This is a genomic window from Lentzea flava (assembly GCF_014648475.1).
Taxonomy (GTDB): domain Bacteria; phylum Actinomycetota; class Actinomycetes; order Mycobacteriales; family Pseudonocardiaceae; genus Lentzea; species Lentzea flava.
The window spans coordinates 1-57,363 of the sequence record NZ_BMRE01000037.1 but is presented as its reverse complement, the minus strand read 5'-3'; the positions used below and the strand labels follow the sequence as shown (position 1 = coordinate 57,363).

Genomic DNA, 57,363 nt, shown 5'->3' with positions numbered 1-57,363 from the left:
AGAGCCATGTTCCGTTCACCTCATCCGGGCGGCAACTCCGGGCGGTGAGTGATCGAACACGCGTGCCGTCACCCATCAGTTGATAAGGGTCTTCAGCCTCTTGAACAAGTTTTGACGCGGTTCTACGGTGGATCATCGTTAAGCCGAATGGAGCAGTCGTCACGGAGGCGGTCTCGATGGCGGACACCCGAAGGCTCCCCGGTCCCAACGCAGATCTCTGGGACTGGCAGATGCGCGGTTCGTGCCGGGGTATGGACAGCGCGTTCTTCTTCCACCCCGACGGTGAACGGGGTCCGGCGAGAGCACGACGGGAAGCCCGCGCCAAGGCCGTCTGCCTGGCGTGCCCGGTGCTGGAGATGTGTCGCAGGCACGCCCTCGCCGTGCAGGAACCCTACGGAATTTGGGGCGGGCTCTCGGAATCCGAGCGCGACAACATCATCAAAGCCCGCAAGCGCCAGCTGGCAATCGTTTAGCCGCAAATGCGATGAAGGGCTCCTTCATCCACGTGAGGTGGATGAAGGAGCCCTTCATCGTGTGAAACTCAGTGGCCGTGCCCGTGGCCGTGGCCGTGGCCGACGGCCGGAGCCTCTTCCACCTTCTTCTCGACGACGGCGCTCTCGGTCGTGAGCACCATGCGCGCGATGGAGGCGGCGTTGGCGACGGCGGAGCGGGTGACCTTGACCGGGTCGATGATGCCCTGGTCGAGCAGGTCGCCGAACTCCAGCGAGGCCGCGTTGATGCCGAAGCCCCACTCGCCCTCGCGGACCTTGTTCACCACGACGGCGCCTTCGAGGCCGGCGTTCGCGGCGATCCAAAACAGCGGAGCCTCGAGGGCCTTGCGGGTCAGCACGACACCCGTGGCCTCGTCACCGGTGAGGCCGAGCTCGTCGTCCAGCACCTTCGAGGCGTGGATCAGCGCGGAACCACCGCCGGGGACGATGCCCTCCTCGACCGCGGCCTTGGTGGCGGCGACCGCGTCCTCGATGCGGTGCTTGCGCTCCTTGAGCTCGGTCTCGGTGGCGGCGCCGACCTTGATCACGGCGATGCCGCCGGAGAGCTTCGCGAGGCGCTCCTGGAGCTTCTCGCGGTCCCAGTCGGAGTCCGTGGCCTCGATCTCGCGGCGCAGCTGCTCCGCGCGGGCGGCGATGTCGGCCTTGGTGCCGCCGCCGTCCACGATCGTGGTGTCGTCCTTGGTCACGACGACGCGGCGGGCGGAGCCCAGCTGGTCGAGCGTGGTCTCGGACAGCTTCAGGCCGATCTCGGAGGAGATGACCTGACCACCGGTGACGACCGCGAGGTCGTCCAGGAACGCCTTGCGGCGGTCGCCGAAGAACGGCGCCTTCACGGCGACGACCTTCAGCGTCTTGCGCAGGGCGTTGACCACCAGCGTGGACAGGGCCTCGCCCTCGACGTCCTCAGCGATGATCAGCAGCGGCTTGCCGGACTCTGCGACCTTCTCCAGCACCGGGAGCAGGTCGGCCAGCGCCGAGATCTTCTCGCGGTGGAGCAGGACGCGGACGTCCTCGAAGACGGCCTCCTGCGCCTCGGAGTCCGTCACGAAGTGCGTCGAGATGAAGCCCTTGTCGAACTGCACACCCTCGGTGATCACCAGCTCGGTCGCGAGCGTGGACGACTCCTCGACGGTGATGACACCGTCCTCGCCGACGCGCTCGATGGCCTCGCCGAGCAGAGAGCCGATCGACTCGTCCCGCGAGGAGACGGTGCCGACCTGGGCGATGTTGTCGCGGCCCTTGACCGGGGTGGCCTTGCCCTTCAGCGCGTCCACGACGGCGTCGGCGGCGGCCTGGATGCCACGGCCGAGCGCGGTCGGGTTCGCACCCGCGGCGATGTTGCGCAGGCCTTCCTTCACGAGGGACTGCGCCAGCACGGTGGCGGTGGTGGTGCCGTCACCCGCGACGTCGTTGGTCTTGGTGGCGACCGACTTGGCGAGCTGCGCGCCGAGGTTCTCGAACGCGTCGTCCAGCTCGATCTCGCGAGCGATGGTGACACCGTCGTTGGTGACCGTCGGGCCACCGAACTTCTTGTCGAGCACGACGTGGCGCCCGCGCGGACCAAGGGTGACCTTGACCGTGTCCGCGAGCTTGTTCACGCCGCGCTCGAGCGCCCGACGAGCGTCCTCGTCGAAGCTGATCTGCTTGGCCATTTACCTCAAAGCCTCTCTGAGTAGCGAAACGCCCCGGCAGCCCCGGGATGGGGCGCCGGGGCGTCAGGCATGTCAGCCGAGCGTCAGTTGACGACGGCCAGCACGTCGCGGGCGGAGAGGATCAGGTACTCCTCGCCGTTGTACTTGACCTCGGTGCCGCCGTACTTCGAGTAGATGACGACGTCGCCGACAGCGACGTCCAGCGGGACGCGGTTGCCCTTGTCGTCGATGCGACCGGGGCCCACAGCGAGGACCTTGCCCTCCTGGGGCTTCTCCTTCGCGGTGTCCGGGATCACGAGGCCGGAGGCGGTGGTCGTCTCAGCCTCGGAGGCCTGAACGACGATCTTGTCCTCGAGCGGCTTGATGTTCACGCTCACCGGGATGACCTCCACGGGTCGTTGGCAGGTTTCGTTGTTACGGCTCCTGCCACCCCGCCGTCGCGGGGGTCGGGGCGGTGCTGGTGCCGTGCAATTGGCACTCTACCCATGAGAGTGCCAACCCTTCAACGAGGCCCCCGAACCACTCACCCATCGGGAGCCGTATTCAGGGCATGCCCACCTTGACGCGCCGAACGCTGCTGCTCGCAGGCGTGGCGGGAGTCACAGCGTTCTCGGCCGCCGCGTCCGCCAGACCGGCCGACCCTTTCACACTCGGTGTGGCCTCGGGCGACCCGACACCCGACGGGGTGGTGCTGTGGACCCGGCTGGCCCTCCGACCGCTCGCGGAGGACGGCATGGGCGGCATGCCGGGGCGTCCGATCGACGTCGAGTGGCAGGTCGCCGACGACGAACGATTCACCCGGATCGTCCAGCAGGGCTCCACCCCGGCTCGACCGGACGAAGGCCACACCGTCCACCTCGAACTCACCGGACTGGAACCCGGCCGCGAGTACTTCTACCGCTTCAGGGCTCTCAACCACCTCTCCCCGACGGGCCGCACGCGCACCGCTCCTCCGCCGAGCGCCCTGCAGGTACCGCTGACGATGGCCTTCGCGTCGTGCGCGCAGTACGAGCACGGCTACTTCACGGCGTACCGCAGACTGGCGGAGGACGAGCCCGACCTCGTGCTGCACCTCGGCGACTACACCTACGAGTACGAGAGCGGCATCCACGTCGCCCCGACCGGCAACGTCCGTCACGTCGACGGTCCGACCACCACGACGCTCGCGGACTACCGCCGCCGGCAGGCGCAGTACAAGACCGACCCCGACCTGCAGGCCGCGCACGCCGCCGCGCCGTGGGTGGCGGTCTGGGACGACCACGAGATCGCCAACAACTGGGCGGGCCTGCAGCCGGACACGCCCCAGGCGGACTTCGCCAAACGCAGGGTGGCCGCGTTCCAGGCCTACTACGAGAACATGCCGATCCGCAGGTCACCGAGGCTGTACCGGCGGATCCGGTGGGGATCGCTCGCGACGTTCCACATGCTCGACACCCGTCAGTACCGGACGGACCAGGCCTGCGGGGACGGGCTGCAACTGTGCCCGGAACGACTCGTGCCCGAGCGGACGATGCTCGGCGACGACCAGGAAGCGTGGCTGTTCAAGGGGTTCCGCGAGTCGTCGGCGCGCTGGGACGTGCTGGGACAGCAGGTGTTCTTCTCGCAGTACGACTACATCCCCGGCGACGTCGACAAGTTCCTGCTGGACGCGTGGGACGGCTACGTCGCCGATCGGGACCGCGTGGTGGCGAGGTTCGCCGACGTCCGCAACCCGATCGTGCTCACCGGCGACGTGCACGCGGCGTGGGGCGCGGAGGTCAAACAGCGCTGGGACGACCCTTCGTCGAAGACGCTCGCCACGGAGCTGGTGACCACGTCGATCACGGCGGGCGGTGACGGGTCGGAGGAGTACGCCGAGACCCCGTTGTGGCTCAAGGAGAACCCGCACGTGAAGTACTTCAACAACCGGCGCGGCTACACGCTGACCAGGTTCACGCCAGAGGAGCTGCGGACCGACTTCCGCGGCCTCGACTACGTGACGCGGCCGGGTTCGCCCGTCCACACCAAGGCATCGTTCGCGGTGGAGGACCGAGTCCCAGGGCTCCACAGGCTTTAGGGAAGCGTTCACCTGATCGCCACCCTGGTGGGTGAGGGTCTCACCATGACTCGAGTGACGCGACGCGCACTCCTCATCGGGGGACTTGCGCTCACCACCGTCGGCGCGGGGTCGGACCGGTTGTCCGACCCGTTCACTCTCGGAGTCGCTTCCGGCGACCCGACCTACGACGGCGTGGTCCTGTGGACCCGCCTGGCACCCACACCTCTTGCGGAGGACGGCATGGGCGGCATGCCGTCCCGCGTCGTCGAGGTGAAGTGGGAACTCGCACTGGACGAACGGTTCCGGCTGGTCGTCCGCCGCGGCACGGCGTCCGCGCGGCCGGAGGAGGGCCACAGCGTCCACGTGGACGTGCGCGGGCTCATGCCCGGCCGCGAGTACTTCTACCGCTTCTCTGCGGAGGGCCACCTCTCGCGCACCGGCCGGACGCGGACGGCACCGGCGCCGTGGGCGTTGGGCAGCGGGCTCACGATGGCGTTCGCGTCCTGCTCGCAGTTCGAGCACGGCTACTTCACCGCGTACCGCAGGATGGCCGAGGACCAGCCCGACCTGATCCTGCACCTCGGCGACTACCAGTACGAGTACACCAAGGGCGCGTACGTGGCACCGGGCGGCAACCCGCGCGACCACGAGGGCCCGGAAACCGAGACGCTCGCGAACTACCGGCAGCGGCACGCGCAGTACAAGACCGACCTGGATCTCCAGGAAGCGCACGCCGTGGCGCCCTGGGCCGTGGTCTGGGACGACCACGAGCTCGACAACAACTGGGCGGACGAGGTCTACGAGAAGCCGCAGATCCCCCAGCCGAACTTCCTCCAGCGCCGGGCGGCCGCGTTCCAGGCCTACTACGAGAACATGCCGATCAGGAACAAGCCGCACGGCATCGACCTGCAGCTCTACCGGCGCATCCAGTGGGGCGGGCTCGCGAACTTCCACATGCTCGACACCCGTCAGTATCGCGACGACCAGGCGTGCGGCGACGGCCTGAAGGCATGTCCCGAGCGGCTGAACCCGACGCGCACGATCACCGGCGCCGAGCAGGAGAAGTGGCTCCTGGACGGCCTCAGGCGCTCGCACGCGCGGTGGGACGTGCTGGGCCAGCAGGTGTTCTTCTCACAGCTCGACTTCACGCCCGGTGCCGGCGAGACCAACAACATGGACGCGTGGGACGGCTACGCGGCGAACCGCGACCGGGTGGCCGCCGGGTTCTGCCACGCGCGCAACACCGTCGTGCTCACCGGTGACGTGCACGCGGCGTGGGCGGCCGAGGTCAAGGAGAAGTGGAACGACCCGACGTCGAAGACCGTCGCGACCGAGCTGGTGGCGACGTCGATCACGTCCGGTGGTGACGGCTCGGAGACCCGTGCGGAGACGCCCGCGATTCTGGCCGAGAACCCGCACGTGAAGTACTTCAACAACCGGCGTGGGTACGTGCGGACGAAGTTCACCGCACGGGAGGTGCGAGCGGACTTCCGCGGGCTCGACTACGTGTCGAAGCCCGGCGCCCCGGTGACGACGAAGGCGTCCTTCGTCATCGAAGACCGGAGGCCGGGCCTCAACAGGGTCTGACCTCAGCCGGTCCAGAGACCCGCGACGAACTGCAGGTAGAACAGGGTCTGCACGGTCAGCCCGACGTACATGACCCCGTACACCACCGACTTCAACGCGGGAACCCGCTGCCCGAGCAGCACCAGCGCGAGGTAGATGCCGAAGCACGGCAGCAGGTAGCGGTGGACGGAGACCAGGTTCTGGTTCAGCGTCAGCATCACCACCGACGCGAGGCCGTAGAGGCCGACCGGGACCAGGTCTCCCCTCCGCAGCGCGAGCAGGTACAGCGAGCACGCGATCAGCAGCATCAGGCCGAACCACGGCACCACGTAGTTCGCGACCGACCAACCGGCGAGCTCGAACCTGCCGGTGAGGATCTTGAAGACGATCTTGGTCTGCTCGTACAGCGTGTTGAGGATGTTCGGGCTGAACTGGTGGTACGCCCAGGCCGGCGCCTTCGAGTAGGCCTTCGTCATGCCCAGCGGGTCGTTCACCAGGATCTTCAGGTAGATCGCGAAGCCGATGAAGCCCACCGCGCTCAGCGGGAACCACAGCAGGTGCCACGACAGCAGGCCGCGGAACTTCCAGTCCTTGCTGCGCCAGAACTCCAGGAAGCACAGGCCCACGAACAGCACGGCCGTGATGCGCACACCGGTCAGCGGCATCAGGCACAGGCCCATGAAGACCCACTGCCTGCGCAACGCGAAGAGGTACGCCCAGAAGCCCAGCGCGATGAAGACGGCCTCGCTGTAGAACGCGTGCAGGAAGTACGCCGACGGCAGGGTCAGCATGACCATGACGGCGATCCACGGCCCGCGCTCGCCGGCGAGGAAGTTGCGGGCGATCTTCAGCAGCGCCACCGCGCCCAGCCACAAGGCGACCGTGTTGACGATGAAGCCCGCGGCCAGCGTGCCGATCGTGCCGAGGAACGCCGTCTTCACCAGCCACACGAACAGCGGGAAGACGGGGTAGAACGCCTGTGACGTCGGAATGTTCTGGTACGCCGTGCCCTCGACGATGCCGGTGAAGTTCTCGGCGTCCCAGCGGTGCGTGTGCGAGAGCAGCGTGTCGACGGTGCGCGACGACAGCGGCGTGCCCTCGAAGACCGGCATCAGCGGTTCGATCAGGCGCCCGAGCACGGTCATGAAGACCTGCCAGGCGAACACCAGCAGGAAGACCTTCGCGAAGTCGCCCGTCAGCGCGGTCTTCCACCGGGGAACCGGTCTCGGCGCCTCCTCGGCGGCGACCTCCGGCTCGCGGATCGCGGTGTCAGTCATGAACGGGTTCCTTTGCAAGCTCTTCGACCGGGCGGAACACGAGCCGGCTGTAGAGCACGTAGTTCCAGACGAGTGCGACGCAGATGCCCGCGAACTTGGGCGCCGCGATGGCGAGCGTCTCGGGCAGGCCGGCGAACAGGTCGCGCGTCAGCACGATGACCAGCGGCTGGATCGCCCACAGTCCGATGCCCGTGACCAGCACGAACAGCACGACCTGACGAACCACGCCACCGCCTGCGGCACGGAACGTGAAGCTGCGGTTGAGCGTGAAGCTCAGCGCCATGCCCATCGTGGTCGAGATGAGGTTCGCGATCACGAGGGGCGTGCCGAGCGCGAACAGCACCGTGTAGCCGACCAGGTCGACGAGGGTGTTGCCCACGCCGACCAGGCCGAAGCGCAGCTGCTGGGCGCTCAGCAGCTTCTTCACGACGCGAGGGCCCTGGCGTCGTTCGGCACGTCCGACCCCGTGCGCACCGACGCCACGCTGTAGAGCGGGCGGCCCTGCACCTCGGTGTAGATGCGGCCGACGTAGCTGCCGAGCACGCCGAGCATGATCAGCTGGATGCCGCCGAGGAAGAACACGGCGCTGGTGATGAACGCCCAACCGGGAACGGCGGTGTCCGGCAGGAACAGCTTCACGCCCACGACGTAGCAGATGCCGAGGAACGCGAGGAACGAGATGAAGTAGCCGACCTTGGAGATCAGCTTCAGCGGCGCGGCGGAGAATCCGACGATGCCGTCCGCGGCGAACCGCAGCATCTTGCGCAGCGGGTAGCCGGTGACGCCCGCGTGGCGCTTGTCGCGGTCGAACTGCACGGCGGTCTGGCGGAAGCCGATGAAGCTCACCAGGCCGCGCAGGAACCGGTTGTGCTCGCGGAACTTGCGCAGCTCGTCGACGACCTTGCGGTCGATGAGGCGGAAGTCGCCGGTGTTCTCCGGGATGTCGATCTCGGCGACCTTGCGCAGGAACCAGTAGAACGCCCGCGCGGTGGCCTTCTTGAACGCCGTGTCCTGACGCGAGCGGCGCTGGGCGTAGACGACGTCGTAGCCCTGCTCCCACTTCTCGATCAGCTCGAGGCTCACCGCCGGCGGGTCCTGCAGGTCGCTGTCCATGATCACCACGGCGTCGGCGTCCGCGAGGTCGAGACCCGCGGTCACGGCGAGCTGGTGGCCGAAGTTGCGCGACAGGTCGATGACGGTGACCCGGTCGTCCGCGTCCGCGACGGCGTTGAGCAGCGCGAGCGAGTTGTCGCGGCTGCCGTCGTTGACGTAGATGAAGTTGACCCGGTACCGGTCCTCCAGCGGCTTCACGACCTCGGAAACCGTCTTGTGCAGCAGATCGATGTTCCCGGCCTCGTTGTAGATCGGGAACAGGTACGTGATCGTGCGCATGGGTTCAGCGCTCACCGCTCACTCCAGTTTCAGGGCCGCCCAGGAATGGGGTCAGAGTATCTGCACGGTTCCGACCGGCAGACCGGGCGTCGTCGACAGGTCCATGGGGGACGGCTTGGCACCGGCCGCCACCAGGTGGGCGCCGAGAGCGGCGATCATCGCGCCGTTGTCGGTGCACAGCCGCGGCCGCGGCACGCGCAGTTCGATGCCGGCCTCGGCGCAGCGCTCGGCGGCCAGGCCGCTCAGGCGCGAGTTCGCCGCGACACCGCCGGAGATGACCAGCGTGTCGACCTTGAGGTCCTTCGCCGCGCGGATCGCCTTGGCGGTCAGCACGTCCGCGACCGCCTCCTGGAACGACGCGGCGACGTCGGCCAGCGGGATCTCCTCGCCGGCGCGTTCGGCGCGCTCGACCCAGCGGGCGACGGAGGTCTTCAGGCCGGAGAACGAGAAGTCGTACTTCGCGTCGCGCGGGCCGGTGAGGCCGCGCGGGAACGCGATCGCGCACCCGTTGCCCTGCTGGGCGAGCTTGTCGATGGGCGGGCCACCGGGGTAGGGCAGGTCGAGCAGCCTCGCGACCTTGTCGTACGCCTCACCCGCGGCGTCGTCCACCGTCGAGCCGATCTCGGTGATCGAGTTCGCCAGGCCGCCCTCGACCAGCAGCAGCTGGGAGTGGCCGCCGGAGACCAGCAGCGCGAGGCAGCGGTTCGGCAGCGCGCCGTGCTGCAGCGTGTCCGCGGCGACGTGGCCCGCGAGGTGGTTCACGCCGTAGAGCGGCTTGCCGAGCGCGGCGGCGTAGGCCTTCGCGGCGGACACGCCGACCAGCAGCGCACCGGCGAGGCCCGGCCCCGCGGTGACGGCGATGGAGTGGATCTGGGAGAGCTCGACCCCGGACGCGTCGAGGGCGCGGCGCATGGTCGGGACCATGGCCTCGAGGTGGGCGCGGGAGGCGACCTCCGGCACGACGCCGCCGAAGCGGGCGTGCTCCTCGACGCTCGAGGCGACCTCGTCGGCGAGCAGTTCGAGCGAGCCGTCCTGGCCGAGGCGGACGATGCCGACGCCCGTCTCGTCGCACGAGCTCTCGATGCCGAGAATGAGCCTGTCAGACACTTTGCGCTGGCCTTCCCATCGTGTACGCGTCGGCACCCGACGGCTGGTAGTAGCGGCGGCGCACACCGAGGTGCTCGAAACCGTGCGCCAGGTACAGGGCGATCGCGGGCTCGTTGTCCGTGCGGACCTCGAGGTACACCGGGACGCCGAGCTCGTCCACGCGGGCGAGGAGGTCGTTCAGGAGCATCTTGCCGACGCCCCTGCCCTGCCAGTGCTTGACCACGGCGATCGTGTGCACGCTGGCCTCGTACTCGCTCGCGGCGAGGCCCGCGTACCCGATGAGCTCGTCGTCCGCGTACGCACCGACGTAGTAATTGCCGTTGTCGAGCTCGCTGTGGAACGCGTTCTCGCTCCACGGGTCGTCGCCGGGGAACAGCTCCAGCTCGATCTCGTGGCACCTGGGCACGTCGGCGTGCCGCAGCGGCGCGAGCGTGACGGTGCCGGTGGTCATGCCCTGGTCACCCGCTTGCGGCCGGTGGGTTCGACCGCGTCGGGCCTGCGCAGGTAGAGCGGGGTGAGCGCGGCGGGGCGGGCCTTGGCGAGGACCTCGGCGGCCGCGGCAGCGACCAGGCCCTCCGGCGTCGGGTGCTTCGCGCTCAGGGTTTCGAGTCCGAGAACGTCCCGGTAGATCTCCGCGCCCTCACCGGTGGCGTGGTGCACGCCGAGCTTCGGCAGCTTCTCCGCCAGGTCCTGCGGCCGTTCGACGTGCGGGCCGTCGGTGCGGCGGCCGGCGGCGTCGTAGGCGGCCCAGTAGACCTCCTTGCGCCGCGCGTCGGTCGCGACGAGCAGCGGGTGGCCGCTGGCGGCGTCCTTGGCGATCGCGTCCGTGGTGGCGACGGGGTAGACCGGGCGGTTGAGCGCCTGACCGAGCGCGGCGGCCGTGGCCAGACCGACCCGCAGGCCGGTGAAGGGGCCGGGACCTGCGCCGACAACGATGGCGTCGAGGTCGGCGTACGTCTTGCCGGCCTCTTCGAGGCAGTCGCTGATGTGCGGGGTGAGCAGCTCGCCGTGCGCCTTGGCGTTGAGCGTCACCCGCTTCGCGAGCAGGCGCGGCGGGGAGTCGGGCGCGAGTTCGACCACACCGGCGGTGACTGCGGGGGTGGCCGTGTCGACGGCGAGCACTAGCACGATTGTCCAGAGTAGTACGTGTGGCAGACCACACTTCCGATGCGCCCTCCGGGCACCTCTATCAGGCTTGATCCATGTTCGCTGCACCGAGTGACCGCGAGGCCCTGCGCTTCGGAGAGAAGTCCCTGACCTATGCCGAGCTGCACCGAGCGGCGGGCACTTTGGCCGAACGGCTGCGTGGCCACACGCGGGTCGCCGTCTGGGCGACGTCCACGTTGGAAACCTGCGTCTCGGTGGTCGCCGGGCTCCTCGCAGGCGTCGCGATCGTGCCGCTCAACCCCAAGATCGGCGAGCGCGAACTCGAGCACATCCTCGGCGACAGCCAGCCTGACCTGGTACTTCGCGACGAACCGATCGTCTTCGGCACGCCGGGCGAGTTCCCGGATCCCGGCCCAGAGACGCCCGCGCTGATCATCTACACCTCGGGCACGACCGGTCCGCCCAAGGGCGTGGTGCTGCCGCGCCGGGCGCTGACCTCGAACATCGACTCGCTCGCCGCCGCGTGGCAGTGGACCGCCGACGACGTGCTGGTGCACGGGCTGCCGCTGTTCCACGTCCACGGGCTGGGCATCGGCATCCTCGGCGTGCTGCGACTCGGCGGTTCGGTGCGGCACGTGAAGTTCTCGCCTGCCGCCGTCGGCCAGGAGCTCGCGACCGGCGCCACGATGATGTTCGGCGTGCCGACGATGTACCACCGCATCGCCGAGGCGGTGGAGCAGGACCCCGCGCTGGCCGACCAGTTCCGGCGCGCCCGCCTGCTGGTCTCGGGTTCGGCCGCGCTGCCGGCGAGCGACCACGAGCGGATCGCCAAGGCCACCGGGCAGGGCATCGTCGAGCGGTACGGCATGAGCGAGACGCTGATGAACGTGAGCGTGCGGTTCGACGGCGACCGCAGGCCCGGTGCGGTCGGGCTGCCGGTGGACGGCGTCGACGTGCAGGTTGTCGACGAGCAGGGCCGGGACGTCGGCATCGGTGCCATCGGCGAGATCGAGGTGCGCGGGCCGAACCTGTTCCTGGAGTACCTGAACCGTCCGGACGCGACGGAGAAGGCGTTCCGGGACGGGTGGTTCAGGACCGGAGACATGGCGGTGCGCGATCCCGACGGCTACCTCCGCATCGTCGGGAGGCGGGCCACCGACCTCATCAAGAGCGGTGGCTACAAGATCGGCGCCGGCGAGATCGAGAACGCCCTGCTGGAGCACCCGGCGGTGGCCGAGGTGGCGGTGACGGGCGAGCCGGACGACGACCTCGGCGAGCGGATCGTGGCCTGGGTGGTGCCTGCGGGCGAAGCACCGGAACCGTCGGTCCTCAGCGACCACGTGGCGAAGCTGTTGTCGCCGCACAAGAGGCCGCGGGTGGTGCGTTATCTGGAAGCTTTGCCGCGCAACGAGATGGGCAAGGTGCTCAAGCGCGAACTGTCCTGAGAGGACGGTCGAGGGGATGGCCGGTGGGCTCGCCCGGCCATCCCCTCACGTCCGGCTGTCAGCCGGCCGAGTTGCCGTTGCACGCGACGTAGGACGGCGCGTGGTCGACCGTGAAGACCTCCAACGGACCGTTCCACTGCCACGGCAGCAGACAGGCGTTGTTGGCAATGCTGATGTCCGAGCCGCCGGCGGCGTGGTTGTCGTTGCACGCGGCGTAGCCGGGCGCGTGGCCCTCGTGCAGCAGCGAGAACGGTCCGTTCCACTGCCACGGGGCGGCGCACAGGTTGTCGGCGATGCTGATGCCGTGGCCGTCGCGGCCCTCGTCACCGGCGAGAGCAGGGGACGCGGCGACCAGCATGGCGCCACCGATGACAGCAGTCGCGAGAAGCGTCTTCTTGATCATGCAAGCTTCATCGGCCGGTCACGCTCCGTCCTTAATGGACGTCACCCCATGCGGCACACAACCTCACACGGGCAGGGTACGAGCCGTCCACTCGCCGTGCGGAATGAGCTGAGCTGTGCGAATGTCGTCGATTCCGCGCTCCAGGCGAATGAGGAGATGATCTTCGCTCAGGCGTTCCGCCATGCCCTCGCCCCACTCGACGGCCACGACGGCGTCGACCAGATCCGTGTCCAGATCAAGATCGTCCAACTCGTCCAGGTGACCCCCGAGCCGGTACGCGTCGACGTGCACCAGCGGCACGCCCCTGCCGCCCTCCGCGGGCTCGTGGACGCGGGCGATGACGAACGTCGGCGACGACACCCTGCCCTGCACGCCGAGGCCGCGGGCCAGTCCGCGCACCAGCGCCGTCTTGCCGGCGCCCAACGGTCCCGCGAGCAGCAGCAGGTCACCCGCCCGCACGACCTCACCCAGCCTGCGGCCGAACTCCTCGGTGTCCTCCACCAACGGCAGTTCGACGGTCTTCACGCTCGCCGCCACCACTTCTTCCGACTCTCTCCGCGATCGGCCGCGCAGCGTTCGACGAGCGCGACCAGGTGGTCGTTGACGAGGTCAGCCTGCTCCATCATCACCATGTGCCCGGCACCGGGGGCCCGGACGAGCGTGGCGTGCGGCATCTCCTCGGCCATCCGCTCGGCGTGCGAGAAGGGCGTGAGCTTGTCCGCGTCGCCGCTCACGATGAGCACCTCGCAGTGCCGCAGCCCGGCGAGCGCCTTGTAACGGTCGTGCGTGCCGAGGGTCTCCAGGAACTCGGTGAGCACCTTCACCGTCGTCCCGTTGATCATCTGCTCCATCAGGTCCACAAGGGACGGTGCCACCTTGCGGTCACCGAACGCCAACGCGCGGATTCCGCTCCACGTCAGGGTTTTCGCGCCCTTGCGCACCCACTCGACGAGGCCGGGCTGCGCACCGGCGAGCCGGCCGATGCCGAGCGTCACGGGGTTGTAGCGCGACAGCACCGACTTCGGCAGCCCCGCACCACCCACCGCTCCGGCGGCCGTGCCGATCAACGCGACACCGCGCACCCGTTCGGCGAAGAGCTCCGGCTGCTTCTCGGCCAGCGCCATGATCGTCATGCCGCCCATGGAGTGACCCACGAGCACGAGCGGCCCGTCCGGCACGACCGAGCGGATCACCGCGTCGAGGTCGTGCGCGAGCTGCTCGATGGTGCTGGCCTCCGGCGCGGACCGCCCTGACCGGCCGTGGCTGCGCTGGTCGTAGAGCACCTGGTGGACCCGCGGGTCGATCAGTTCCTGCAGGTCGCGGCGCTGGAAGTGCCAGCAGCGGCGGTCGAGCGCGAACCCGTGGACCAGCACGACGGTGATGTCGGCCTCGAGACCGTCAGCGGGGTCGACCTCCTCGACGGAGATCGGCACGCCGTCGTCCGCGGCCACCGTCGACTCGCGATCGGGCCGCAGCTGGCCTAACGGCTCGTCGGCCAGGCTGTCGGTGGCCTTCTTGCGCTCGTGCGACACCTTCGCGGTCTGCGCCACGGCAGCACCGGCGACGGCGGCACCGAGCGCACCGCTGACCCACCCGACGACCTTCCAGACCGGCTTCACGTGTAGATCCTCCGCACCCGCGGCCGGTACATCCCGCAGACGATCTCGTAGTCGATCGTGCCGGTCAGCTCCGCCCACTCCGTCGCCGTCGGCTCCCCCCGGCGCCCGTCGCCGAACAGGACAACCTCCGCACCCTCTGCGACCTCGTCGTTCCCACAGTCCACGACGATCTGGTCCATGCAGACACGCCCGACCACCGGACGGCGCTTCCCCGCCAGGAGCACCTCCATCCGACCGGAGAGCGCCCTCGGGACACCGTCCGCATACCCGGCCGGCACCAGTGCCAGCGTCGTGTCCTCCTGCGCGGTCCATGTCATCCCGTAGGAGACCGACTCGCCGGCGGGGATACGTTTCGTGAGCGCCACGCGCGACCGGAAGCTCATCACCGGACGCAGGTCGTGGTCGGTGGGCACGGGGTTCAGCCCGTAGATCGCGATGCCGGGCCGCACTATGTCGAAGTGCAGATCGGGCCTGGTCAGCAGGGCCGCGGAGTTCGCGATGTGCCGCTTCGGGTCGAGGCCGTGCGCTTTGGCGACGTCGTAGGCGTCGTCGAACCTCTTGGCCTGCAGGTCGATCGACGGGTGGCCGATCTCGTCCGCGCACGCGAGGTGCGACCAGACAGCGACGACCTCGTGCTTGCTGGCTCGCTCCACAAGTTCCGGCCAGTCGTGCGGCTGACAGCCGTTGCGGCTCAGCCCGGTGTCGATCTTCAGGTGGATTCTCGGCCTGGCGTCGGCCTCCTCGGCGGCCTGCTCGACGCGGCGCAGGTCTTCGAGGGAGGAAACCGACATGTCGACATCGGCCGCGATACCGGCGGCCAGGTCCTCGTCCGGGGCGTCGAGCCAGGCCAGGATCGGCGCCCGGATGCCTGCCGCCCTGAGCGCGAGGGCTTCCTGGGTGGAGCAGGAACCGAGCCAGGTCGCGCCCGCTTCGAGCGCGGCGCGGGCCACTTCCACCGCGCCGTGGCCGTAGCCGTCCGCCTTGACGACGGCCATCGTGTCGGAGTTCGGGGCAAGACCGGCGAGCAGTGCGACGTTGTGCCGCAACGCACCGAGGTCGACTACCACTTCTGAACGGGCCATAACCTGTTCATCGTGCCATGGCAGCCGCGAACAGGGACTATGGCGCAACTCGCAGGTACGCCCCGTTGTTCGCCGAGCATGAAACGCGGAGCCCGGTGGTACGCGCTCTGCCAGGCTGACAACATGGCCGCACAGCACACTTTCGCCGCAACTGCGCGCGCCTTCGCCGACCTGGTGGACGCGGTGCCCGTTGACCGCCTGTCCGGACCGGGCCTCGGCGACTGGACGTTGCGCGACCTCATCGGTCACACCGTCTCCGCCGGACTGGCGGGCGTCGCGGAGGTGCTCGAAAAACCGGCCACCGCCGAGGACATCACCACACCAGAGGGCTACTACGCCCTGGCGAAGACCATCGACCCGGCGATCTACGAGGCCGCCGTGGCCAGCTCCACCGCGGATGCCAGGGAGTGGGGCGCACGTCTGGGCCTTCGGCCGGGCGCAGCAGCCCGGAAGTTCACCGAGCTCGCCGTCGCCGCGGTCGCCGCAGCCGATCCGGAGGCGTTGATCACCACGGCGGCCGGTGGCATGCGACTGGCTCACTGGCTGCCAACCAGGACGTTCGAACTCGTCGTGCACAGCCTGGACATCGCCACCGCGGCAGGCGTGCGGGCCGACCTGCCCGTCGACGCGATCGCCGACTCGGCTGCGCTGGCCGCCCGCGTCGCAGCGGTCACCGGCGACGGTCAGGCCGTCCTGCTGGCGTTGACCGGCCGGCGAGAACTGACCGCCGGCTTCTCCGTGATCTAGCGTGCCCTGATCGCGCGGATCGCTTCCGGAATCGCGCTCATCAGCCCGGAAGCCGGCACCGGCGCACCATCCGCCGCCAACTCTGCCGCCAGAACGTGCGCGTACGCGGCGTAACCGGCTGCCAGGAACGGGTTCACCCCAGCGGCCAGCAACGCGCCGATGATCCCCGACAGCACATCGCCCGACCCCGCCGTCGCAGGCCACGACGACGTCGCCGAGTTGACCAGCGCCCGTCCGTCCGGCGCCGCCACCACGGTCCGATGCCCCTTCAACAGCACCACCGCGTTGAACCGCTGAGCCGCCTTCCGCGCGGCACCGACCCGGTCCGCGCCGACCGGCCCTGCCAGCCGTTCGAACTCCCGGTCGTGCGGCGTCAGCACGAGCGGGGTGTCCGGGTCGCGGGCGTCCCAGAGCGTCGGGTGCTGCGCCAGCAACGTGATGGCGTCCGCGTCCGCGATCACCGGTACGCCAGCCTCCAGCACGAACCTCAGCACTCCGTCCGACGACGAGCCGGTGCCCATGCCCGGCCCGACGACCCAGGCCTGCACGCGTCCGGCGTCCGTGATCGAGCCGGTGCAGATGGTCTCCGGCCAGCGCGCGCGGATCGCGTCGGCGGCGGGGCCGGCGTAGCGGACCATGCCCGAGGTGGCGAGCACGGCGGCACCGGTCGCCAGCACCGCGGCACCCGGATAGGTGGCGCTGCCGGCGGCCACGCCCGTGACGCCCTGGGTGTACTTGTCGTCCGACGGGCCCGGCACCGGCCAGGCGATGTCGGAGCGGTCGAGCAGCACGAAGTCCGGGTCCTTCGGCCGCAGGCCGATGTCGACCAGGTGCACCTCGCCGCACTCGGCCAGCGCGTGCACCGGCTTCAAAACGCCGAACGTCACCGTGGTGTGGGCGCGCACGAAAGGACCGGAGATCTCCCCGGTGTCCGGGTCGATCCCGGACGGCAGGTCCACGGCGAGGATCGGCGCCCGCACCGAGTCGACCAGAGCGGCGGCGTCCGGCCGGAGTGGACCGCGCGCGGACAGGCCGACGATGCCGTCGATCACCAGGTCCGGGTTGCCCACCTCGTCGACCACCCGGCCACCGGCGCGACGGAAAGCCGCGAGTCCCTCGGCATGTGCCTTGGCCGGGTTGAGCAGCACGGCGGACACCGCCACGCCTCGGCGGCGCAGGAAGTAGCCGGCCCAGAGGGCGTCGCCGCCGTTGTTGCCCGCGCCGACGAGCAACGTGACGCGGCGACGTCCGGAAAGAAGCCTGAGGGCGTGGGTGGCCACACCGAACGCGGCCTTGCGCATCAACGAGCCCGGCGGGACCACCGCCATGAGCTCCTCTTCAGCGGACTTGACGCGTTCGGTGTGCCAGACGCCCTTCACTCACTCGACCGTAACGGACTTCGCGAGGTTGCGGGGCTTGTCCACGTCGTAGCCGCGGCTGCGCGCGATCTCGGCGGCCAGCACCTGCAGCGGCACCGTCGAGATGAGCGGCTGCAGCAGGGTCGGCACGGCCGGGATCTCGATCAGGTGGTCGGCGAACGGGCGCACGGTCTCGTCGCCCTCTTCGGCGATCACGATCGTGCGGGCGCCGCGGGCCTGGATCTCGCTGATGTTCGACACCAGCTTCGAGTGCAGGACGGCACGGCCCTTCGGCGACGGCATGACCACGACGACCGGGAGGTTCTCCTCGATCAGCGCGATCGGGCCGTGCTTGAGCTCACCGGCGGCGAAGCCCTCGGCGTGCATGTAGGCGAGCTCCTTGAGCTTGAGCGCGCCCTCCAGTGCCACCGGGTAGCCGACGTGGCGGCCGAGGAACAGCACGGCCTTCGAGTCGGCGAGCTCACGGCCGAGCTGACGGACCTGCTCGACGGTGCCGAGCACGCGCTGCACGGCCTCGGGCATGGCCTCCAGCTCGCGGAACTCGCGGGCGACCTCGTCCGGGTACTTGGTGCCGCGGGCCTGCGCCAGCGCCAGGCCGACGAGGTAGTTCGCCGCGATCTGGGCGAGGAACGCCTTCGTCGACGCGACACCGATCTCCGGACCGGCGTGCGTGTAGAGCACGGCGTCGGACTCGCGCGGGATCTGCGCGCCGTTCGTGTTGCAGACGGCCAGAACGCGGGCCTTCTGCGCACGGGCGTGGCGCACGGCCTCCAGCGTGTCCGCGGTCTCGCCGGACTGCGACACGGCGACGACGAGCGTGTCGCGGTCGAGCACCGGGTCGCGGTAGCGGAACTCGGAGGCGAGCTCGACCTCGACGGGCAGGCGGGTCCAGTGCTCGATCGCGTACTTCGCGACGAGACCGGAGTGGTAGGCGGAACCGCAGGCGACGACGAAGACCTTGTCGACGTCACGCAGGTCCTGGTCGGACAGGCGCTGCTCGTCGAGGACGATCCGGCCGTTCGAGAAGTGGCCGCGCAGCGTGTTCGCCAGCGCGTCGGGCTGCTCCTCGATCTCCTTGAGCATGAAGTACTCGTGGCCGCCCTTCTCGGCGGCGCTGAGGTCCCAGTTGACCGTGAACGGCTTGGCCTCGGCCGGCTCGCCGTCGAAGTCGGTGACCTCGTAGCCCTCGCGCGTGATCACGACCATCTGGTCCTGACCCAGCTCGACGGCCTCCTTGGTGTGCGCGATGAACGCGGAGACGTCGCTCGCCACGAAGTGCTCGCCCTCGCCGACACCCACGACCAGCGGGGAGTTGCGGCGGGCAGCCACGACCTGGTCCGGCTCGTCGGCGTGCGTGAACACGAGGGTGAACGCGCCCTCCAGGCGGCGCACGACCTTGCGCACGCTGGCAGGCAGGTCGCCCTTCGTGTCGCCCTCGCCGTAGGCGAACGCCACGAGGTGCGCGACCGTCTCGGTGTCGGTGTCCGACGCCATCTCGACGCCGAGACCCTCGAGCTCGGCGCGCAGCGCGGCGAAGTTCTCGATGATGCCGTTGTGCACCACGGCGACGCGGTTCGTCGCGTCGCGGTGCGGGTGGCTGTTGCGGTCGATCGGCGCTCCGTGCGTCGCCCACCGCGTGTGTCCCATGCCGACGGTGCCCGCGAAGTTGTCGCGGCCCACCTCGTCGAGCCTCGTCTCCAGGTTCTGCAACCGGCCGGCCTTGCGTTCGACGGCCAGTGCGCCCTCGCTGATGACGGCAACGCCTGCCGAGTCGTAACCCCGGTACTCGAGCCGCCTCAGCCCGTCCAGCACGACGTCGAGCGCCGCCCGGTGACCCACGTATCCCACGATTCCGCACACGGGAAACAGACTAGCTAGACCACGCCGCTAACCCTAATGAGTGAGGAAGGCCGATCTGCGCTGGTCAGAGGCACAGGTGGTGTAGACCAATCTCGGATGTGGTGCGCGCGACAGGATCGACTACGGTTCACCCCATGGCTCGCCGCGTGATCACGCTGACCGCGAAACAGGCCCTCGAAGAGCTCAGCAGGCCAGGTCCGCACCCGGTGCTGCGCGGCGATCTCGCGCTCGTCGGCCTGCCGGGCGTGATCTTCACGCCGCAGTCGGGGCTGGGACTGCCCGCCGTCGCGTTCGGACACGGCTGGATGCAGCCCGTCCGCCGCTACCACGGGCTTTTGCGCCACCTGGCGTCGTGGGGCTTCGTGGCCGCGGCACCGGCCGTGGAACGCGGCCCGCTGCTGTCGGCACGGGTGCTGGCGGCCAACCTGCTGACCACTGTGGACATCTGCACCGGCGTGCGGCTCGGGTCCGGGGAGATCAGCGTGGACCCGGCTCGCGTCGCGCTCGCCGGGCACTCGATGGGTGGCGGTGCGGCGGTGCTGGCGGCGTCCGAGGCCGACCGCGTCAGGGCCGTTGTGACTTTGGCCGCAACGGAGACGCGGCCGTCCGCTCTGGACGCCGCGCGCGAGGTCACCGTGCCGGGACTGCACCTGGCGGCCGGTGAGGACCGCATCGCGCCGCCCGTCGGACACTCCGAGGCGATCGCCCAGGCCTGGGGCGGACCGGTGCAGTTCCGGCTGCTGCCCAAGGCGTCACACCTCGGGTTCACCGAGGGCAGGCACTGGAGCGAACTGCTGCTGGACGGCCACGCCGAACGCGGCTCGCACAAGCTCGGCCGCGCGTTCGTGACCGCGTTCCTGCTGCGGGTGCTGACCGGCGAGCGCCGGTACGACGAACTGCTGGACAGCGACCTGAAGAACGCGAACCTCGTCTTCCAGCGGGACGCCCTGCGCAGGCGCCCCGCCTGACGGATCGTCAGCTCAGCCAGGTCTGACCGCTGAGGTCGTCGTCATCGTCCACCGGTGCCGGACGCCGTGAACGGACCGGTGGCGCAGGCGGCGGAGGCGGCGGTGCTGCGACCGGAGGAGGCGGCGGCGCGACAGGCCGCGACGGCTGGTAGCCGCCGTCGTCGTCCTCCGGCCCGAACGCCATCTCGCCCGCCCCGCGCTCGGGACGCTCCCACTGCGGCTTGCGCGGTTGCTGCTGCTCACCCTGCTTGCTGACCTTCTCGGCGCTTTCGCGCGCGTCGGCTATGTCCCGCTGGCGCTTCTCCTCGCGCGCCTTGGCCTCGGCCGCCAGACGGTCCTGCTCGGCCTTGAGCTCGGCCGAGACCTCGGCCGTGGCACGCCGGGTCTTGGCCAGGTTGTCGTCGAACAGCGTCTGGATGCGCGGGTCCACGTCCCCGATCATCGCCATGGGTTGGCGGCCTCTCCTCGTTCGTCACCCAGCACGGTCTGCGCGATCAACGGGTTGCTGTTGTCGTCGTCGAACAACGTGCCGGTCGTACGCCACTGGCTGGCCCCCCGCTCGGTGTCGCCACCCTGCTGACCACCCGCACCGGCGCCACCACCCATCATGCCGCCGCCCATCATCCCGCCGCCCATCATGCCGCCCGCGGACGCGCCGGTCGGGCCCTGACCGTGGGCACCGTCCTGCATGGACGGCAGGCTCGCGGAGCCGGGCTGACCGGCCTCGGAGGCGTTGGTGTTGAAGCCGCTGCCGCTGTCGCCCTGGTTCTGGTTGCTCCAGGCGCTGTCCGGAGTCGTGCCGCCGAGGACCGACTCGCCGCTCGAACCGCCGCCGGTGAAGGAGACACCGGAGGTCGACGTGCTGTCCGAAGCCTGCGCGTACAGCGGGCCGTCCGCGGTGTGGATCCTGGGCTCGCCGACGTGCGGCATGATGCCGTTGTCCTCGATGTAGTGGCGGCCCATCGACTCCTGGAAGCGCTCGCCCAGGCCCGGCTGGCCTGGCTGGCCCTCCTGGCCTGGCGGGTTCCAGATCGGCTGCTCGGCCGCCGGAGCCTGCGCGGGCATCGTCTGGAACTCGCGTTCGACGGCGGGCATCGGCTGGAACTCGGCTTCGGCGGGCATCGTCGTGACGCCACCGTCAGCGGGAACGGGCTGCGGGAAGTCCGACTCCGGGAGACGAAGCCCGTCGCTCAGCCCCGGCCCGTCCACACCGCGACCGCCCTCGCCCGATCCGGACTCGGAGCCGGGGGTCTGCGCTGCCGGGTTGTCGTCCTCGCCGAAGCTCACGCCGATCTGGTCGGGCGTGCCGTCGCCGTTGTCCGCGGTCAGGCTGATCTCGCCGGTCTGGGTGTTGACCTCGGCGGTGAAGTTGACGCCGTCCTGCTCGATGTGGATCTTGCCGTCGGCGCCGACCTCGACCGGGATCGGGTTCGACTCCGAGCCCGCCGGACCACTGGCAGGCACCGCGCCGCCACCCGGCGCCGGCGTGTTGCCGGTGGCACCCGGCGCACCGGGAGAGCCTGGCGCCGTCTGGTTCGACGGCGTCGAGCCGGTGAGCGTGTTGGCCATGTTCGTGATGGCCTGCGCGCCGTTCTGGCCCATCAGCGCCTTGGCGGCCTCTGGGTTCTTGCTGAAGTCCAGGTCGTAGGTCTTCGGCTCGCCCTTCGGCGTGTCGATCGTCATCTTCACGTGCCCGTTCGAGTCGGGCTCCGTGACCTTGATCGTGTTGTCGCCCGCCTTGACCGTGACGGTTTCGAGCTTCTCCTCTGGCTTGGCCTGGTTGTCCGGCTTGCCGTCGCCGTCGAGGTCGTCGGGCTTGCCGTCGCCGTCGGTGTCGCCGGGGACGTCGGGCTTGCCGTCGCCGTCCTTGTCGAGCGGGTTCTCCGGCTTGGGCACCTCCGGCATGCCACCACCGCCGGGCGGCGTGCCACCACCACCAGGTGGCGTGCCACCACCACCGGGCGGAGTGCCACCGCCGCCGGGCTTCCTGCGGTCGCCACCGCCTTCACCGGTGAACGGGGGCGGGTCGCCGACCTTGCCGAACGGGTCTCCGCCGAAGGCCGTGGTCATGCCCTGGAACATGGCCTTGTAGTCGGCGTCGACACCGGTCTGCACGGCCTCGCAGTAGCCGTCGAACGCCTTCTTCTTGGAGTCGAACTCCTGGCAGAGCGCCTTGAGCTTCTCCTTGGCGTCGCTGATGATCTTGTCGCGGACGTCGGCGATCCAGCCGCCCCAGCCGAGGCCGGACAGGATGCCGAGCGGGCCGCCGCAGATCGCGCCGATCACGGAGTTCTTGAGATCGCTCTGGACGCCGTAGACCCAGTCGAGGATGCCGCCGTCGTTCGGGAAGACGTCACCGTTCGCGTGCCGGATGGCCTCCTCGGCCTCCTCGACGGTCAGCCCACCGCACTTCTCGGAGTACTGGTCGTGGATCTGCTGCGCGAAGTCCTTGACGTGCTTCTGCATGTTGGTCACGCCACCGGTGATCGCACCGGGGCCAGTGCCCGCCTGCTGGACGAACGTCTTCGAGGTGCCGGCGAACTTGTCGTGGTACCCGCGCGCGGCCTCCGCGGCGGGACCCTCCCACGAGCCGAGCCCGTTCCAGGCGCTGCCGAGCTGGTTGTCGTGGTCCTGGATCTTCTTGACGTGCTCGGTGAGCTTGTGCGCGTCCTCGCGGAACTTCGCGAAGTCGATGTCGCGCACCTCGTCGTACTTGCGGTAGATGTCGTTCTGCAGGTTCGGCGCGGCACCCTGGTGACCACACGCGGGCGCGGCCTTGGCGTAAACCGGGATGAACTTCTCGAAGAAGCGCAGACCGGGCGCACCGGCGTCGAGCAGCGTGTTGCTGTTCGGAACGTCGCCCTGCTCGTTCAGCACCTTCTGGGTGGAGCCGAGCTCGCGCTCCTCCTTGGCCTTGCTGACGAGCTTGTCCGCGTCGCCACCCTCCATGGTGAACGCGGCGTGCGCGCCCTCCTTGGCGATGTTGCGGGCCTCGCTGAAGCCGAGCGTCACCGGCGCCAGCAGCGTGCCGACCACGTGGTCGCCCACGCTCGGGTCGTCGGGCACCTCGACGCCGTTCGCCTTGCCGTAGCGCTCGACCTCCTCCTGCGGAGCGCCGGCACCCGCGAGCGCGCGGACGAGCTGCTTCTTGGTCTCCGGGGTGACGTTCGGGTCGTCCAGGAGCTTCTTGATCTCGTTCTGGTCAGCCACGACTCGTTACCCCTTGAACTGACCCGAGGTCTGCGCCTCGTTCGACTCGTACGTCTTGGCGACGTCCTTCAGGCGCGTGGCGATGCCGTTCGCCTCTTTGCCGAACTTCTCGACGCTCTGGCCGAACTGGTCGAAGAAGGTCTTGTACTGGGCGGCGACGGCCTGGAACTTGCGTCCTACCTGCCCGGCCCCCACGCCCGGTGTGATCGAGGCCTTCATGGAGATCAGTTGCGACCCCTCGGCCTCGTACGTTCCCGCCGTCTTGGTCAAATCGCCGGACTGTACGCCGAACCCAGACATTCCTCGCCTCCCCTTGTCCCCGATCTGACGCAATTCGGCCTCATCGGGTTCCGCCATACAGTGCCAGCTCCAGTCATGCGCTGACCGGAGCTCCGTGATGTCGGTTGCCTTAGTAAACAGCCATTCGGCGGCATTCGCCGGTGATCACCACTGATTGGGCGGCTGCTGTCCTGGTGGCGGTCCCTGCGGCGAGGGCGGATAGCCGGGGTACGGCTGGTGGCCGGGCATCGGTTGCTGCGGATGGCCCTGCTGTCCAGGTGGGAACTGTTGCTGCGGGTACGGGTACCACTGCTGCGGCTGCTGGGCGGGCTTGCGCCTGGTGGCCAGCACGACCACCAGGACCACCCCGACCAGCACCAGCACGAGCAGGAAGAACAGCACCATCCAGACAGCCACGGGTCCTCCGAAATCCTCAGTGGACCGAGGAAACCACATTCGCCAGGCGCTGCGCTGCCGACTCCGCCTGTTCGTGGCTCGTGGCCTCGACCATCACACGCACGAGCTGCTCGGTGCCGGACGGGCGCAGCAGCACGCGGCCGGTGTCGCCCAGCTCGGCCTCGACGGCGGCGACGGCCTCGCTGACCGACGCGGCCTTGGCGACAGCGGCCTTGTCCGAGACCTTCACGTTGATCAGGACCTGCGGCAGCCGGCGCATCACCGAGGCGAGGTCGGCGAGCGACTTGCCGGTCTCGGCCATGCGGGCCATCAGGCGCAGCGCCGTGAGCAGGCCGTCGCCGGTGGTGGCGTGCGCGGGCAGCACCACGTGGCCGGACTGCTCGCCCCCGAGCGAGTAGCCGCCTGCCTTGAGGTCCTGCAGCACGTACCGGTCGCCGACCGCGGTGGTGCGGAGGCGGATGTTGGCTTCCTTCATCGCGATGTGCAGGCCGAGGTTGCTCATCACCGTGGCGACGAGGGTGTCCTCGTACAGCTCGCCCGCGTCGCGCATGGCGAGCGCGAGCACGGCGAGGATCTGGTCGCCGTCGACGACGTTGCCCTCGGCGTCCACGGCGAGGCAGCGGTCGGCGTCACCGTCGTGCGCGATGCCGAGGTCGGCACCGTGCTCGCGGACCGCGGCGGCCACGACCTCGATGTGAGTGGAGCCACAGCCGTCGTTGATGTTGAGCCCGTCCGGGGTCGCGTTGATCGCGATCACCTCGGCCCCGGCGCGGCGGTACGCGTCCGGTGCGGCCACCGACGCGGCACCGTTCGCGCAGTCCACCACGACCTTGAGGCCGTCGAGGCGGTGCGGCGTGACCTTGAGCAGGTGCTCGACGTACTGGGTCTCGGCATCGGGGACGTCCCGAACCCTGCCGATCGCAGCGCCGGTGGGACGGTCGAAGCCGGTGCCCATGAGCTGCTCGATCTCGTCCTCGACCTCGTCGGGCAGCTTGTGGCCGCCCGCGGCGAAGAGCTTGATGCCGTTGTCCGGCATCGCGTTGTGCGAGGCGGAGATCATCACGCCGATGTCGGCGCCGAGAGCGGCGACGAGGTAGGCGACGGCCGGGGTGGGCAGGGCGCCGACGCGCAACACGTCCGCACCGGCCGAGGTGAGACCCGCGGTGACGGCGGCGTCGAGCATCTCGCTGCTCGCCCTCGGGTCGCGGCCGACGACAGCGACCGGGCGGTGGGAACGGTCGTGCTCGGCGAGCACTCGTGCCGCTGCGGCGGCGACGGACATCGCGAGCTCGGGGGTGAGATCGGCGTTGGCGAGACCACGCACTCCGTCGGTGCCGAACAGGCGGGCCATGAATCCTCCGAATTGGACACTGCGAGGCGACGGGAAAGACCCGGAAAACACTGCGGGAGCAGCAGTTCGAGGTGAACTGCTGCTCCCGCAGGTACAGCTGGGGCTCGGGGTGCGGGGTGTCCCCGCTGTCGCGCGGAGGAGCTGAGGTCTGACGAATGCAGACACAGCTCGCCCAGCGACGGAGCCGACTTAACGCTTGGAGTACTGAGGCGCCTTGCGGGCCTTCTTGAGACCGTACTTCTTGCGCTCCTTGACCCTCGGGTCACGGGTGAGGAAGCCGGCCTTCTTCAGGGCCGGGCGGTCCTCGGAGTCGACGGCGATCAGCGCACGCGCGATGGCGAGACGCAGCGCACCGGCCTGGCCGGTGATGCCGCCGCCACGCAGGTTGGCGATCACGTCGAAGGTCTCGGGCTTCTCGGCGGTGACGAGCGGCTCCTTGATGAGCTGCTGGTGCACCTTGTTCGGGAAGTAGTCCTCGAGGGCCTTGCCGTTCAGGGTGAACTTGCCGGTGCCGGGCACCAGGCGAACGCGGACGACGGCCTCCTTGCGGCGGCCGACGGTCTGCGCGAGGTGGGCGGCGCCGTTCAGCGAGGGCGCGACCACCGGCGCGGAGGTCTCGACGACCTCAGCCTCGGCGGCCTCGGCCTCGGGAGCCTCGACAACCTCGGCCTCGACCTCAGGGGTCTCGTTCTCAGGGGTGGTCACAGGAACTTCCTCGGTGTACTCGTCGCTCACTGGGCGATCTTCTTGATCTCGAAGGCCTGCGGCTGCTGCGCCGCGTGCGGGTGGTTCGGTCCGCTGTAGACCTTCAGCTTGTTCGCGATCTGACGGCCCAGGCGGTTCTTGGGCAGCATGCCCTTGATCGCCTTCTCCACCAGGCGGTCCGGACGGGTGTCCAGGACCTCGCCGAAGGACTGCTTGCGCAGACCGCCGGGGAAGCCGGAGTGGCGGTACTGGAACTCCTGGTCCCGCTTCGAGCCGGTCAGCGCGACCTTGTCAGCGTTGATGATGACCACGAAGTCACCGGTGTCAACGTGAGGCGCGTAGGTCGGCTTGTGCTTGCCGCGCAGCAGCGTCGCGGCCTGGGTGGCGAGCCGGCCGAGCACCACGTCCTGGGCGTCGATCACGTGCCAGGTGCGGGTCACCTCACCGGGCTTCGGGCTGTACGTGCGCACGGGTCTACCTCGTCGTCACTTGCGTCTGGGGTCACTGCGGCGGTTGCCCCAGACCGATCTTGGACGGGCCAAGCGGTGGTTCCGAGACAGGCGCGGCGCGCATGGGCGCCAGCTACCGCACAACAACGTAAGAAGATACCGGATGGGTGGTGCGGGGACCAAAACGACCCCCTGTGACGCCCCACCCCCGGACGTACGTGAGCCCCGGACCACGTGGTTCCGGGGCTCACGAAGGTCTGGCGGTACCGCCAGGGTCTTACCAACGACGGGCGTTGGCGTCCTCAGCCTGCTTGTAGGCCTCGGCCGCAGCCATGGTCGCGGAACCGATCGAGGCCAGCACGGACTGAAGGTCGGCGGCGGCCGTGTTCCACTTGTCCTGCGCCTCGTTGTAGGCACCGGACGACGCGCCCTCCCAGGTGGCCAGCACGCGCTTGACCTCGTTCTGGAGGTCGTTCAGCTGCTGCTCGACCTGCTTCGCGGAGCTCGTGATCTGCGAAGAGGCGTTCACCAGCTCGCCGAACGTGACCTTGATACCAGGGTTGGTCATTTCATTCTCCCCTTGAAAGTCTGATGTGAAGGTTTCGGAGGTCTACGCGGCTCAGCCGAGGCGGTTGGCGATCTCGCTGACAGCCTGCGACTGCTGCTCTTCGTTCTCGATGTAGGTCTTGGCGGAGCCCGAGATCTGCTCGGCGATGCTGCGCAGCGCCTCCTGGAGCTTCCGGGTGTCGTCGTCGAAACGCTCCATCAGCTTCGTGAACGCGTCGGCCGCGGAGCCACCCCACGAGGCGCGGACACTCTCGGCGGTGCTGCGCACCTGCCGCAGCGTGCCCTGGGTCTGGCCGTCGATCTCGATGATCTGCTTCGCGAGACGGTCGAGGTCCTCAGGTCCAACGGTAAAGCTGCCCATTGGGAATATCCCCCTTCAGAGAACTTCAGGCGTACTTCTTGGTTCGTACGCCTCTTCCGACGCAAGACCCTGCCATGCCGGTTCCGCCCTGTCGCGACTTCTTTCGAAGTAGTTGCTCTAGTAAACGGTTCCGGGTGAAACCGGGGGTCAGTAGAGGATTCGCGACTGCGAAAAGTCCTCGTCATCGTCACTCGGACGAGGAAGCTGACCACTCGGACCGGCGACAGCGGTGGAACCGAGAGTGGCGACAGGCTTGGTCTCAACAGGCGGCGGTGGGGTCAGCTCCGCCACATCCGGAACCTGTTCGACGGGCAGTCCGCGATCGTTGCGGAACCCGGTGGCCGCCTCATGGACGTCGGAGGAGGTCGGCCGGGCGCCGGGCTCGACCTTGCGCTCACGTGCCTGCCTGGCGAGTTCACGTGTGCGTTCCCGCAGCTCGGCGTTGCGTTCTCCCACCTCACCGGCGGCCCGGCGGGCACGGGTGACGGCGGCTCCCACCTCTGCGCGGAACCGGCCAAGGGCCTCGGTGGCGGACATCGGCAACTCCCCTGACGTTGCTACTGCGGCTTGATGACCAGCGAGCGGACGATCTGCTCACAGGCGGCGTTGACGGCTGCTTTGCCGGCGTCTGTCGCCTGACAGCCCACGCTCACCTGAACCTTGCCGACGAACTGGATGTACCAGTCGACGTCTGCACCGCTCACTTCTTCGCGATAGTGAACAACAGACTTGCCCGCGAATGTGGCCGCATCGGCGAATCCGGAGACCTTGTCGCCGTTCTTCTCGCGCGTGTCGTATTGACCCTGCAGTTCTTTGAGCGCGCGGTCCCGATCCACGTCACTGTTGTAGACGAGTGTTTGCTCCTGCACAGCAATGCGGTCGACCGGCGAATCCCCGCTCGTGGTTTTGCGGTCAATCGGTTGCAAAAGCACCTGCCGGTCCACCGGCGCGCCGCCCGTCTGCTCCCACCCGTCCGGCAGGGTGAACCTGTAGTCGTAGACGGCGATCTGGTTCTCCGGTGGCTTCTGCTCCTGCGTCTTCGTGTTCAGCCAGAAGTAGCCGCCGACACCGGCCGCGGCGAGCACCACCACGACACCGATGGCGATGAACAGCGGCGCCCTGCTCTTCTTCTTGGGCGGTGGCACCGCGGGGAACGCCGACGGGAACTGCGCGACCGGCGGCGGGGTGATCCGCCGGGTGATCTTGCGGGTGGTGTCGTCGGTCACCCGCAGGTTGTGCGTCACCTCACCCGGACCGCCCTTAGGAGGCGTCTGCGGCGCCACGCCACCGGTCCGTTCGGGATCGAGGCTGACGGCCCGAAGCGCTCCACGGGCGACCACGGTCTCCGGCTGGTCGATGCTCGTAGGCACCACGCGGGTGTGCTCGTGCACCAGCCGCGCGACGAGCGGAATCCGGCTCGATCCTCCGACCAGGAACACACCGGCGAGCTGCTGAGGAGCGAGACCAGCGTCGCGCACCGCGGCCCCAACCAGCGCGGCCGCTCGGCTGAGCGGCCCGGTGATCAACTGCTCCAGGTCGGAACGCGTGACGTGCGCGTCGGGAAACGGCGGCGGCATCGGCACATCGGTGTAGGCGTGCCGCGACAAAGTCTCCTTGGCGCCGCGGACGTCCTGCCGCAGCACCCGCCGCTTGCGCCGGTCGGCCATCTCACGGCCCTCGACGAGCTGCCGCCACGCCTCGGGATCCTTGGCCGCCACCAGGCTGCCGACGTGCTCCAGCAACGCCTGGTCGACGTCGGCACCGCCGAAACTCGGATCACCCTTGGCCGACAACACCCGGAAGCTCTTGCCCGTGCGCGCCACCACGCTCGCGTCGACCGTTCCACCGCCGAGGTCGAGCACGGCGAGCGCGGCACCGTCCGGGATGGAATGACTCGCGGAGTGGAAGACAGCGGCCGCCACCGGCTCCGGCACGAGCACCAGCTCACGGCCGAGCCCTCGTGCCGCCTGCAGCAGCACTCGGGTGCGGACCGTTCCCCAGTCCGCGGGGTGGGTCAGGACGAGCAGATCGACCGGTGCCCCACCACCGACCCGGCGCGCTTCTCCGACCGCACGCGTCAGCACCGCCCGCACGACGTCCACAACGGGCAGCACAGTGCTGCCCAGCAACAACTCACCCTCGTCGACGCGGCGCTTCGGGTGCGGCTCGTAGCGGGCAGGGTCGACCGCGGCCTGGCGTTCGGCCTCATGGCCGACGAACAACGTCCCGTCGGCGGCGGCGAACACGGCGGACGGCACCAGCGGCTGGCCGTCGAACACGACGACCTGCGGCTCCCGGCCGTGGGCCGAAACGGCGACGCAGGTGCTCGACGTGCCGAAGTCGACCGCGACGTGCAGGCTCATGCACCTTCCCCTCTTCCGGGCACATGCTTACCCGATGCGACGCGCCCGGACGACACGGATGGCAAAGGTCGCCTTACTCGGGTCTGGGGCCGAGCACCAGCGCGAGCCTCGTCTCCAGCCCCCAGCCAGGTCGTTGCCGACTAAGCGAGCCATCTCCAGTGCTTGCTCGCAGGCCCGCACAGCAGGTCCAGTTCGTCCTGGCCGATCTCCGCCCGGTAGCCCGCCAGTGGTACGCACGCAGCAATTTGGCGGTTCGCCATCCGCAGCCGTTCGACCAGCTCGTTGACCGATGCGAACAGGTTCGCGCGCAACAACAACTTCGCCAGCGGCACCCGGCAGCGGCCAGCCGGCACCGCGACCGGCTCGGCGTCGAACAGCGCTTCCAGCGGGCCCAGCACCCGGAACTCGACGCTCACCGATCACGCCCTCCGCCTGGCCTCGGCCAGCGCCACCCGAAGTCGCTCTTCAGCATCAGCGTCGCCCGTATCCGCGTAATTCTCCAGGGCGGCGGTGGCCACGTCGATCACCTTGCCGTACAGGCCGAGCGCCAGCGTCGCCTCAGCGACCACGGCCACCGCGCGCACCGCCCCGCGCCGCTCTCCCAGTCCCTCGAAGGCGGAAAGGGCTTTCTCCGCACCGGTCAGCGCGTGCCCGGGGTCCCCCAGGGCGAGGTCGACCTGGGCCGCCTGGGTCGTGCAGTAGGCGATGCCGCGGGTGTCGTCGAGCTTCGTCGTCAGGTCCAGCGCCTCGCGGCTCGCCGACCTCGCCCGGTCGAGGTCTCCCTGGGCGAGGGCGCTCGACGCGATCCGGCTGAGCAGCAACGCGATCTCGTTCCAGGGGGCGTTCGCCTCCCTGGAGATGGCCAGCGCCTCGTCCAGGACCCGCGTCGCCTCCGCGTAGCGCTTTTCGGTCGCGAGCATCGTGCCGAGCTCACGCAGGGTGCTCGTCCGCAGGTTCCGCACGCCGCTCGCCCGCCCCGCGACCACCGCGCGTTCGGCGAGCGCCACCTGCGGTTGCCCGGTGAGGACCATCGTGTAGTAGGTCAGGCTGCCCAGTGCCGCGGCCAGTTCGGCCTGGGCGTCCATGGCCTCGAACGCCTCGGCACAGCGCGCGAGTTCGGCGAGGAGTTCCTCGGTGACGCCGCGCGTGATCCGCTGGGCCACGTGATCGAGGTGCGACCGCCACGCGATCAGGTCCTTGCCGTCGGCGAACGCCGCTTCCCTGAGGAGTTCGCGCAACTGCAGGACCCGGTCGTGGGAGTAGTAGACGTCGAGGAAGAGGAACGCGCGGTCGACGAGGTTGGCGGCGTCGGAAACCCAGTTCTTGCGCAGGCAGTACATGATCGCGCGCTCGATGTTGACCATCTCGGAGACCAGGAGTCCCTCGCCGTTGTCCGCGAGCCGTTCGATCTCGGCGCGGTCCAGCGCGGTCGAGGGGGCGATGGGCACCAACGGCAGCTCGTCCCCTCCTGTCCAAGCCTCGGCAGCCACCTCGACGACGGTCAGGAGGAGGTGGACGTAGGCGCGCATGGCCTCAGCGACGACCTGCTCGTCCTCCGCGCGCACCAGTTCGGCCGCGTACACCGCGAGCAGGTCGTGCAGGCGGTAGCGGGGTTCGCCGGTGACGTCGAGGCCGACCTCGTCGAGCAGGTTCGCCTCCACCAGTCGTTCGACGAGGCGCTCCCCGTCACCGCCCGCCAGCACGCCCACCGTCCAGGAGGCCACGTCCGTCGCACCGAGCAGGCCGAGCCTGCGGAACGCCGTCGCCGCGTCGGCGGGCAGCGCCTCGTAGCTCGGCCCGAACGTCGCCCGGATCTCGAGGTCGCCCATGGTGAGCTCGTCCAGGCGGTGACGTTCGTCGGACAGGCGGCGGGCCAGTGAACTCAGCGGCAACGACTCACGGGCGGCGAGGCGTGCACCCGCGACTCGCAACGCGAGTGGCAAGCCACCGCACGCGCGGACGATCGCGGCTACCGCGGCCTTGTCGGTGCCGGCCCGTTCCGCACCGAGAACGCTCGACAGCAGCGCGATTCCGTCGTCTTCGCCCAGCGGCGGCACCCGCAGGCTCTGCGCGCCGTCGACCTGGACCAGCTGCTGCCTGCTGCTGATCAGCACCGCACAGCCCTCCGTGCCCGGCAGCAGTGGCCTGACCTGGTCGGATCCGGCGGCGTCGTCCAGCACCACCAGCATCCTGCGGTCGGCCAGCTGGGCGCGGAAGGCGGCACTGCGCGCCTCCAGACCGTCCGGCACAGCGGACGCGTGCACGTCCAGGGCCACGAGCAACTCGGCGAGCACCTCCACCGGGTCGCGGGGATCACCGCTGGCGCCGTTGAGCCGGGCGAACAGCTGACCGTCGGGAAAACGATCACGAAGCCGGTGGGCGGCCTTGATCGTGAACGCGCTCTTGCCCACACCGGGAGCACCGGACAGGACGACCACCGGCACACCGGGTGCCGCGAGCTTCTCCTCGACCTTGCACAACAGCTCCGCGCGGCCCACGAAACCGGCGGTGTCGGGCGGCAGCTGGCAGAGGGCCTTGCGCTGGGAACCACCGACCTCACCGTTGAGCAGCGCGAGGTGCAGCTCACGCAGCTCCGGTGACGGGTCGACGCCCAGCTCGTCGGCCAGCAACGTCGTGATCTCGCGGTAGCTCTCGAACGCCTCCGCCTGCCGTCCCGAGCGGTAGAGCGCGGTCATCCGCTGTGCCCAGAACCGTTCCCGCAGCGGGTGCTCGCGGGTCAGCTCGATCAGCTCGGCGACGATGTCGCTCGCCCCGCCCCGTTCCAGGTCGGCGTCGATCCGGCGTTCCAGGGCGTCGAGGCGTTCGGCTTCGAGGCGCGGCACGTCGTCGCGGTGCAGCGCGTCCGACACCACGTTCGCCAGCGCGGGACCACGCCACAGCTCCGCGGCGGAGGCGAAGTCGCCGGCCTTGACGAGCGCGCGGAACCGCAGCAGGTCCAGCTCGTCCGGCCGGACCTCGCACAGGTAGCCGCCAGGAGTCGTGCGCACGCGGTTCGCCGCGCCGAGGGCCTGCCGCAGTCGCAGCACCGTCGTCTGCAACGTCTTGTGGGCACGGTCCACAGTGGGCGGTTCGCCGTCCCACAGCCGTTCGACCAACTCGTCCACCGACACGAACTGGTTGGGGCGCAACAACAACGTGGCCAGCAGCACGCGGCCGCGTCCAGCCGGGACGGACACCGGCTCGGAGTCGAGCAGCACTTCGAGGGGACCGAGCACGCGGAACTCGACGCTCATGATCTCCCTTCCGGCCAGGTCAACGAGTGTGGCATCGGCTCGCGGGTTTGTCCGGCTGTGCGATCTACCCCCGCTTGCTCGCTCGTCACCGAGCTCACGCCAAAGATGCCTTGCCGTGCACCATGGGCACTCGCGCTGTCGGGTACTCGTTGCCGACGTCGATCAGCACCTCTGACGGCCCCGGCACGCGGTACTCGGCGATCACCCGTCCCTCCAGGTCACGGGCAGTTTAGACACGCAGTGATCGCAGTGTGAGCAAAGTGTGAGCGGCCTCCGGCAGAGTTCTCCGCAGCGGTGCTGGTGGCGGAGTTCCTGGGGGGCCACCAGCACCGCTCGTCAGTTGCACAGCAGGACCACCCAGACTGGCCGGTTCCACCGCGGTTACCTCCCTCTTCACCGCGGCGGGACCGGCTTCCTGCGCATCCAGGGCCCGAGTGTCCGGGCGCTGACCCGGTGTGACCGAAGTGTGAGCACCACCCGGCAAAGTGGTGATCAGCCGGACGACGAGAGTGACGACGAAGGTTTTTTGGGGGGTGTCACGATCGTCGGGCTCCGAGACGGCCGACCCTCCCCAGTGGTTCGGCCGGCGAGGAGGTCCGGTTTGGGGGGAACCGGACAGTCCCCTGCTGTTCGGTGGGCCCGCGGCTTCGGCCGCGGGCCCTTTTACTTTGCCCGGAAACCGCGCTGACGTCGCCGCGACAGCGGATGTCATCGAGGCGTGAGCGGCGCGAGAGAGGCGTGCGGCAGAGTTCTCATCACCGGATCGACGGAGGCGGACAAGACCTGGGGGAACCTCCGAAGAATCCCGATCCGGTGCGGTCTCCTCCCTCTTGACCGCACCGGATCGGGTCCGGCAATGGGGGGAAGCAGGTAGAACCCCTGCTACCTGAGTGGGCCCGCGGCGTCAGCTGCGGGCCCTTTCACGTTGGCGGGCGACGACTCCCGAAACGACTCGTGGGTGGACCCGCCGAACGGCGAGACCACCCACGAGGACGTGTGGACCTACTCGGGCTGGATCCAGGCGAACTGCATGCGCTGCTGCCCGTGCTTGCGGGTCACCATCGTGCCTCGGCCGGGAGGCTGCTGCGACGGCTTCAGGTTGCCGATGATGTTGCCTTCCTCCTTGGAGCCGGAGCCCACGAAGACCGGCGCCGAGATCTCCTTCAGCTTGCCCATCACCGGGTCGTACATCGCGCGGGACGCACCACCCATGCGGCGGGCCAGGACGATGTGCAGGCCGACGTCCTTCGCCTGCGGGATGAACTCGGCCAGCGGCTGCAGCGGGTTCGCACCACCCTGCGGAGCGACCAGGTCGTAGTCGTCGACCACGACGAACACCTCGGGGCCGCTCCACCAGGAGCGGTTCTTGAGCTGTTCCTGGGTGACGTCCGGACCGGGCATGCGCTTGGCGAGCGAGCCGCGGACCTCCTGGACGTTCTGCGTGAGCTGGGTCGCCGACACCGCGTAGGTCAGCAGGTGGTCGGTGTCGATGAAGCCGAGCATCGTGCGGCGGAAGTCCGCGAGCAGGATCAACGCCTCCGAGGAGGTGTAGCTCGTCATGATGCCGCGGACGATCGTGCGCAGGATGTTCGTCTTGCCCGACTCGCCGTCGGCGAGCGCGAAGAAGTGCGGGTCCGCGTCGAAGTCCATGTAGACCGGCGCGAGCTCGTCCTCGTTGACGCCGACCGGGATCAGGTGACCGCGGTTCGGAGTGTGCTGCTGGACCTGTGCCATGAACTGCGAGTAGTCCAGCAGATCCGGCAGCATCCGGACCTGCGGGGCACGCGGGCCCTGCCACGCCTGGTTGAGCTTGGCGTCGAGGTCGGCGACGCCCTGCGACGTCGTCGCCGGATCCTGCGACGTGTCGATGCGCGGCAGTGCGGTGAGGAAGTGCAGCTTGTCGCCGGTGAGACCGCGGCCGGGACGGCCGGGTGGCACGTTGACCGCGACCTTGCGGTCGACCTCGGACTCGCTCGGGTCACCGAGCCGCAGCTCGAACCGCGTGCCGAGGAGGTCCTTCATCGCGGGCCGGATCTCCGCCCACCGGTTGGCGGCGATGATCACGTGGACGCCGAACGACAGACCCTGCGCGGCCAGCGCCTGGACCTGCGGCTCGACCATCTCGAACTCCTGACGGAAGTTCATCCAGCCGTCCACGATCAGGAACGCGTCGCCGAAGGCGTCGTCCTTGATCTCCCCGCGGCGCTTGCGGGCGCGGAACTCGGCCAGCGAGATGCGCTGTTCACGCCAGCGGAGCTCGCGCTCGGTGATCAGGGTCTGCAGCTCGGCCACCATGCGGCGGACCTTGTCGACGTCGAGACGACCGGCGTAGCCACCGACGTGGGGCAGCGTCTCCATCGTGGCGAGCGAACCACCACCGAGGTCGATGATGAAGAACTGCGCTTCCTCGGGTGTGTGCGTCAGCGCCATCGCCGCGATGATCGCACCGAGCATGTTGGACTTGCCCGACTGCGGACCACCCACGACGGCACCGTGGCCGGCGCCTCCGGAGAAGTCCGCCCACAGCAGGTCGCGGCGCTGCTCGAACGGCTTGTCGACGATGCCGACCGGGATCTGCAGCGTGCTGTTGGCCGCGTAGCCGGGCGCGGTGAGACCGCGGTCCGGCGTCACGTCGAGCGGCGGCAGCATCGTGTCCATCGTCGGCGGCTCGTTGAGCGGCGGCAGCCACACCTCGTGCGCGGGCGGGCCCTGGCCGACGAGGCGGTCGACGATGAGCTCGAGCTGGGTCGGCTCGTTCGCGTCTTCCTTCTTCTCCTCGACCTTGACCGGCTCGATCGGCCGCTCCGGCTCCTTCGGGATCTCGATGAAGTCCGGCACGAAGAACCGCGGGCGCTTGTCGCTGCGAACGGCCACCGACTCACCGGCGGACTGCATGCCCGACGGACGGTAGGTGCCCGAGACGTAGAGCGCCTTGAACCTGGTCAGCGGCATGCCCTGGACGCTCAGGTAACCCGAGCCCGGGATGGGCGGCAGCTCGTAGGCGTCCGGCACACCGATCGCCGCGCGGGACTCGGCCGCGTTGAACGTCTTCAGACCGATCCGGTACGAGAGGAACGTGTCCAGACCGCGCAGCTTGCCCTCCTCGAGTCGCTGCGACGCGAGGAGCATGTGCATCTGCAGCGACCGGCCGACACGACCGATCTGGAGGAAGATGTCGATGAAGTCCGGCTTCGCCGTCAGCATCTCGGAGAACTCGTCGATGCAGATGAAGAGCGCGGGCAGCGGGTCGAGCTGGGCGCCGTTCTCACGGGCCTTCTCGTAGTCCCAGACGTTCTTGTAGTTGCCCTTCGCCAGGACTTCCTGACGACGCGCCACCTCACCGGCGATGGCGTCCTTCATGCGGTCGACCAGGGTCAGGTCACCGGAGAGGTTGGTGATGACCGCGGCGACGTGCGGTGCCTTGTCCAGGCCGAGGAACGTCGCACCACCCTTGAAGTCGACGAGGATCATGTTGAGCGCCGTCGACGAGTGCGAGGCCAGCAGACCGAGCACCAGCGTGCGGAGGAACTCCGACTTACCGGAACCGGTCGCGCCGATGCACAGGCCGTGCGGGCCCATGCCGTCCTCCGCGGCCTCCTTGATGTCGAGCTCGACCTGCTGGCCGTGCTCGCCGATGCCGAACGGGATGCGGTAGCGGTCGCGCTTGGGCCGCGGCCGCCACGCCTGCTGCACGTCGAACGTCAGCGGGTCGCCGGGGATGCCCATGAACTCGAGCAGCGGCGGGTTGTTGTTCATCGCCAACGGGTCGTCGCCGCCGTCACCACCGGCCTCGCCGGCGGCGCCCATGCGGTACGGCGAGAGCCTGCGGGCGAGTGCCTCGGCCTCGACGATCGACAGGCGGTCCGGCGTGCCGAACCACTCGACGCCGCTCGCGGAGCGGGCGCCGAGCTGGTTGTTCTCGACGACCAGCCGCAGACCGCGGCGCGCCGTGAGGTTGCCGAGGCACTCGGACAGGTCCAGCAGCGTGACGCCGACCAGACCCTCCTCCAGGATGATCATCTCTTCGCGGCTGATGTCGCCGTCGTCGATGACGATCACGATGTGCGGCTGGTCGGGCGGCGGCGGGGCGTTGCGGGTGAACCGCTGCCGGTCGCGCAGGTTCTCGTCCAGCATCGCCTCGATCTCGGCGAGCGAGTTCGCCATCATGCGGCGCTGGCCGATGCCGTCGATGTCGGTGGGGTGCTGCACGTGCGGCAGCCACTTCGCCCACTCCCACAGCTGCTTCGTGCGGCCCGCGCTGACGATCGCGATCAGCAGGTCGTCCGGCGCGTGGAAGGTGACGAGCTGGGCGATGAGGGCCCGCGCGAGATCGCGGCGGTCGTCGAGGTCGCCGAGCAGGCCGACGGCCGCGAAGCCGCGCAGCGCGATCGAGATCGGCAGGTCGGGCACGAGCGAGTGGGCGCGCACGAACCGGCGCAGCGCCAGCGTCGCGATCGGCTCCAGCTCCTCGACCGGACCGGTCTGCGGCGGCACCAGGCGGGTGGCGAGGCGCTGCGAGCCACGTCCCGCGCGCAGGTGGCAGAAGTCGGGGTCGTTCTGACGGCGTTCCCACATGCGCCGGGTGGTGGCGAGCGACCACAGCATCTGCGGGTCCGGGTGGACCCACTCGCGCTCGGCGCGCTGCTCGTCGGCCGCCTCACGGGCGCGGTCGCGCATCTGGCCGAGATACCGCAGGTAGTCCTTGCGGTCCTCGTTCATCTCGGCTTTCTTCTGGCCCTTGCCGGAGCCCATGCCTCCCGCCATCATGCCGATGGTCGAGATCATCATCATGCCGGGCATGATCATCGCGGCGGGCTGCCTGTTCGAGTACACGAACATCATCGCCATCATGCCCACGGACGCGATGATCATCACGACGGGCATCGCCTTCATCATGATGTTGCCGGGGATGATCCGGGGGACCTCGGGTGGCGGCTCGAGGTGCACCTCACCGCCAGGAGGCCGGGGAGCAGCAAGGCGTGCCGTTCGCTTGAACTGCAGCGTGCTCAACTGACAGGCACCTCTTCGACTCTCGTTACGCCACCAGTAGCAACCGACACTATTGCGCATCTGCGCGCGCCACGAAGGTGGGTCGGGAAAAAACCCAGTCGAACGTGTTCCCGCGAACACCACGTGCGAAGGCCGTCGGTGCGGCCATACTAGGGCCGCCCGGCGCGCGTCCGAGTGGACCAATAGGGTCGGGCACATTGTTTGCAAACGCTGATCTGACTTAGGGGGCCCTGGTGGCGACCGGTACGACGGTGTTCAGCCGTGTCACGGTGGTGGCACCTCGAACGCGTATCGACGTCGCGCTGCCTGCCGACGTGGCGGTGGCCGATCTCCTGCCGATGCTGCTGGACATGGCGAGAGAGGCCACTCCGGACGGTGGTGTCCGGCACGGCGGCTGGTGCCTCGCGAAGCTCGGCGACAGCCCGCTCGACCCGGCGCGCACGCTGGCGTCGCTCGGCGTTGTCGACGGCGAGCTGCTGCAGTTGCGCCGTCGCAACGAGAATCCGCCGCCGCCGTTGTACGACGACGTCGTCGACGCGATCGCGGAGTCCGACCCGGACTCGTTCCGGCCGTGGACCAAGGAGACCGCGCAGAAGTTCGGTCACCTCGCGGGCGCGCTCGCGCTGATCGGGGCCGCGGTGGCGCTGTTCCTGTCCGCCCCGGTCATGCTCGGCGGCAAGGGCAGCGGTCTCGCCGCCGCCATCGCCGCGGGTGTCACGGCGATCGCGGCACTGGCGACGGGCGCGACCATCGCGCGGGCGTACCGGGCGGCGTCGACGGGTGTGCTGATCGCCGCCTGCGGATCGCTGCCGATGGCGTTCGTCGCGGGCTTCCACGCGGTGCCCGGTGTCGAGTTCAACCCGAAGATGCTGCTCGGCTCGGCGTTGCTGATGATCTTCGCGTGGGGCGGGATCCTGCTGATCGGCCACGGCATCACGGTGTTCATCGCCGCGGCGACCGGCGGCACGCTCGTGGCGCTCGCGTTCCTCGTCGCCACGTTCGTCGACCACCCGCTCGCCGGTGTGGCCGCCGCGACCGGTGCAGTGGCGCTCGCCGCGCTGTCGATGCTGCCGCGGATCACGCTGCAGCTCGCGAAGATCCCGCCGCCCGTCGTGCCGACGAACGCGGAGGACCTGAAGGAGGACACCGGTTTCCCGGAGTTCGCCGTCATCGAGCGCCGCACCGCCGTCGCGCACGAGTACCTGACCGGCATGATCATCGGCACCGGCGTCGTGGCCGCGCTGTCCGCGATCGTCGCCGCGTCCTCCGGCACGATCTGGGGCCCGATCTACGGCGTCGTCGTCGCGATCGTGCTGATGATGCGCGGCCGGGCGTACGCGAACGGCGCGCAGGCCGTGGCGCTGCTGTCGACCGGCCTGGTCGCGAGCGCGGGCATCCTGCTCGGCTGGCTCGTCACGTCGGACGAGTTCAACCGCATCGTCTTCGTGTTCGGCACGCTGCTGATCCTCGGCGCGGCCGCGCTGGTGCTCGGTGTCGTGTTCCCCGGCCAGAAGTTCTCGCCGCCGCTGCGCCGCACCGTCGACATCATCGAGGCGATCCTCATCGCCGCGGTGGTGCCGCTCGCGCTCGCGGTCATGGACCTGTACGCCGTGTTCCGGGGTCTGATCAACGTATGAGGGCAGGCATGAGGCGCACCACGGCGGTGGCGACCGCCGGACTGCTGCTGCTGACGGGGGCGTTGCCGCACGCCTCCGCGCAGCCGTCCTCGTCCGCACCGGCAGCGGCCAAACCGAACTCGGTCCCACCGGATCTGCCGCCGAACACCCCTCCGCCGGTGGACAAGGGCGAACCGGACGTCAAGTACGAGCGCAACAACAAGGGTTGCGTCGAATCCGACACCAAGAGCGAACTGATCAAGTACATGCCCTGGGGTCAGGTCAACCTGAACCTGGAGCAGGCGCACAGGTTCGCCAAGGGCAAGGGCGTCCGGATCGCGATCATCGACACGGGTGTCGACCCGCGCAACCCGCGCTTCGGCAACCGGGTCATCCCCGGCGGCGACTACGTCGACAAGAAGAACGGCACCGACGACTGCGACGGCCACGGCACCGAGGTGGCGGGCGTCGCCGCCGCGGCGAAGACCGAGGGCGACTTCGTCGGCGCCGCACCGGAAGCGGAGATCCTGGCGATCCGCCAGACGAGCGACCGGTACGAGTTCAAGGGCGACGCGAACAACGAGAAGCGCTCGTCCGCCGGCAAGGTGAGCACCCTGGCGATGGCGATCGTCCGCGCGGCGAACATGAACGCCAAGGTCATCAACATCTCGCTGACGAACTGCGGCAAGCCCAAGGGTTTCAGCTCGGACGACCAGGCCCTGCAGGCTGCGATCAGGTGGGCGGTCGACGTCAAGGACGTGGTGATCGTCACGGCGGCCGGCAACCTGAGCGACCAGGGCACCGGGTGTCCCGAGCAGAACAACAACCTTGACCCGAGCAACGTGAACTCGATCTCGTCGCCGGCCTGGTTCGCCGACGACGTGCTGTCGGTGGCGTCGATCTCGCGCTCCGGCGCGGTGTCCTCGTTCAGCGTCTGGGGCCCGTGGGTCAGCATCGCGGCGCCGGGCGAGGAGATCATCTCCGTCGACCCCAAGGGCACCGGCCTGACGAACGCGAACGTCACCGCGCAGGGCACGACCGACATCAAGGGCACCAGCTTCGCCTCGCCGTACGTCGCGGGCATCACCGCGCTGGTGCGCGAGAGGTTCCCTGACCTCAAGGCCCGCCAGGTGATGAACCGGCTCAAGGCCACGGCTCTGCACCCCGGCAACGTGTCCGGAAAGGACAACAAGGTCGGCTACGGCATGATCAACCCGGTGGCGGCGCTGACCGCGGTGCTGCCGTCGGAGGCGAACGGCTTCCAGAAGCCGCAGCCGAAGGAGATGACCACCTCCGTCACGCCGCCGCCGGGCATCGACTGGCCGCCGATCATCGTGGCGCTGTCCGGCATCGGCCTCGGTGGTGCGCTGCTCATGCTCACGTTGTTCGTGCGCAACTCGCTCAACCGGAAACGCGGCAAACAGGCCTAGCGCAACGGAAACGATGAAGGGCTCCTTCATCCACGTGAGGTGGATGAAGGAGCCCTTCATCGTTCAGTCGTCGTTCAGTCGTCGTCGCCGATCACCTTCGGTGCGGCCTTCTTGGGCTTGCCGAGCAAATCGTCGATCGAGCCGGTGAGCCGCTGCTTCGGCTTGTGCTCCTTGTCGCCGCCCTGCTGACCGCCGCCCATGCCGCCCATCATCGGCGCCATGCCCCCCATCATCGCGGCACCGCCTGGCGCGCCCCCAGAACGGCCTCCAGCGGCCGCGGCGGCCGGGGCCGCCGCACCACCCTTCTCCGAGGGCGGAGGCTGCTCAGAAACGCCTGTGGCGCCTCCGAACTGCATCTGCTGCGGCTGCGCGGCGGTTGCGGCGGGCGCACCGACCGAACCGACCCCGCCCGCACCGACGCCGCCACCGCCGCCGGTCGACGGGGTACCGCCGCCCGTGCCCGCGGCGGCCGTGGCGGAGGCCTTCTGCGGTTCCGGGGTCTTCGCCTCCGGCTTGGCCGGAGCGGTGTAGGTCCAGTCCTTGTCGGGGTACCTGTGCTCCATCCGCACGGCGCCGAAGTTGCCGCCGTCGCCGGAAACCCCGTCGCACAGCTTGAGAAACGCCTCGAGCACCTGCCGCGCCGACTCGTGCAGCTGCCGGATCGGGTCCTTGATCTCCTCGATGTGCTTGATCGCGCGCTGGTCGCCCTCCAGGGGCAGCGCGGCCGTGCCGGACACCGAGTCGGCGACGTCGGCGAGCACGTGCGCCATGTCCTGCACGATGTCGCGAACGCCGTCCGCGGTCTCCTCCAGCGCGTCCGCCATCGCGTTCATCGCGTCGGACATGTCGCCGCCCGCGAGGCCGACCTTGCGCATGTGGTCGATGAACGCGTCGGCGTCCTTGCCCTGCCACCGCGCGTCGACGCCGCCCAGCGGTGCCGCGACGTGCTTGGTGACCGCCTCGGTCACCTTCGCGGCCTTGCGCCAGCGTTCGGACTCCTCGCGCAGGTCGTTCCAGTCGCCCACGAGCGGGTCGAAGTAGTCGTGCACGAGGTCGACGACACCGAGCTTGCGGCTCACCCGCGAGAGGTAGTCGAGCTCAGGACCGACCTCGGCCGCGATCTGCCTGCCGTCCTTGGCCACCACAGCTCCCCTCACTGCCGACCGGCCTTCTTGACGGCCTGCAGGGCCTCGTCGTCGTGGTGCCCGTGCTGCTTGGCGACGGCGTGCAGGCCCTTCGCGGCCGCGTCGAGCGTGTCGCAGGCACGGGCGAGCTGGGAGTTGAGCAGCTCGGCCGCGCGTGCGTAACCCTGGGAGTTGCCCAGTGCCCTGCCGATCTCACCGAACGACTCGGGGCGCAGCGGGGACACCTTCATGGCGTCCCGCACCCGCCTCAGATCGTCCGTCGTGCCGTCGACCCGGTCGGCGTACGACTCCAACCACTCCGGATCGACGGAAATCCGACCGGCCACACGGTCCCCCTAAAGACACGTCCGGGTGCATTCGTCGCAAATCCGACGATGATGCACCCGGAACGGTTCCGCCACTTCTACTTCTGGGTCTGCTGCGGGTCCTTGATCGTGCCCTTCTGAGCCGGGGTGATCGCGTCGTAGCTGCGGTTCGCCTCGTTCTTGTTGAGCTGCGGTCCCATCGGCAGCAGGCTCAGGATCTGGTTCGGCGCCGGCGGGAAGGTCCCGTCCAGCCCCAGTGCCGCCGCGGTGCCGGCGTCCGGGATGCCGTAGCGGACACCGCGTCCCGTGACGATCTGCGCCGGGCCCGTGCCGAAGTCGCCGACGCTCTGGCTCGCCCGCACGACCGCCTGCTTGCCGGGCAGCATCATGAACTGGTCGACGATCTCGCCGCCCGCACCGGCCGCGTTCAGCTCGACCGGAGTCATCTCCTTCGGGCCGGGCAGCTTGGAGCCGATCGTCACCGAGGTGTGCTCGGACGGGTTCTCCGCGCCGTAGTTCTCGGCCTTCCAGCCGAGGCACACGACCGTGTTGTTGGCGTTCGCCTCGAGCGTGGTCGGGATCTTGGCCGGGTACGAGTCGAGCTTGAGCGGCTTCGCCGGGTCCTTGTGGTCAGCGATGGCGCTCGGCGAGAGCTTGATCGCCTGCTTGTTGTTCGAGTACGACCAGCGCAGCAGGTCGCCGACGGTCTCGTCGACGGTCTGGAAACCGTCCTCCAGCGCCACCATGAGCTCGGAGCCCGCGCTGCGCTCGACCTCGACGAGCTCACCGATGTTGACGTTCGCCTCGGTGATGTAGGTCGCCTTCTTGCCCTGGTTCGGGATGACCGGCGCGTTCAGCGGGGCGACCTCGGGGATCGCGTTCAGCAGCGCCGTGCTGATCGCGCGCGGGGTCTTGCCCTTCAGCTTCAGTGCGTTGAGCGCCTTGTCGTTCTTCAGGTCCACCTCTGCGCGGACCGTCGACGACGAGATGTCCTTGAGCTGCTGCGGCTTCTTGTAGATCAGGTACGCCTTCTTCGCGCCCGTGCGCTGCTGCACCAGCACGGCCTCGTCGCCCAGCTCCGGGTTGCCGCCGCTCACGCCGGCGATCACCGACGTCTTGATCTGGTTCTCCGCCGCCTGGTCCTCGCGGAACTTGTCCAGGGCGAGCGTGTCGCAGACCGACCACTGCGCGTCGATGCGGAGGTCCGGCTTCGGCAGCACGTCCGGCGCGTCCGGCAGGCCGGTGAGGCGGCCGCGCGGCAGTCCGGCCAGTGTTGCCTCGCTCACGAGCTTCGGCTCGCCACCCGCGACCTGGGGCTGCCCGCTGTTCGCGGTGCCGCCGGGCGCGTCGCCGCCACCGGCCTGCTGGTCGGGGTTGTTGCGCGAGTACCAGAGCAGCCGGGCCGAGGCCAGGTTCGTCATCGGGATCAGGCGCTTCGGCGAAGCGTCGACCACGTAGACCTGGCCCGTCTCCTTGCTGATGGCGATCTGCGTCTGGTCGTCCAGCCGCGGCGCGGGGCTGAAGAGCCCGTACACCAGGAAGCCGAGCAGGCCGACGACGCCCAGGACCACACCGACCGCTGTCGCGCGCGAGTGATTGCGCATGGGGTCATGCAGCATCACGGCGTCTCTGCGGACCAGAGCGGACTGCATCCGCCGCAGGACGAATTGGTAGGCCTGGACCTGTGACTTGGTGGTGGGTGTTGATGCCATTCTCGGCTCGCTGCTCTCCCAGTCGCGGTACGGTTCGGCAGGATAGCCGGACGCAGGTTGCTCCGTGGGCCGGTTCGCCAAGCCCACCGACCATCGAGGGGAAAGAGACCACAACGGATGTCCGTGACCACTCCACATCCGCCCCGGCCGAACCCAGGGATGGTGCGGCCGCAGGGACCTGGGGGTCCTGGCCAGCAGGCACCCATGCCTCCGCGTCCCGTCGGGCGTGTCCGGCGCAGAGGTGCCGGAGTCAGCCTCGGCTCTTTGCCCGTCTCGAACGTAGTCACGATCGAGATCGGTCTGGCGATCGCACTGCTCGTTCTCACCCTCATGGGCGTGAAGAACTCGGCCGGCGCCCTGAACGTCGTCTCGGTGTCGATCGCCGGCGGTGTGCTTCTCGTCGCACTGATCCTGGCGTTCACCCGATCGCGTGGTCGTTGGCTGACCCAGTGGATCGGCGTCCGGCTCCGCTACAACTTCCGCTCGCACACCCGCACGGCGAAGCGCGTGGCGCCGCAGGAGTCCAAGCCCGGTGACGACGAGATGCAGGTGCTCGGCCCGGAGGACCCGCGCGTCGCGTTGCTGCGTCTCGCGATCCCGGACCTGGTGATCGCGAAGGGCGTCGACCACGAACGCCGCCCGCTCGCGCTGTCGTGGCACGACGGCGTGTGGACCGCGGTGCTGCTGGTCGACCCGACCCCGCCGCTGATCTCCGCGGTCGGCTCCGCACCGTCGCTCCCGCTCGGTGCCCTGGCGCCGTGCCTGGAGGACCGCGGTGTCGTCCTGGACGCGATCACCGTGATCTGGCACTGCTACCCCGGCAGCGCGGCGCTCCCGCCGAACTCGCCGGCGATCAGCTCGTACATGGAAGTGCTCGGCTCGATGCCCGCCGCGGCCAGGCGCACCACGTGGATCACGGTGCGGCTCGACCCGCGCCGCTGCGGTGAGGCGATCAGGGAGCGTGGCGGCGGCGTCGTCGGTGCGCACCGCGCGTTGATCGGCGCGTTGTCCCGCGTCCGCAACGCGTTGGAGTCCGCTGGCGTGGCGATCCGCCCGCTCGACTCGGACGAGCTGCTGCGCGCGGCGATCTCGTCGGCCGAGCTGACCGCCGCTGTCGGCAACACGAACCCGGTGTCGCTGCGGGAGAAGTGGTCGGGCGTCACCGCGGGTGGCGTCGGTCACGCGAGCTACGCGATCACCGGCTGGCCGTCGAAGGGCCTGAAGGGCAGCCTGAACTCGCTCACGGGCGTGCGCGCGCTGTCCTCGACGCTGGCGATGTCGATCTCACCGTCCCGTGAGGACGGTCAGGTTTCGCTGCGCGGCCTGGTGCGGGTGAGTGCCCGCACGCCGAGCGAGCTGGAGCGCGCCGAGAGCCAGCTCACCAAGCTGGGCGACAGCCTCGACATCACGCTGACCCCGTTGCGGGGCATGCAGCTCGCCGGCCTCGCCGCGACGCTGCCGCTGGGAGGTGTGGCATGAGCTCGTCCCGTCTGCTCGACGCACGCGGCCGCGACGGCGTGGCACCGGAGTTCCTGGTGTCGCCGACGATGCTCGACGTGGTCAGCCCGAGCGGCGACCGCGGCGGCATGATGCTCGGCCAGGGCACCAAGGGCGAACCGCTCACGGTGTCCGTGCTGCGCCCCACCCCGACCCGCATGGTGGTGGTCGGCGGCCTGTACCTGGCCCGCCAGATCGCGTTGCGCGCCATGGCGACCGGGGCGTTCATCATCATCGCGACGGGCCGTCCCCAGGCCTGGCAGCCGGTCGTGCGCGCCGCGGGCCAGGGCCCGGACGGCCGCCCGTCCCCACTGGTGCAGCTGCGCCGTCTCTCGCCGGCCGACCTGCCGCGCCCGACCGAGGACATGCCGCTGCTCGTGATCCACGACGGCGGCCACGTCCCGCAGGAGCTGTTCCCGCCACGAGCCCCGTGGCAGACCACGATGTACGTCCTGCCGTACCTGCACCCGCAGGCCACGTCGACGGCGAACAACGCGGACCTCGTGCTCCTGCAGCGCCTCCCGATGGGCCAGGCGCAGCTGGCCGGTCAGATGTGGCGCCTGCGGCCGCAGATGTTCCAGCAGCTGACGCAGCTCAAGGACGACCAGGTGATCGCCATGGGGCAGGACATGTGGGCGCACCTGCGCCTGTACACGACCCCGGCCGAGCAGCAGATCCTCGGAGCCGTGCGCCGAGGCGATTGAGTGGCTCGACGAAATAGGCGAAACTGCGCCCCGGACGGTTGAACCGTTCGGGGCGCAATTGTTCTGTCCATAGCTCAGCGGCACCAACTAATTCACAGGCGCCGCAAATCTGTTGATTCGCCATTCGAAGGTAGTTTCGTGGACCTTCTTGTGCGAAATCCGTCTTCGCCACTAAGAAAACTCTCACTGCACCACCCTGCGACGAGGGAGCACGCTGCTATGGGTGAATCGTGGCTCAGACGAGCGGCTGGAATCGGACTGGTGGCGGGCACCGCGCTCGCGTTGACGTCCGTCTCCGCCACCGCTGCGCCCGAGGGGGAGATTCGGAACCTCGGTGCGTCCAACGCGGTCAAGGACAACTACATCGTCGTGCTGAAGGACGTCAGCACCGCGAGTGTCGAGAACATCAGCGCCAAGTACGGCGCACAGGTGAAACACTCCTACAAGTCCGCTTTGCGCGGTTTTTCCGCGCAGATGTCCGAGGCTCAGGCCAAGCGCCTGGCAGCCGACCCGGCCGTCGCCTACGTCGAGCAGGACGGCGAGGTCCACCTCACGGACACGCAGACCCCGACCCCGTCCTGGGGCCTCGACCGCATCGACCAGCGAGCCCTCCCGCTGGACAACAGCTACACCTACCCGAACCGCGGCGCTGGCGTCACCGCCTACATCATCGACACGGGAATCCGCGTCTCCCACAGCGACTTCGGCGGCCGAGCCGTCCACGGCCGCGACACGGTGGACAACGACAACGATGCCACCGACTGCAACGGCCACGGCACCCACGTCGCAGGCACCGTCGGCGGCACCAAGTACGGCGTCGCCAAGGACGTGAAGCTGGTAGCCGTCCGAGTCCTGAACTGCGGGGGCTCCGGCACCTTCGCGGGCGTCATCGCCGGCATCGACTGGGTCACCGAACAGGTCAGCAACAACCCGGCCAACAAGCCGGCGGTGGCCAACATGTCCCTGGGCGGCGGCGCCAACGACACGGTCGACGCAGCTGTGAAGCGCTCCATCGCCGCAGGCGTGACCTACGGCCTGGCCGCGGGCAACGACAGCGGCGGCAACGCCTGCAACACGTCCCCGGCCCGCACCCCGGAGGCCATCACGGTCGGCTCCACCGACCGCACCGACGCCCGCTCGTCGTTCTCGAACCTGGGCTCGTGCCTCGACATCTTCGCCCCTGGCCGCGACATCACCTCGGCCTGGCTGACCGACGACAACGCCACCAACACGATCAGCGGCACCTCGATGGCCACCCCGCACGTCGTGGGCGCCGCAGCGGTGTTCCTGGGCTCGTCCCCCACGGCCACCCCGCAACAGGTCCGCGACGCCCTGGTCGACAACGCCACCTCCGACGTCGTCACCAACCCCGGCACCGGCTCCCCGAACAAGCTCCTGCACATCACCGGCACGGCCCCCGGCAACCCGCCCGGCCAGTGCCCGGCCGTCACCAACGACACCGACACGGCCATCCCGGACGCCTCGTCCGTGACCTCGTCCGTCACGATCGCCGACTGCAACGGCAAGGCCAGCGCCACCGGCACGGTGAAGGTGGCCATCAAGCACACCTACCGAGGCGACCTGGAACTGGCCCTGATCACCCCGTCGGGCGCCGTGAAGACCCTGAAGGTCTCGAACGGCAGCGACAGCGCCGACGACATCAACGCCACCTACAACGTCAACGTGTCCACTGAGGACGCCAACGGCACCTGGCAACTGAGGGTCCGCGACCTCTACCGCCAGGACACGGGCACGATCGACTCCTGGACCCTCGACATCTGATCCACCACTCCACCCCTCGGAGCCCCCGGTACCCCCGCCGGGGGCTCCTCCCTTTCCAGACCAAGGGGCGCGCCGCACAGGGGGCGAAGCCGAGCCGTTCAAGCGGTGATTTCCGCTGGAGCGCACCCAACCCCAGTCAGGTGGACAGCGTCCGAACCTTCCGAGTGGCCTCAGCCCGAGCCGCCAGCTCCGAATCAGCCGGAAAATCAACCCGCACCAGGCTCAACCCGTGCGCAGGAGCCACCGTGACGCCGCTGGACCGCGCATGGAGCGACAGCAACGATCCCGGCCACTCAACCGGCTTGCGCCCCTCCCCGACGGCCAGCAACGCCCCGATGAGCGACCGAACCATCGAGTGGCAAAAGGCATCAGCGGACACGAACGCGGTGATCACGTCGTCCGAACCGCGCACCAACTCGAGCCGCTGCAGCTCGCGAATCGTCGTGGCACCCTCGCGCCGCTTGCAGAAGGCGCAGAAATCGTGCTCCCCCAGCAACAACTCAGCCGCCGCGTTCATCGCGGAAACATCCAGCGGCCGCGGCCAGGCCAACGTGTCCAACCGCCGCATCGGATGCGCCCCGAAAGCAGCATCCGTGACCCGGTATTCGTAATGCCGCCGCAAGGCGGAAAACCGCGCATCAAACGCAGCAGGCACCACCCGAGCAGAAAACACCCGCACGTCCGAAGGCAACGCACGGGCCAACCGACGAGGCAGCCCGTCGACGTCCACAGTGGACGGCAGGTCGACGTGGGCGACCTGACCCGAGGCGTGCACCCCGGCATCGGTCCGGCCGGCCACGGTCAGGACGACGTCCTCGCGCAGCACCATCGACATGGTGTCCTCGAGAACGCCGCACACGGTCCGGCGCGACGGCTGGCGGGCCCAGCCAGAGAACTCCGTGCCGTCGTAGCCCAGGTCCAGGCGCACACGAACGAGCCCGCCGTCCCCGGAAGCGGGAACGGCGGGCTCTTCAGCAGACGAACTGCTCAGGACTCGTCCTTCTTGTCCTCGGCCTTGGCCTCGGCGCCCTCGGCGGGCTCCTCGGCGGCCTCGGTGGTGGCGGACTCGGGCGCCTCGGCGTCCTGGTCCTTCACCTCGTCGTCCGCCTCGACGACCGGCGCCTCAGCGGCGGCCGGCTTCTCGTCCTTGGCGAACTTGGTCTTGCGCGCAGCCTCGGCCTCGGTGGAGACGAGCTTCTGCTGCACCAGCTCGATGATGGCCATGGGGGCGTTGTCGCCCTTGCGCGCCAGCGTCTTGGTGATGCGGGTGTAGCCACCGGAACGGTCGCTGAAGAACGGACCGATCTCCGCGATCAGCTTGTGCACGACGTCCTTGTCGCGGATCACCTTCATGATCTCGCGGCGGTTGTGCAGGTCGCCGACCTTGGCCTTGCTGATCAGCTTCTCGGCGTACGGACGCAGCCGCTTCGCCTTCGCCTCAGTGGTCTTGATCCGGCCGTGCTGGAACAGCGCCGTCGCCAGGTTGGCGAGCAGCAGCCGCTCGTGCGCCGGAGACCCACCGAGCCGGGGGCCCTTGGTAGGGGTGGGCATCGCTTGCTCCTGTAGTAACTAAAAGAGATCCTCTGCTCTGAAACGAGCGTCAGAGCTGCTCGGTCTCCGCGTAGTCCTGACCGTCGTCGTGGGGGTCCAGACCGGCACCGGCACCCCAGCCGCCATCGGCGGGGTGGTAGTCCGACGCGGCGGCGGACGGGTCGAACCCAGGAGGCGAGTCCTTCAGGGCGAGGCCGAGGCCGACGAGCTTCATCTTGACCTCGTCGATCGACTTCGCACCGAAGTTGCGGATGTCCAGCAGGTCCGCCTCGCTGCGCGACACGAGCTCACCGACGGTGTGGATGCCTTCCCGCTTGAGGCAGTTGTAGGAACGGACCGTGAGGTCCAGGTCCTCGATAGGCATCGCGAACGCCGCGATGGTGTCGGCCTCGGCCGGCGACGGGCCGATCTCGATGCCCTCGGCGTCGATGTTCAGCTCGCGAGCGAGGCCGAACAGCTCAACCAGGGTCTTACCCGCGGAGGCAACCGCGTCCCTCGGAGTGATCGAGGGCTTGGTCTCCACGTCGAGGATCAGCTTGTCGAAGTCCGTGCGCTGCTCGACACGAGTCGCCTCGACCTTGTACGTCACCTTGAGAACCGGCGAGTAGATCGAGTCGACGGGGATGCGGCCGATCTCGGCGCCCGCCTGCTTGTTCTGCACGGCCGGGACGTAGCCGCGACCGCGCTCGACCACGAGCTCGATCTCCAGCTTGCCCTTGCCGTTCAGGGTCGCGATGTGCAGGTCGGGGTTGTGCACGGTGACACCGGCCGGAGGCACGATGTCGCCCGCGGTCACCACACCGGGGCCCTGCTTGCGCAGGTACATGGTCACCGGCTCGTCCTCTTCGGACGAGACGACGAGCTCCTTCAGGTTCAGGATGACGTCGGTGACGTCCTCCTTCACCCCGGGAACCGTGGTGAACTCGTGCAGCACGCCGTCGATGCGGATGCTCGTGACAGCAGCACCGGGGATCGACGACAGCAGCGTGCGGCGGATCGAGTTGCCGAGCGTGTAACCGAAGCCCGGCTCCAACGGCTCGATGACGAACCGGGAACGGGTCTCGGAGACCGCTTCCTCGCCGAGCGAGGGGCGCTGGGAAATCAGCACTGGGTTCTTCCTTCCTACGACGACGACCGCTATTTGACGCCGTCAAGACGCCGGTCGCGGAGACCGGCAAACGCACTCGGCGCACCCTTCGCGCCGAAGCGGGACCCGACCCGAGCCACTGCCGATGAGGACAGTGGCCCGGAGAGGATCACTTCGAGTAGAGCTCGACGATGAGCTGCTCGGTGACAGGCGTGTCGATCTGCGCGCGCTCGGGCAGCTGGTGCACGAGGATGCGCAGGGTCGACGGGACGACCTGCAGCCAAGCCGGGATCGGACGGTCACCGAAGGAAGCGCGAGCGGCCTCGAAGGGCAGCGTCGGCTGGGACTTCGGCTTCACGTCGATGATGTCGAACTTCGACACCTGGTAGCTCGGGATGTTCACCTTCTGGCCGTTGACCAGGAAGTGCCCGTGGCTGACCAGCTGGCGAGCCTGGCGACGCGTGCGGGCGAGGCCCGCGCGGTACACCACGTTGTCGAGGCGGGCCTCGAGGATCTGGAGCAGGTTCTCACCGGTCTTGCCCGGACGACGAACCGCTTCCTTGTAGTAGCGGACGAACTGCTTCTCGAGCACGCCGTAGGTGTAGCGAGCCTTCTGCTTCTCCTGGAGCTGCAGCAGGTACTCGGACTCCTTGACCCGGCCGCGGCCGTGCTGGCCGGGCGGGTACGGACGGCGCTCGAACGCCTGGTCCCCACCGACGAGGTCGACCTTCAGGCGGCGCGAGATACGCGTCGCAGGTCCCGTGTAACGAGCCATTGGTTCTTACTCCTCCCCGTGCCTCAGACCCGGCGCCGCTTGGGCGGGCGGCAGCCGTTGTGGGGCTGCGGGGTCACGTCCTGGATGGTGCCGACCTCGAGACCGGCTGCCTGCAGCGAACGGATCGCGGTCTCACGGCCGGAGCCGGGACCCTTCACGAACACGTCCACCTTGCGCATGCCGTGCTCGGCGGCCTTGCGGGCGGCGTTCTCGGCAGCCATCTGCGCCGCGAACGGCGTGGACTTGCGCGAGCCCTTGAAGCCCACGTGGCCGGCGGACGCCCAGCTGATCACGTTGCCCATCGGGTCCGTGATGGACACGATGGTGTTGTTGAACGTGCTCTTGATGTGCGCCTGGCCGTGCGAGACGTTCTTCTTTTCCTTGCGCCGAATCTTCTTGACCCCGGCGCCCTGACGGGACTTGGGTGGCATTGCCGAACAAACTCCTAAGTTGAGGGCAGTAGACGCGAGGTCTTACTTCTTGCCGGCCTTCTTCTTGCCGGCCACGGTCTTCTTCGGACCCTTGCGGGTACGGGCGTTCGTCTTCGTGCGCTGACCGCGAACGGGCAGGCCGCGACGGTGCCGAAGACCCTCGTAGCAGCCGATCTCCATCTTGCGACGGATGTCGGCCGCGACCTCACGGCGAAGGTCACCCTCGACCTTGTAGTTCGTCTCGATGTAGTCCCGCAGCTTGGCGAGGTCGTCGTCGTTCAGATCCTTGACCCGGAGGTCGGGGGAGATCTGGGTGGCGGCGAGCAGCTCCTTGGAGCGCGTACGACCGATGCCGAAGATGTAGGTGAGCGCGATCTCCATCCGCTTCTCGCGGGGGAGGTCGACGCCAGCGAGTCGTGCCATGTGGCGGTTAACTCCTGTCGATTACTTCCAGGTCTGCTCCTCGCCCAATCCCGGTGACTGACTCGCTGTGTGTCGTTCCGACTGCTCTCACAGCCGGTGTCCCGGCCCCGGCCTGGAATCCGGGGGTGTCCGCACGCTTGAAGCCCTGCGTGCGGTAGGTGCGAGGAGTTTCTCGTTACTGCGTCATCGATGATCTCGACGAGCGCGTGGTGGAGCTGCTCAGCCCTGGCGCTGCTTGTGGCGCAGGTTCTCGCAGATCACCATGACCCGGCCGTGACGGCGGATCACCTTGCACTTGTCGCAGATCTTCTTGACGCTCGGCTGGACCTTCACGCCTGAGATCTCCTGCTATTGGAGGTCACTTGTAGCGGTAGACGATGCGCCCGCGGGACAGGTCGTAGGGCGAGAGCTCCACGACAACCCGGTCCTCAGGGAGGATGCGGATGTAGTGCTGTCGCATCTTGCCGCTGATGTGTGCGAGCACCTTGTGACCGTTCTCCAACTCGACGCGGAACATCGCGTTGGGGAGCGGCTCGACTACGCGGCCCTCGACCTCAATGGCCCCGTCCTTCTTGCCCATGTCCTCCGCGTTTCGTGACGGTGGTAATAACCTTCGGACGCGTTCCAGCCCGGATCGATCTCACCTCGGAGGGCATGACTGAACCGGCGCGACTGGTGCGCCACCTGACCAGTGTACGCAGTTCACTGCGGCAACCCAAATCGGGCCCCGTCAGGGCCGTCACCGGGCCGCACGTGACGCGCCAGCACCGGCCGGAGCTTGGCGATCTCGGTGATCTCGGCCTCGTGCCTGCCGAGCACCGACCTGAGCGTGCGGATGCGTTGCGAGGCGATCCGGTAGCCGTAGTCGGACAGGTCAGAGCACTTCTGAGCTGCGTTGTTGAGCGCGACGTCGCCGGATCCGATGCCGTAGCTCTCCAGACTCGGGTCGCCGGGTCCCCGCTGGGTGAACCCGGCCCGCTCGAGACAGCGCAGCAGCGTCACCTCGGCCGCACGCGTCTCCGCGGCCTCGGGACCGGCCTTGAGCCGCGCGTTCCACTCGGTCACGACGGTGTCGTGCAGCGCCGTGATGCGACTCACGGCGTCGACGTACTCCGGCCCGGCGGCGGCACGGGCCTTTCCTCCACACCCGCCGTCGACCGGCGGCGGAGGACTGACGAAGTTCGGCCGGACGACCCGCACGTCGGCGAACGGCGCTTCGCACCGCTCGACCTCGGCGATGGTGTCGGCCAGGAAGATCCGGTCGGCGATGTGTTCGGCCGGGACGTCCTGGTAGGTGAAGTCGGTGGCCGGCTTAGAGGCAGCGCAGCCTGAAACGGAAATCAGAAGGGCGGACAGGACGAAACGGGTGACCCCCACAATGCCCCCAAGCATTGACTCGTTCGTCACCTCGACCATATCCAGGTCGACAAACGAATAACCCCGCTCGCCTCAGGGCGAACGGGGTCATTCCCAGCGCTGTGGGGTCCGGGATCCGGGTTTCAGTCCTCTTCGGGCGCCGTGAGCACCCAGGGACCGTCCTCCGTGATGGCGACACTGTGCTCCCAGTGCGCGGCCCGCGTCCCGTCGAGCGTGATGACGGTCCAGCCGTCGTCGAGCTCCTGGGAGTCGTCCGTGCCGAGCGTCAGCATCGGTTCGATCGCGATGGCCATGCCGACCTTGAGCCGCGGCCCCTTGCCGGGCTTGCCGTAGTTCGGCAGGAACGGGTCCATGTGCATCTTCGTGCCGATGCCGTGGCCGCCGTAGTCCGCGACGATGCCGTACTCGATGCCGTCGCGCTCGCCCGACTCGATGGCAGACGACTCGATGGCGAACGAGATGTCCGTGAGCCGCCCGCCGGGCACCGCGGCCTCGATGCCCGCGAGCATCGACAGCCTGGTCGCCTCGGACAGCTTGTGGTCGGCGGGCGAGAGCTCACCGCAGCCGACGGTGACGGCCGAGTCGCCGTGCCAGCCGTCGAGGATCGCACCGCAGTCGATCGAGATCAGGTCGCCCTCGGCCAGCACCTGCTTCTTGCTGGGGATGCCGTGAACGATCTGCTCGTTGACCGACGCGCAGATGCTCGCCGGAAAACCGTGGTAGCCCTTGAACGACGGGATGGCGCCGGCGTCGCGAATGGTCTGCTCGGCGATCTCGTCGAGCTCCCACGTGGACACACCGGGCTTCACCGCGTCGACGACGTTGCGCAACGCCCTCGCCACGACCAGGCCGGAGGCACGCATCGCCTCCAGCTGGCCCGGCGTCTTGATCTCGATCTTGCTCATGCTTTCGCTGCCACCCGTGACGACAGTGCGGAGCCGGTCAAGCAGTCCACCTGTCACTTCTCGTCGCGCAGCGAGTTCAGCGCCGCAAGTGCACGCTCGCTGATCTCGTCGATCTCACCGACGGCGTCAATGGAGATGACCTTGTCCGCGTAGTAGTCGAGCAGCGGTGCCGTCTCGTTGCGGTACACCTGCTGGCGGTGCCGGATGACGTCTTCCTTGTCGTCCGTGCGCCCGCGCGCGAGCAGCCGCTCGACCACGACGTCCTCGTCGACCCGGAACTCCAGCACGGCGTCGAGCTCGTGGCCGTCGACGGCCAGGAACTCGCCCAGCTTGTCTGCCTGAGCCACGTTGCGGGGGAACCCGTCGAGCAGGAACCCGTGGTCCGCATCCGACTCGGCCAGGCGCTTGCGCACCATCTCGTTCGTGATGGAGTCCGGCACCAGCGCGCCCTCGTCGAGGATGCTCTGCACCTCGAGTCCGAGCTCGGTCTGGTTGCTGATGTGGGACCGGAAGAGGTCGCCCGTCGAGATGTGCGGCACGCCGAGCTTGCGGCTCAACACTTCAGCCTGGGTGCCCTTGCCCGCACCGGGCGGGCCAACGAGAACGAGTCGCATCTAGCGGAGGAACCCTTCGTAATTGCGCTGCATGAGCTGGCTCTCGATCTGCTTCACGGTGTCGAGACCGACACCGACCATGATCAGAACCGCGGTGCCGCCGAACGGGAAGTTCTGGTTCTGGTTGTCACCAGTGAGGTCCAGGAACAGGTTCGGCAGGATCGCCACGATGCCGAGGTAGAGCGAGCCGGGAAGCGTGATGCGACCCAACACGAACTTGAGGTACTCGGCGGTCGGACGACCAGGACGGATGCCGGGGATAAAGCCACCGAACTTCTTCATCTCGTCAGCGCGCTCGTCCGGGTTGAACGTGATGCCGACGTAGAAGTACGTGAAGAAGACGATCAGCAGGAAGTAGGCCGCGATGTGGACCCAGCTCGACTGCTTGGTGAGGTAGGTCTGGACGAACGTCGAGAACCAGTTCGGCTCGGAACCCGAGCCCTGGGTGAGACGGACGACCAGGTCCGGCAGGTAGAGCAGCGACGAGGCGAAGATGACCGGGATGACACCGGCCTGGTTCACCTTGAGGGGAAGGTACGTCGACGTACCGCCGTACATGCGACGGCCGATCATGCGCTTGGCGTACTGCACCGGGATGCGGCGCTGGGCCTGCTCGACGTAGATGACGCTCGCGATGATGACGAGAGCTGCGACGACCACGAGAGCGAAGGTGATCCGGCTCGCGTCCTTGTCCCAGATGTTCTTGCCCTCGGCCGGAATGCGGGCGGCGATACCGGTGAAGATCAGCAACGACATGCCGTTGCCGATGCCCTTCTCCGTGATCAGCTCACCCAGCCACATGATGACCGAGGTACCGGCGGTCATGGTGATGACCAGCACGATGAGGGTGAAGATGCTGTCCTTGCCAGGAATGACGTCCTGGTCGCACTCACCGAACAGCTGCCCGCGCACCGCCAGCGCCACCAGACCGGTCGACTGCAGGATCGCGAGCCCGATGGTCAGGTACCGCGTGTACTGCGTCAGCTTGCCCTGACCGGCCTGCCCTTCCTTCTTCAACTGCTCGAACCGCGGGATGACCACGGTGAGCAGCTGAATGATGATGCTCGCGGTGATGTAGGGCATGATGCCCAGCGCGAACACGGACAGGTTCAGCAGCGCGCCACCGCTGAACAGGTTGATCAGCGAGTAGATGTTCTGGCCTTCAAGCTGCTCAGCACACGCCCGCACGTTCTTGAAGGACACGCCCGGCGCGGGCATGGTCGCACCAAGCCGGTACACAATGATGATCCCGAGCGTAAACAGGATCTTCTTGCGTAGATCCGGCGTCGCGAGAGCCGAGCGGAATGCGCCGAGCACGCGAACCTCCTGAGCGTTGCCGACCCCCAGGGACCGGCACATGCGGTAGTTGGCAGGCCGCAGCAGGCAGCCACGACCAAACAACCCGGAGGACATCCGGGTTCAGCAGGCGACTCTAACAGTCCCCCTCGACCTGCCCGTACCCAGTGGCCAATCACAGGTTCCACTCGGTTGATCTCTCACGGCCCGGCTAGCCCATCCGGGGTAGCCTCCGCGCCAAATCCGTGCTACGAGCAGCGCTTTCGCGGGGAGCGAACGTTTGCGTCCAGCCACCAGTTCCCGCCTGCACGAGCAAAAGTTCAGCTACCCGCAGAACCCAGTTGAACGGCCCCACAGACATCTCGCAACGGCGACGCCGAGCGGCGATGGCGCAGCCGAACGGCGATGGCGCAGCCGAACGGCGATGGCACAGCCGAGCCGACCACCCACTGCCCTGAGCGAGCGGCCCCGCGGTGGGGTCCCGTCACGAGTCGCGCCAAAGCTCTTGCTGCAGCCAGGCAGGGGTGTCAACTCGACACGCTTTTCGTCTGTCGTGTCTCGGGTGATCTGTCGCAGGTTTGTCTCGGTTGTTG

Annotated in this window: 54 protein-coding genes; 11 read left to right on the top strand and 43 right to left on the bottom strand. The window is 68.8% G+C overall.

The window, feature by feature from the left end; all coding sequences use genetic code 11:
• Window positions 1-176: 176 nt before the first annotated feature.
• Complete coding sequence (locus tag IEZ09_RS31985; RefSeq protein WP_204763245.1) at window positions 177-473, top strand: WhiB family transcriptional regulator; 297 nt, start codon at window positions 177-179, stop codon at window positions 471-473.
• Between the two features lie 68 nt (window positions 474-541).
• Here the strand turns inward: IEZ09_RS31985 and groL are convergent, their stop codons facing one another.
• Window positions 542-2,164, bottom strand: a complete 1,623-nt coding sequence (groL, locus tag IEZ09_RS31980; protein ID WP_189257527.1) for a chaperonin GroEL — start codon at window positions 2,162-2,164, stop codon at window positions 542-544.
• Window positions 2,165-2,247: 83 nt separating this feature from the next.
• Window positions 2,248-2,541 (bottom strand): co-chaperone GroES, encoded by a 294-nt coding sequence (gene groES, locus IEZ09_RS31975; protein WP_030478362.1) that lies wholly within the window; start codon window positions 2,539-2,541, stop codon window positions 2,248-2,250.
• Between the two features lie 173 nt (window positions 2,542-2,714).
• Here groES and IEZ09_RS31970 point away from each other — a divergent pair, with 173 nt between their 5' ends.
• Together IEZ09_RS31970 and IEZ09_RS31965 are read left to right on the top strand one after the other, a co-directional pair.
• Window positions 2,715-4,220 carry an alkaline phosphatase D family protein gene (locus IEZ09_RS31970; protein WP_189257526.1) on the top strand — a complete coding sequence of 502 codons (1,506 nt, stop codon included), beginning with the start codon at window positions 2,715-2,717 and terminating at the stop codon, window positions 4,218-4,220.
• A 45-nt stretch (window positions 4,221-4,265) separates the two neighbouring features.
• A complete protein-coding gene (locus tag IEZ09_RS31965; protein ID WP_189257525.1) occupies window positions 4,266-5,789 on the top strand; it encodes an alkaline phosphatase D family protein in 1,524 nt (507 codons plus the stop codon).
• 2 nt (window positions 5,790-5,791) lie between these two features.
• On the opposite strand, the gene IEZ09_RS31960 is transcribed toward IEZ09_RS31965, so the two are convergent.
• From IEZ09_RS31960 to tsaB, 6 genes are read right to left on the bottom strand one after another with little or no spacing between them, the layout of a single operon-like run.
• On the bottom strand, window positions 5,792-7,045 hold the full coding sequence (locus IEZ09_RS31960; RefSeq protein ID WP_189257524.1) for a hypothetical protein: 1,254 nt from the start codon (window positions 7,043-7,045) through the stop codon (window positions 5,792-5,794).
• Window positions 7,038-7,472, bottom strand: coding sequence for a GtrA family protein (locus IEZ09_RS31955; protein ID WP_229813138.1), 435 nt, complete (start codon window positions 7,470-7,472; stop codon window positions 7,038-7,040). The genes IEZ09_RS31960 and IEZ09_RS31955 overlap by 8 nt, the downstream gene beginning before the upstream one ends.
• Window positions 7,469-8,452: a glycosyltransferase family 2 protein gene (locus IEZ09_RS31950; protein ID WP_229813137.1), complete on the bottom strand. Its 984-nt coding sequence runs from the start codon at window positions 8,450-8,452 to the stop codon at window positions 7,469-7,471. Before IEZ09_RS31950 ends, IEZ09_RS31955 begins: the two co-directional genes overlap by 4 nt.
• Window positions 8,453-8,488: 36 nt before the next feature.
• On the bottom strand, window positions 8,489-9,544 hold the full coding sequence (tsaD, locus tag IEZ09_RS31945; protein WP_189257523.1) for a tRNA (adenosine(37)-N6)-threonylcarbamoyltransferase complex transferase subunit TsaD: 1,056 nt from the start codon (window positions 9,542-9,544) through the stop codon (window positions 8,489-8,491).
• A complete protein-coding gene (gene rimI, locus IEZ09_RS31940) occupies window positions 9,537-9,995 on the bottom strand; it encodes a ribosomal protein S18-alanine N-acetyltransferase (protein WP_189257522.1) in 459 nt (152 codons plus the stop codon). The genes tsaD and rimI overlap by 8 nt, the downstream gene beginning before the upstream one ends.
• Window positions 9,992-10,672, bottom strand: coding sequence for a tRNA (adenosine(37)-N6)-threonylcarbamoyltransferase complex dimerization subunit type 1 TsaB (gene tsaB, locus IEZ09_RS31935; protein WP_189257521.1), 681 nt, complete (start codon window positions 10,670-10,672; stop codon window positions 9,992-9,994). The genes rimI and tsaB overlap by 4 nt, the downstream gene beginning before the upstream one ends.
• A 74-nt stretch (window positions 10,673-10,746) precedes the next feature.
• Here tsaB and IEZ09_RS31930 point away from each other — a divergent pair, with 74 nt between their 5' ends.
• Window positions 10,747-12,096, top strand: coding sequence for an acyl-CoA synthetase (locus IEZ09_RS31930; RefSeq protein ID WP_189257520.1), 1,350 nt, complete (start codon window positions 10,747-10,749; stop codon window positions 12,094-12,096).
• Window positions 12,097-12,154: 58 nt separating this feature from the next.
• Here IEZ09_RS31930 and IEZ09_RS31925 read toward each other — a convergent pair whose 3' ends face one another.
• The 4 genes from IEZ09_RS31925 to alr form a co-directional block, all read right to left on the bottom strand.
• Window positions 12,155-12,499, bottom strand: a complete 345-nt coding sequence (locus IEZ09_RS31925; protein ID WP_189257519.1) for a hypothetical protein — start codon at window positions 12,497-12,499, stop codon at window positions 12,155-12,157.
• Window positions 12,500-12,562: 63 nt separating this feature from the next.
• Window positions 12,563-13,024, bottom strand: a complete 462-nt coding sequence (tsaE, locus tag IEZ09_RS31920; protein WP_229813136.1) for a tRNA (adenosine(37)-N6)-threonylcarbamoyltransferase complex ATPase subunit type 1 TsaE — start codon at window positions 13,022-13,024, stop codon at window positions 12,563-12,565.
• Window positions 13,021-14,118, bottom strand: a complete 1,098-nt coding sequence (locus tag IEZ09_RS31915) for an alpha/beta fold hydrolase (RefSeq protein ID WP_229813135.1) — start codon at window positions 14,116-14,118, stop codon at window positions 13,021-13,023. The genes tsaE and IEZ09_RS31915 overlap by 4 nt, the downstream gene beginning before the upstream one ends.
• Complete coding sequence (gene alr / locus IEZ09_RS46845) at window positions 14,115-15,200, bottom strand: alanine racemase (RefSeq protein WP_229813134.1); 1,086 nt, start codon at window positions 15,198-15,200, stop codon at window positions 14,115-14,117. The genes IEZ09_RS31915 and alr overlap by 4 nt, the downstream gene beginning before the upstream one ends.
• 123 nt (window positions 15,201-15,323) lie before the next feature.
• On the opposite strand from alr, the gene IEZ09_RS31910 reads away from it, so the two are divergent.
• Complete coding sequence (locus IEZ09_RS31910; RefSeq protein ID WP_189257516.1) at window positions 15,324-15,947, top strand: maleylpyruvate isomerase N-terminal domain-containing protein; 624 nt, start codon at window positions 15,324-15,326, stop codon at window positions 15,945-15,947.
• Here IEZ09_RS31910 and IEZ09_RS31905 read toward each other — a convergent pair.
• Together IEZ09_RS31905 and glmS are read right to left on the bottom strand one after the other, a co-directional pair.
• Window positions 15,944-17,326 (bottom strand): NAD(P)H-hydrate dehydratase, encoded by a 1,383-nt coding sequence (locus IEZ09_RS31905; RefSeq protein ID WP_189257515.1) that lies wholly within the window; start codon window positions 17,324-17,326, stop codon window positions 15,944-15,946. The two genes, IEZ09_RS31910 and IEZ09_RS31905, sit on opposite strands and share 4 nt — an antisense overlap.
• Window positions 17,327-19,186, bottom strand: a complete 1,860-nt coding sequence (gene glmS, locus IEZ09_RS31900) for a glutamine--fructose-6-phosphate transaminase (isomerizing) (protein WP_189257514.1) — start codon at window positions 19,184-19,186, stop codon at window positions 17,327-17,329.
• 134 nt (window positions 19,187-19,320) lie between these two features.
• Here glmS and IEZ09_RS31895 point away from each other — a divergent pair, with 134 nt between their 5' ends.
• Window positions 19,321-20,154, top strand: coding sequence for a dienelactone hydrolase family protein (locus IEZ09_RS31895; protein ID WP_189257513.1), 834 nt, complete (start codon window positions 19,321-19,323; stop codon window positions 20,152-20,154).
• A gap of 7 nt (window positions 20,155-20,161) precedes the next feature.
• Here IEZ09_RS31895 and IEZ09_RS31890 read toward each other — a convergent pair whose 3' ends face one another.
• From IEZ09_RS31890 to eccCa, 14 genes are all read right to left on the bottom strand, one after another.
• Window positions 20,162-20,602, bottom strand: coding sequence for a hypothetical protein (locus IEZ09_RS31890; RefSeq protein WP_189257512.1), 441 nt, complete (start codon window positions 20,600-20,602; stop codon window positions 20,162-20,164).
• Window positions 20,593-23,364 (bottom strand): hypothetical protein, encoded by a 2,772-nt coding sequence (locus IEZ09_RS31885; protein WP_189257565.1) that lies wholly within the window; start codon window positions 23,362-23,364, stop codon window positions 20,593-20,595. Before IEZ09_RS31885 ends, IEZ09_RS31890 begins: the two co-directional genes overlap by 10 nt.
• A gap of 6 nt (window positions 23,365-23,370) precedes the next feature.
• Window positions 23,371-23,634 (bottom strand): hypothetical protein, encoded by a 264-nt coding sequence (locus IEZ09_RS31880; protein ID WP_189257511.1) that lies wholly within the window; start codon window positions 23,632-23,634, stop codon window positions 23,371-23,373.
• A gap of 174 nt (window positions 23,635-23,808) precedes the next feature.
• Window positions 23,809-24,060 (bottom strand): hypothetical protein, encoded by a 252-nt coding sequence (locus IEZ09_RS31875; protein ID WP_229813133.1) that lies wholly within the window; start codon window positions 24,058-24,060, stop codon window positions 23,809-23,811.
• Between the two features lie 16 nt (window positions 24,061-24,076).
• Window positions 24,077-25,411, bottom strand: a complete 1,335-nt coding sequence (gene glmM / locus IEZ09_RS31870; RefSeq protein WP_189257509.1) for a phosphoglucosamine mutase — start codon at window positions 25,409-25,411, stop codon at window positions 24,077-24,079.
• A 189-nt stretch (window positions 25,412-25,600) separates the two neighbouring features.
• Window positions 25,601-26,116 carry a 30S ribosomal protein S9 gene (rpsI, locus tag IEZ09_RS31865; protein WP_189257508.1) on the bottom strand — a complete coding sequence of 172 codons (516 nt, stop codon included), beginning with the start codon at window positions 26,114-26,116 and terminating at the stop codon, window positions 25,601-25,603.
• Window positions 26,117-26,142: 26 nt separating this feature from the next.
• Window positions 26,143-26,586, bottom strand: coding sequence for a 50S ribosomal protein L13 (gene rplM / locus IEZ09_RS31860; RefSeq protein WP_030472013.1), 444 nt, complete (start codon window positions 26,584-26,586; stop codon window positions 26,143-26,145).
• 256 nt (window positions 26,587-26,842) lie between these two features.
• Window positions 26,843-27,133 carry a WXG100 family type VII secretion target gene (locus IEZ09_RS31855; protein ID WP_189257507.1) on the bottom strand — a complete coding sequence of 97 codons (291 nt, stop codon included), beginning with the start codon at window positions 27,131-27,133 and terminating at the stop codon, window positions 26,843-26,845.
• A 51-nt stretch (window positions 27,134-27,184) separates the two neighbouring features.
• Window positions 27,185-27,493: a WXG100 family type VII secretion target gene (locus tag IEZ09_RS31850; protein WP_189257506.1), complete on the bottom strand. Its 309-nt coding sequence runs from the start codon at window positions 27,491-27,493 to the stop codon at window positions 27,185-27,187.
• Between the two features lie 147 nt (window positions 27,494-27,640).
• Complete coding sequence (locus IEZ09_RS31845; RefSeq protein ID WP_189257505.1) at window positions 27,641-28,030, bottom strand: hypothetical protein; 390 nt, start codon at window positions 28,028-28,030, stop codon at window positions 27,641-27,643.
• 20 nt (window positions 28,031-28,050) lie between these two features.
• A complete protein-coding gene (locus tag IEZ09_RS31840; RefSeq protein WP_189257504.1) occupies window positions 28,051-29,856 on the bottom strand; it encodes a type VII secretion-associated protein in 1,806 nt (601 codons plus the stop codon).
• A 140-nt stretch (window positions 29,857-29,996) separates the two neighbouring features.
• The gene (locus IEZ09_RS31835) at window positions 29,997-30,272 is read right to left on the bottom strand and encodes an AfsR/SARP family transcriptional regulator (RefSeq protein WP_189257503.1); all 276 of its coding nucleotides are present in this window, start codon (window positions 30,270-30,272) and stop codon (window positions 29,997-29,999) included.
• 3 nt (window positions 30,273-30,275) lie between these two features.
• On the bottom strand, window positions 30,276-33,110 hold the full coding sequence (locus tag IEZ09_RS31830) for an AfsR/SARP family transcriptional regulator (RefSeq protein WP_189257502.1): 2,835 nt from the start codon (window positions 33,108-33,110) through the stop codon (window positions 30,276-30,278).
• Window positions 33,111-34,112: 1,002 nt separating this feature from the next.
• Window positions 34,113-38,120 carry a type VII secretion protein EccCa gene (gene eccCa / locus IEZ09_RS31825; protein WP_189257501.1) on the bottom strand — a complete coding sequence of 1,336 codons (4,008 nt, stop codon included), beginning with the start codon at window positions 38,118-38,120 and terminating at the stop codon, window positions 34,113-34,115.
• A gap of 233 nt (window positions 38,121-38,353) precedes the next feature.
• Here eccCa and eccD point away from each other — a divergent pair, with 233 nt between their 5' ends.
• Complete coding sequence (eccD, locus tag IEZ09_RS31820; RefSeq protein ID WP_189257500.1) at window positions 38,354-39,757, top strand: type VII secretion integral membrane protein EccD; 1,404 nt, start codon at window positions 38,354-38,356, stop codon at window positions 39,755-39,757.
• Window positions 39,758-39,765: 8 nt separating this feature from the next.
• Window positions 39,766-41,166 (top strand): type VII secretion-associated serine protease mycosin, encoded by a 1,401-nt coding sequence (gene mycP, locus IEZ09_RS31815; protein WP_229813132.1) that lies wholly within the window; start codon window positions 39,766-39,768, stop codon window positions 41,164-41,166.
• Window positions 41,167-41,240: 74 nt separating this feature from the next.
• Here mycP and IEZ09_RS31810 read toward each other — a convergent pair whose 3' ends face one another.
• The 3 genes from IEZ09_RS31810 to eccB form a co-directional block, all read right to left on the bottom strand.
• Complete coding sequence (locus IEZ09_RS31810) at window positions 41,241-42,323, bottom strand: WXG100 family type VII secretion target (RefSeq protein WP_229813131.1); 1,083 nt, start codon at window positions 42,321-42,323, stop codon at window positions 41,241-41,243.
• The gene (locus IEZ09_RS31805; RefSeq protein WP_189257498.1) at window positions 42,320-42,637 is read right to left on the bottom strand and encodes a type VII secretion target; all 318 of its coding nucleotides are present in this window, start codon (window positions 42,635-42,637) and stop codon (window positions 42,320-42,322) included. The genes IEZ09_RS31810 and IEZ09_RS31805 overlap by 4 nt, the downstream gene beginning before the upstream one ends.
• Before the next feature lie 77 nt (window positions 42,638-42,714).
• A complete protein-coding gene (gene eccB, locus IEZ09_RS31800; protein ID WP_189257497.1) occupies window positions 42,715-44,328 on the bottom strand; it encodes a type VII secretion protein EccB in 1,614 nt (537 codons plus the stop codon).
• 204 nt (window positions 44,329-44,532) lie between these two features.
• Between eccB and eccE the strand changes: the two genes are divergently transcribed.
• The 3 genes from eccE to IEZ09_RS31785 all read left to right on the top strand — a co-directional run bounded on the left by eccE (window position 44,533) and on the right by IEZ09_RS31785 (window position 48,311).
• On the top strand, window positions 44,533-45,807 hold the full coding sequence (gene eccE / locus IEZ09_RS31795) for a type VII secretion protein EccE (protein ID WP_229813130.1): 1,275 nt from the start codon (window positions 44,533-44,535) through the stop codon (window positions 45,805-45,807).
• Window positions 45,804-46,529 carry a hypothetical protein gene (locus IEZ09_RS31790; protein ID WP_189257495.1) on the top strand — a complete coding sequence of 242 codons (726 nt, stop codon included), beginning with the start codon at window positions 45,804-45,806 and terminating at the stop codon, window positions 46,527-46,529. The genes eccE and IEZ09_RS31790 overlap by 4 nt, the downstream gene beginning before the upstream one ends.
• Window positions 46,530-46,748: 219 nt before the next feature.
• Window positions 46,749-48,311: a S8 family peptidase gene (locus IEZ09_RS31785; RefSeq protein ID WP_189257494.1), complete on the top strand. Its 1,563-nt coding sequence runs from the start codon at window positions 46,749-46,751 to the stop codon at window positions 48,309-48,311.
• A 136-nt stretch (window positions 48,312-48,447) separates the two neighbouring features.
• Here the strand turns inward: IEZ09_RS31785 and truA are convergent, their stop codons facing one another.
• The 12 genes from truA to secY all read right to left on the bottom strand — a co-directional run bounded on the left by truA (window position 48,448) and on the right by secY (window position 56,791).
• Entirely contained in the window at window positions 48,448-49,239 is a 792-nt protein-coding gene (truA, locus tag IEZ09_RS31780; protein WP_229813129.1) for a tRNA pseudouridine(38-40) synthase TruA, read from the bottom strand.
• Window positions 49,240-49,298: 59 nt separating this feature from the next.
• Window positions 49,299-49,862, bottom strand: coding sequence for a 50S ribosomal protein L17 (gene rplQ, locus IEZ09_RS31775; RefSeq protein ID WP_189257493.1), 564 nt, complete (start codon window positions 49,860-49,862; stop codon window positions 49,299-49,301).
• A gap of 49 nt (window positions 49,863-49,911) precedes the next feature.
• The gene (locus IEZ09_RS31770; RefSeq protein ID WP_109628746.1) at window positions 49,912-50,970 is read right to left on the bottom strand and encodes a DNA-directed RNA polymerase subunit alpha; all 1,059 of its coding nucleotides are present in this window, start codon (window positions 50,968-50,970) and stop codon (window positions 49,912-49,914) included.
• Between the two features lie 148 nt (window positions 50,971-51,118).
• Window positions 51,119-51,724, bottom strand: coding sequence for a 30S ribosomal protein S4 (rpsD, locus tag IEZ09_RS31765; RefSeq protein WP_189257492.1), 606 nt, complete (start codon window positions 51,722-51,724; stop codon window positions 51,119-51,121).
• A 23-nt stretch (window positions 51,725-51,747) separates the two neighbouring features.
• A complete protein-coding gene (gene rpsK, locus IEZ09_RS31760; protein WP_030472036.1) occupies window positions 51,748-52,155 on the bottom strand; it encodes a 30S ribosomal protein S11 in 408 nt (135 codons plus the stop codon).
• A gap of 42 nt (window positions 52,156-52,197) precedes the next feature.
• A complete protein-coding gene (rpsM, locus tag IEZ09_RS31755) occupies window positions 52,198-52,578 on the bottom strand; it encodes a 30S ribosomal protein S13 (RefSeq protein WP_189257491.1) in 381 nt (126 codons plus the stop codon).
• Between the two features lie 219 nt (window positions 52,579-52,797).
• Window positions 52,798-52,911 (bottom strand): 50S ribosomal protein L36, encoded by a 114-nt coding sequence (gene rpmJ, locus IEZ09_RS31750; RefSeq protein WP_010148647.1) that lies wholly within the window; start codon window positions 52,909-52,911, stop codon window positions 52,798-52,800.
• Between the two features lie 25 nt (window positions 52,912-52,936).
• Window positions 52,937-53,158, bottom strand: coding sequence for a translation initiation factor IF-1 (gene infA, locus IEZ09_RS31745; RefSeq protein WP_005166804.1), 222 nt, complete (start codon window positions 53,156-53,158; stop codon window positions 52,937-52,939).
• A gap of 122 nt (window positions 53,159-53,280) precedes the next feature.
• Window positions 53,281-53,955, bottom strand: coding sequence for a hypothetical protein (locus IEZ09_RS31740; protein ID WP_189257490.1), 675 nt, complete (start codon window positions 53,953-53,955; stop codon window positions 53,281-53,283).
• Between the two features lie 122 nt (window positions 53,956-54,077).
• A complete protein-coding gene (map, locus tag IEZ09_RS31735; RefSeq protein WP_189257489.1) occupies window positions 54,078-54,860 on the bottom strand; it encodes a type I methionyl aminopeptidase in 783 nt (260 codons plus the stop codon).
• Between the two features lie 53 nt (window positions 54,861-54,913).
• Complete coding sequence (locus IEZ09_RS31730) at window positions 54,914-55,474, bottom strand: adenylate kinase (RefSeq protein WP_189257488.1); 561 nt, start codon at window positions 55,472-55,474, stop codon at window positions 54,914-54,916.
• Window positions 55,475-56,791: a preprotein translocase subunit SecY gene (gene secY, locus IEZ09_RS31725; protein ID WP_189257487.1), complete on the bottom strand. Its 1,317-nt coding sequence runs from the start codon at window positions 56,789-56,791 to the stop codon at window positions 55,475-55,477.
• Window positions 56,792-57,363 lie beyond the last annotated feature (572 nt).

Coding starts and splice junctions, on each gene's coding strand:
- rplQ (WP_189257493.1), bottom strand. CDS start 49,862: ATGCCCACCCCTACCAAGGGCCCCCGGCTCGGTGGGTCTCCGGCGCAC.
- infA (WP_005166804.1), bottom strand. CDS start 53,158: ATGGGCAAGAAGGACGGGGCCATTGAGGTCGAGGGCCGCGTAGTCGAG.
- eccE (WP_229813130.1), top strand. CDS start 44,533: ATGCCTCCGCGTCCCGTCGGGCGTGTCCGGCGCAGAGGTGCCGGAGTC.
- alr (WP_229813134.1), bottom strand. CDS start 15,200: ATGGCCCGTTCAGAAGTGGTAGTCGACCTCGGTGCGTTGCGGCACAAC.
- groL (WP_189257527.1), bottom strand. CDS start 2,164: ATGGCCAAGCAGATCAGCTTCGACGAGGACGCTCGTCGGGCGCTCGAG.
- IEZ09_RS31850 (WP_189257506.1), bottom strand. CDS start 27,493: ATGGGCAGCTTTACCGTTGGACCTGAGGACCTCGACCGTCTCGCGAAG.
- glmM (WP_189257509.1), bottom strand. CDS start 25,411: ATGGCCCGCCTGTTCGGCACCGACGGAGTGCGTGGTCTCGCCAACGCC.
- IEZ09_RS31910 (WP_189257516.1), top strand. CDS start 15,324: ATGGCCGCACAGCACACTTTCGCCGCAACTGCGCGCGCCTTCGCCGAC.
- IEZ09_RS31785 (WP_189257494.1), top strand. CDS start 46,749: ATGGGTGAATCGTGGCTCAGACGAGCGGCTGGAATCGGACTGGTGGCG.
- rimI (WP_189257522.1), bottom strand. CDS start 9,995: ATGACCACCGGCACCGTCACGCTCGCGCCGCTGCGGCACGCCGACGTG.
- rpsD (WP_189257492.1), bottom strand. CDS start 51,724: ATGGCTCGTTACACGGGACCTGCGACGCGTATCTCGCGCCGCCTGAAG.
- IEZ09_RS31965 (WP_189257525.1), top strand. CDS start 4,266: ATGACTCGAGTGACGCGACGCGCACTCCTCATCGGGGGACTTGCGCTC.
- rpsK (WP_030472036.1), bottom strand. CDS start 52,155: ATGCCACCCAAGTCCCGTCAGGGCGCCGGGGTCAAGAAGATTCGGCGC.
- IEZ09_RS31790 (WP_189257495.1), top strand. CDS start 45,804: ATGAGCTCGTCCCGTCTGCTCGACGCACGCGGCCGCGACGGCGTGGCA.
- map (WP_189257489.1), bottom strand. CDS start 54,860: ATGAGCAAGATCGAGATCAAGACGCCGGGCCAGCTGGAGGCGATGCGT.
- IEZ09_RS31730 (WP_189257488.1), bottom strand. CDS start 55,474: ATGCGACTCGTTCTCGTTGGCCCGCCCGGTGCGGGCAAGGGCACCCAG.
- IEZ09_RS31985 (WP_204763245.1), top strand. CDS start 177: ATGGCGGACACCCGAAGGCTCCCCGGTCCCAACGCAGATCTCTGGGAC.
- IEZ09_RS31855 (WP_189257507.1), bottom strand. CDS start 27,133: ATGACCAACCCTGGTATCAAGGTCACGTTCGGCGAGCTGGTGAACGCC.
- IEZ09_RS31970 (WP_189257526.1), top strand. CDS start 2,715: ATGCCCACCTTGACGCGCCGAACGCTGCTGCTCGCAGGCGTGGCGGGA.
- IEZ09_RS31960 (WP_189257524.1), bottom strand. CDS start 7,045: ATGACTGACACCGCGATCCGCGAGCCGGAGGTCGCCGCCGAGGAGGCG.
- IEZ09_RS31930 (WP_189257520.1), top strand. CDS start 10,747: ATGTTCGCTGCACCGAGTGACCGCGAGGCCCTGCGCTTCGGAGAGAAG.
- IEZ09_RS31830 (WP_189257502.1), bottom strand. CDS start 33,110: ATGAGCGTCGAGTTCCGCGTGCTCGGTCCCCTCGAAGTGCTGCTCGAC.
- IEZ09_RS31840 (WP_189257504.1), bottom strand. CDS start 29,856: ATGAGCCTGCACGTCGCGGTCGACTTCGGCACGTCGAGCACCTGCGTC.
- rpsM (WP_189257491.1), bottom strand. CDS start 52,578: ATGGCACGACTCGCTGGCGTCGACCTCCCCCGCGAGAAGCGGATGGAG.
- mycP (WP_229813132.1), top strand. CDS start 39,766: ATGAGGCGCACCACGGCGGTGGCGACCGCCGGACTGCTGCTGCTGACG.
- eccB (WP_189257497.1), bottom strand. CDS start 44,328: ATGGCATCAACACCCACCACCAAGTCACAGGTCCAGGCCTACCAATTC.
- IEZ09_RS31845 (WP_189257505.1), bottom strand. CDS start 28,030: ATGTCCGCCACCGAGGCCCTTGGCCGGTTCCGCGCAGAGGTGGGAGCC.
- IEZ09_RS31890 (WP_189257512.1), bottom strand. CDS start 20,602: ATGGCGATGATCGGGGACGTGGACCCGCGCATCCAGACGCTGTTCGAC.
- IEZ09_RS31925 (WP_189257519.1), bottom strand. CDS start 12,499: ATGATCAAGAAGACGCTTCTCGCGACTGCTGTCATCGGTGGCGCCATG.
- IEZ09_RS31895 (WP_189257513.1), top strand. CDS start 19,321: ATGGCTCGCCGCGTGATCACGCTGACCGCGAAACAGGCCCTCGAAGAG.